Annotated in this window: 45 protein-coding genes and 3 pseudogenes (1 of these 48 running past the window's edge); 25 read left to right on the top strand and 23 right to left on the bottom strand. The window is 71.7% G+C overall.

Going from position 1 to position 57671, the window contains the following annotated elements; genetic code table 11:
* Positions 1–1001, top strand: partial view of a cytochrome c oxidase subunit I gene (gene ctaD / locus ACFYQA_RS17830; protein WP_388918426.1) — the 3' portion only. Its footprint begins 691 nt before the window's first position; the window shows 1001 of its 1692 coding nt (coding positions 692–1692); its start codon lies beyond the left edge, outside the window; it ends in the stop codon at positions 999–1001.
* Positions 1002–1040: 39 nt separating this feature from the next.
* Here the strand turns inward: ctaD and ACFYQA_RS17825 are convergent, their stop codons facing one another.
* Entirely contained in the window at positions 1041–2156 is a 1116-nt protein-coding gene (locus ACFYQA_RS17825) for a DMT family transporter (RefSeq protein WP_388918423.1), read from the bottom strand.
* A complete protein-coding gene (locus ACFYQA_RS17820; protein WP_388918202.1) occupies positions 2153–2392 on the bottom strand; it encodes a hypothetical protein in 240 nt (79 codons plus the stop codon). The genes ACFYQA_RS17825 and ACFYQA_RS17820 overlap by 4 nt, the downstream gene beginning before the upstream one ends.
* Before the next feature lie 257 nt (positions 2393–2649).
* Here ACFYQA_RS17820 and ACFYQA_RS17815 point away from each other — a divergent pair, with 257 nt between their 5' ends.
* A complete protein-coding gene (locus tag ACFYQA_RS17815) occupies positions 2650–3264 on the top strand; it encodes a TetR/AcrR family transcriptional regulator (RefSeq protein WP_388918199.1) in 615 nt (204 codons plus the stop codon).
* Between the two features lie 158 nt (positions 3265–3422).
* Here the strand turns inward: ACFYQA_RS17815 and ACFYQA_RS17810 are convergent, their stop codons facing one another.
* A complete protein-coding gene (locus ACFYQA_RS17810; protein ID WP_388918197.1) occupies positions 3423–4424 on the bottom strand; it encodes a DUF2510 domain-containing protein in 1002 nt (333 codons plus the stop codon).
* Positions 4425–4812: 388 nt separating this feature from the next.
* On the opposite strand from ACFYQA_RS17810, the gene ACFYQA_RS17805 reads away from it, so the two are divergent.
* A complete protein-coding gene (locus ACFYQA_RS17805) occupies positions 4813–7527 on the top strand; it encodes an ATP-binding protein (RefSeq protein ID WP_388918195.1) in 2715 nt (904 codons plus the stop codon).
* A 330-nt stretch (positions 7528–7857) separates the two neighbouring features.
* On the opposite strand, the gene pcaD is transcribed toward ACFYQA_RS17805, so the two are convergent.
* The 4 genes from pcaD to pcaH are packed head-to-tail and all read right to left on the bottom strand — an operon-like array spanning position 7858 to position 11766.
* Positions 7858–8985 (bottom strand): 3-oxoadipate enol-lactonase, encoded by a 1128-nt coding sequence (pcaD, locus tag ACFYQA_RS17800; RefSeq protein WP_388918192.1) that lies wholly within the window; start codon positions 8983–8985, stop codon positions 7858–7860.
* Entirely contained in the window at positions 8982–10358 is a 1377-nt protein-coding gene (gene pcaB / locus ACFYQA_RS17795; protein WP_388918189.1) for a 3-carboxy-cis,cis-muconate cycloisomerase, read from the bottom strand. Before pcaB ends, pcaD begins: the two co-directional genes overlap by 4 nt.
* Positions 10355–10960, bottom strand: a complete 606-nt coding sequence (gene pcaG / locus ACFYQA_RS17790; RefSeq protein WP_388918186.1) for a protocatechuate 3,4-dioxygenase subunit alpha — start codon at positions 10958–10960, stop codon at positions 10355–10357. The genes pcaB and pcaG overlap by 4 nt, the downstream gene beginning before the upstream one ends.
* 5 nt (positions 10961–10965) lie before the next feature.
* The gene (gene pcaH / locus ACFYQA_RS17785; protein ID WP_388918183.1) at positions 10966–11766 is read right to left on the bottom strand and encodes a protocatechuate 3,4-dioxygenase subunit beta; all 801 of its coding nucleotides are present in this window, start codon (positions 11764–11766) and stop codon (positions 10966–10968) included.
* A gap of 301 nt (positions 11767–12067) precedes the next feature.
* Between pcaH and ACFYQA_RS17780 the strand changes: the two genes are divergently transcribed.
* Positions 12068–12550 (top strand): MarR family winged helix-turn-helix transcriptional regulator, encoded by a 483-nt coding sequence (locus ACFYQA_RS17780; protein WP_386395419.1) that lies wholly within the window; start codon positions 12068–12070, stop codon positions 12548–12550.
* Positions 12551–12612: 62 nt separating this feature from the next.
* Here ACFYQA_RS17780 and ACFYQA_RS17775 read toward each other — a convergent pair whose 3' ends face one another.
* Complete coding sequence (locus ACFYQA_RS17775) at positions 12613–13626, bottom strand: DUF3048 domain-containing protein (protein ID WP_388918180.1); 1014 nt, start codon at positions 13624–13626, stop codon at positions 12613–12615.
* A 233-nt stretch (positions 13627–13859) separates the two neighbouring features.
* Between ACFYQA_RS17775 and ACFYQA_RS17770 the strand changes: the two genes are divergently transcribed.
* A complete protein-coding gene (locus ACFYQA_RS17770; protein ID WP_388918177.1) occupies positions 13860–15050 on the top strand; it encodes a zinc-dependent alcohol dehydrogenase in 1191 nt (396 codons plus the stop codon).
* Positions 15051–15170: 120 nt separating this feature from the next.
* Here the strand turns inward: ACFYQA_RS17770 and ACFYQA_RS17765 are convergent, their stop codons facing one another.
* The gene (locus tag ACFYQA_RS17765; RefSeq protein WP_388918420.1) at positions 15171–17384 is read right to left on the bottom strand and encodes an OmpL47-type beta-barrel domain-containing protein; all 2214 of its coding nucleotides are present in this window, start codon (positions 17382–17384) and stop codon (positions 15171–15173) included.
* A gap of 8 nt (positions 17385–17392) precedes the next feature.
* Positions 17393–19894 carry a ThuA domain-containing protein gene (locus ACFYQA_RS17760; protein ID WP_388918174.1) on the bottom strand — a complete coding sequence of 834 codons (2502 nt, stop codon included), beginning with the start codon at positions 19892–19894 and terminating at the stop codon, positions 17393–17395.
* 259 nt (positions 19895–20153) lie between these two features.
* Here ACFYQA_RS17760 and ACFYQA_RS17755 point away from each other — a divergent pair, with 259 nt between their 5' ends.
* The 3 genes from ACFYQA_RS17755 (at position 20154) to ACFYQA_RS17745 (ending at position 22807) form a co-directional block, all read left to right on the top strand.
* A complete protein-coding gene (locus tag ACFYQA_RS17755) occupies positions 20154–21155 on the top strand; it encodes a multicopper oxidase domain-containing protein (RefSeq protein WP_388918171.1) in 1002 nt (333 codons plus the stop codon).
* Between the two features lie 137 nt (positions 21156–21292).
* Complete coding sequence (locus ACFYQA_RS17750) at positions 21293–22333, top strand: LacI family DNA-binding transcriptional regulator (RefSeq protein ID WP_388918168.1); 1041 nt, start codon at positions 21293–21295, stop codon at positions 22331–22333.
* A 225-nt stretch (positions 22334–22558) separates the two neighbouring features.
* Positions 22559–22807, top strand: a complete 249-nt coding sequence (locus ACFYQA_RS17745) for a WhiB family transcriptional regulator (protein WP_386395407.1) — start codon at positions 22559–22561, stop codon at positions 22805–22807.
* Between the two features lie 135 nt (positions 22808–22942).
* Here ACFYQA_RS17745 and ACFYQA_RS17740 read toward each other — a convergent pair whose 3' ends face one another.
* From ACFYQA_RS17740 to ACFYQA_RS17720, 5 genes and pseudogenes are all read right to left on the bottom strand, one after another.
* A complete protein-coding gene (locus ACFYQA_RS17740) occupies positions 22943–23917 on the bottom strand; it encodes an acyl-ACP desaturase (protein ID WP_388918165.1) in 975 nt (324 codons plus the stop codon).
* 188 nt (positions 23918–24105) lie between these two features.
* Positions 24106–24351, bottom strand: a pseudogene (locus tag ACFYQA_RS17735) (N(G),N(G)-dimethylarginine dimethylaminohydrolase); the annotation flags it as partial.
* A 374-nt stretch (positions 24352–24725) separates the two neighbouring features.
* Entirely contained in the window at positions 24726–26393 is a 1668-nt protein-coding gene (locus ACFYQA_RS17730) for an ABC-F family ATP-binding cassette domain-containing protein (RefSeq protein WP_388918162.1), read from the bottom strand.
* Positions 26394–26776: 383 nt separating this feature from the next.
* Positions 26777–27991 carry a GDSL-type esterase/lipase family protein gene (locus ACFYQA_RS17725; protein ID WP_388918159.1) on the bottom strand — a complete coding sequence of 405 codons (1215 nt, stop codon included), beginning with the start codon at positions 27989–27991 and terminating at the stop codon, positions 26777–26779.
* Positions 27992–28066: 75 nt separating this feature from the next.
* Positions 28067–28483 (bottom strand): SsgA family sporulation/cell division regulator, encoded by a 417-nt coding sequence (locus ACFYQA_RS17720; protein WP_386395400.1) that lies wholly within the window; start codon positions 28481–28483, stop codon positions 28067–28069.
* Between the two features lie 323 nt (positions 28484–28806).
* Between ACFYQA_RS17720 and ACFYQA_RS17715 the strand changes: the two genes are divergently transcribed.
* Positions 28807–29601 (top strand): endonuclease V, encoded by a 795-nt coding sequence (locus tag ACFYQA_RS17715; protein WP_388918156.1) that lies wholly within the window; start codon positions 28807–28809, stop codon positions 29599–29601.
* Here ACFYQA_RS17715 and ACFYQA_RS17710 read toward each other — a convergent pair.
* On the bottom strand, positions 29598–29813 hold the full coding sequence (locus tag ACFYQA_RS17710) for a hypothetical protein (RefSeq protein ID WP_388918153.1): 216 nt from the start codon (positions 29811–29813) through the stop codon (positions 29598–29600). The genes ACFYQA_RS17715 and ACFYQA_RS17710 overlap by 4 nt on opposite strands.
* A gap of 189 nt (positions 29814–30002) precedes the next feature.
* Between ACFYQA_RS17710 and mmpA the strand changes: the two are divergent.
* The 4 genes and pseudogenes from mmpA to ACFYQA_RS17690 all read left to right on the top strand — a co-directional run.
* Positions 30003–30142: pseudogene (mmpA, locus tag ACFYQA_RS17705) on the top strand (morphogenic membrane protein MmpA); the annotation flags it as partial.
* 375 nt (positions 30143–30517) lie between these two features.
* Positions 30518–31738, top strand: a complete 1221-nt coding sequence (locus ACFYQA_RS17700; RefSeq protein WP_388918150.1) for a CaiB/BaiF CoA transferase family protein — start codon at positions 30518–30520, stop codon at positions 31736–31738.
* Positions 31735–32949 (top strand): acetyl-CoA C-acetyltransferase, encoded by a 1215-nt coding sequence (locus ACFYQA_RS17695; protein WP_388918147.1) that lies wholly within the window; start codon positions 31735–31737, stop codon positions 32947–32949. Before ACFYQA_RS17700 ends, ACFYQA_RS17695 begins: the two co-directional genes overlap by 4 nt.
* Positions 32950–33050: 101 nt before the next feature.
* Positions 33051–35246 (top strand): 3-hydroxyacyl-CoA dehydrogenase NAD-binding domain-containing protein, encoded by a 2196-nt coding sequence (locus ACFYQA_RS17690; protein WP_388918144.1) that lies wholly within the window; start codon positions 33051–33053, stop codon positions 35244–35246.
* A 39-nt stretch (positions 35247–35285) separates the two neighbouring features.
* Here ACFYQA_RS17690 and ACFYQA_RS17685 read toward each other — a convergent pair whose 3' ends face one another.
* Complete coding sequence (locus ACFYQA_RS17685) at positions 35286–36017, bottom strand: MerR family transcriptional regulator (protein WP_388918141.1); 732 nt, start codon at positions 36015–36017, stop codon at positions 35286–35288.
* 216 nt (positions 36018–36233) lie between these two features.
* Between ACFYQA_RS17685 and ACFYQA_RS17680 the strand changes: the two genes are divergently transcribed.
* Positions 36234–38240: a Xaa-Pro dipeptidyl-peptidase gene (locus tag ACFYQA_RS17680; RefSeq protein WP_388918138.1), complete on the top strand. Its 2007-nt coding sequence runs from the start codon at positions 36234–36236 to the stop codon at positions 38238–38240.
* Positions 38241–38434: 194 nt separating this feature from the next.
* Positions 38435–40177 (top strand): BCCT family transporter, encoded by a 1743-nt coding sequence (locus tag ACFYQA_RS17675; protein ID WP_388918135.1) that lies wholly within the window; start codon positions 38435–38437, stop codon positions 40175–40177.
* A 105-nt stretch (positions 40178–40282) separates the two neighbouring features.
* On the opposite strand, the gene ACFYQA_RS17670 is transcribed toward ACFYQA_RS17675, so the two are convergent.
* Complete coding sequence (locus tag ACFYQA_RS17670) at positions 40283–41236, bottom strand: FAD-dependent oxidoreductase (RefSeq protein ID WP_388918132.1); 954 nt, start codon at positions 41234–41236, stop codon at positions 40283–40285.
* A gap of 66 nt (positions 41237–41302) precedes the next feature.
* Here ACFYQA_RS17670 and ACFYQA_RS17665 point away from each other — a divergent pair, with 66 nt between their 5' ends.
* Together ACFYQA_RS17665 and ACFYQA_RS17660 are read left to right on the top strand one after the other, a co-directional pair.
* On the top strand, positions 41303–42364 hold the full coding sequence (locus ACFYQA_RS17665) for an oxidoreductase (RefSeq protein ID WP_388918129.1): 1062 nt from the start codon (positions 41303–41305) through the stop codon (positions 42362–42364).
* A 126-nt stretch (positions 42365–42490) separates the two neighbouring features.
* On the top strand, positions 42491–44131 hold the full coding sequence (locus ACFYQA_RS17660) for an ABC-F family ATP-binding cassette domain-containing protein (protein ID WP_388918126.1): 1641 nt from the start codon (positions 42491–42493) through the stop codon (positions 44129–44131).
* Between the two features lie 145 nt (positions 44132–44276).
* Here the strand turns inward: ACFYQA_RS17660 and ACFYQA_RS17655 are convergent, their stop codons facing one another.
* The 3 genes from ACFYQA_RS17655 to ACFYQA_RS17645 form a co-directional block, all read right to left on the bottom strand.
* Complete coding sequence (locus ACFYQA_RS17655; RefSeq protein ID WP_388918123.1) at positions 44277–46655, bottom strand: Tex family protein; 2379 nt, start codon at positions 46653–46655, stop codon at positions 44277–44279.
* Positions 46656–46760: 105 nt separating this feature from the next.
* Complete coding sequence (locus ACFYQA_RS17650; RefSeq protein ID WP_388918120.1) at positions 46761–46892, bottom strand: LPFR motif small protein; 132 nt, start codon at positions 46890–46892, stop codon at positions 46761–46763.
* Between the two features lie 116 nt (positions 46893–47008).
* On the bottom strand, positions 47009–47764 hold the full coding sequence (locus tag ACFYQA_RS17645) for an enoyl-CoA hydratase/isomerase family protein (RefSeq protein WP_388918117.1): 756 nt from the start codon (positions 47762–47764) through the stop codon (positions 47009–47011).
* Between the two features lie 113 nt (positions 47765–47877).
* On the opposite strand from ACFYQA_RS17645, the pseudogene ACFYQA_RS17640 reads away from it, so the two are divergent.
* Together ACFYQA_RS17640 and ACFYQA_RS17635 are read left to right on the top strand one after the other, a co-directional pair.
* Positions 47878–48105: pseudogene (locus ACFYQA_RS17640) on the top strand (HdeD family acid-resistance protein); the annotation flags it as partial.
* Positions 48106–48427: 322 nt separating this feature from the next.
* The gene (locus tag ACFYQA_RS17635; protein WP_388918417.1) at positions 48428–48943 is read left to right on the top strand and encodes an ATP-binding protein; all 516 of its coding nucleotides are present in this window, start codon (positions 48428–48430) and stop codon (positions 48941–48943) included.
* 135 nt (positions 48944–49078) lie between these two features.
* Here the strand turns inward: ACFYQA_RS17635 and idi are convergent, their stop codons facing one another.
* Complete coding sequence (idi, locus tag ACFYQA_RS17630) at positions 49079–49672, bottom strand: isopentenyl-diphosphate Delta-isomerase (protein WP_388918114.1); 594 nt, start codon at positions 49670–49672, stop codon at positions 49079–49081.
* A 358-nt stretch (positions 49673–50030) separates the two neighbouring features.
* Positions 50031–50969, bottom strand: a complete 939-nt coding sequence (locus ACFYQA_RS17625; protein ID WP_388918111.1) for a cation diffusion facilitator family transporter — start codon at positions 50967–50969, stop codon at positions 50031–50033.
* An 838-nt stretch (positions 50970–51807) separates the two neighbouring features.
* On the opposite strand from ACFYQA_RS17625, the gene ACFYQA_RS17620 reads away from it, so the two are divergent.
* From ACFYQA_RS17620 to ACFYQA_RS17595, 6 genes are all read left to right on the top strand, one after another.
* Entirely contained in the window at positions 51808–53715 is a 1908-nt protein-coding gene (locus tag ACFYQA_RS17620) for a DUF5941 domain-containing protein (RefSeq protein ID WP_388918108.1), read from the top strand.
* Positions 53712–54464 (top strand): sugar phosphate nucleotidyltransferase, encoded by a 753-nt coding sequence (locus ACFYQA_RS17615; protein WP_388918105.1) that lies wholly within the window; start codon positions 53712–53714, stop codon positions 54462–54464. Before ACFYQA_RS17620 ends, ACFYQA_RS17615 begins: the two co-directional genes overlap by 4 nt.
* Positions 54452–55513, top strand: coding sequence for an iron-containing alcohol dehydrogenase family protein (locus tag ACFYQA_RS17610; protein WP_386395369.1), 1062 nt, complete (start codon positions 54452–54454; stop codon positions 55511–55513). Before ACFYQA_RS17615 ends, ACFYQA_RS17610 begins: the two co-directional genes overlap by 13 nt.
* Positions 55491–56270 carry a CDP-alcohol phosphatidyltransferase family protein gene (locus tag ACFYQA_RS17605; protein WP_388918102.1) on the top strand — a complete coding sequence of 260 codons (780 nt, stop codon included), beginning with the start codon at positions 55491–55493 and terminating at the stop codon, positions 56268–56270. The genes ACFYQA_RS17610 and ACFYQA_RS17605 overlap by 23 nt, the downstream gene beginning before the upstream one ends.
* A gap of 44 nt (positions 56271–56314) precedes the next feature.
* Positions 56315–57160: a glycosyltransferase family 2 protein gene (locus ACFYQA_RS17600; RefSeq protein ID WP_388918414.1), complete on the top strand. Its 846-nt coding sequence runs from the start codon at positions 56315–56317 to the stop codon at positions 57158–57160.
* A gap of 97 nt (positions 57161–57257) precedes the next feature.
* On the top strand, positions 57258–57671 hold a 414-nt coding region (locus ACFYQA_RS17595; protein ID WP_388918099.1), incomplete at its 3' end, for an ABC transporter permease.

The following is a 57671-nucleotide window of genomic DNA, read 5'->3' as shown; positions in this document are numbered from 1 at the left end:
GCGCGCACGTCTTCGACGCGGCCAACGGCGGGGCGCTGCTGTGGCAGCACCTGTTCTGGTTCTTCGGTCACCCGGAGGTGTACATCATCGCGCTGCCGTTCTTCGGCATCGTCAGTGAGGTCATTCCGGTCTTCAGCCGCAAGCCGATGTTCGGCTACATGGGCCTGATCGGCGCCACCATCACGATCGCCGGTCTCTCGGTGACGGTGTGGGCGCACCACATGTTCGCCACCGGTGGCGTCCTGCTGCCGTTCTTCTCCTTCATGTCCCTCCTGATCGCGATCCCGACCGGGGTGAAGTTCTTCAACTGGATCGGCACGATGTGGAAGGGCAGCCTGTCCTTCGAGACGCCCATGCTCTGGACCACGGGCTTCCTCGTCACGTTCCTCTTCGGTGGTCTGACCGGTGTCATCCTGGCCTCGCCGCCGATGAACTTCCACATCACGGACTCGTACTTCATCGTGGCGCACTTCCACTACGTGGTGTTCGGCACCGTCGTCTTCGCCATGTTCTCCGGATTCCACTTCTGGTGGCCGAAGTTCACCGGCAAGATGCTCGACGAACGACTCGGCAAGATCACTTTCTGGACGCTGTTCACCGGCTTCCACGGCACCTTCCTCATCCAGCACTGGCTGGGCGCCGAGGGCATGCCCCGCCGGTACGCGGACTACCTGGCGGCCGACGGCTTCACCGCGCTGAACACCGTCTCCACGATTGCCTCGTTCCTGCTCGGCATGTCCGTGCTGCCGTTCCTCTACAACGTCTGGAAGACCGCCAAGTACGGCGAGAAGGTCGGCGTCGACGACCCGTGGGGGTACGGCCGTTCGCTGGAGTGGGCGACGTCCTGTCCGCCGCCGCGGCACAACTTCATCGCCCTGCCGCGGATCCGCTCCGAGTCCCCGGCCTTCGACCTGCACCACCCGGACATCCTCGCGATCGAGCGGGAACAGGGACACGCGCGGGCGCAGGGGCCGGAGGCGGAGCGTGGGAGGGAAAGCTGAGGCGGCCCGACGGCCGGCTGCCGCCTTCCAGGTGCGTCGTCAACGGGCTTCCGGGCTCAGCGGTCCGGCACTCGCCACGGACCGACGACCGGCCACAACGGCGTCGTGAGGTGCTCCGGTGCGGGGTGCAGGAGGCCGGGGCACCGGGACGAGTTCGGGCGCCGCCGATCCGGGCTGTGGGGTGAGGACGGCGGCCACGGGGCGATCCGTCACGAGAGGGCCCGCGAGGAGGTCCGCGGAGGGGACAGGAGAGGGGCCCGCAGGGTGTTCCACCGCGGACCTCCTCGCGGCAGCACGCCCCGCCGGACCCGGCGCGGCATGCTCCTGCCGGCCCGTGCGTGATGTCGCCCGGGTCAGGAGGAGCACGCCCCATGACGCGAGCGCCGCGCCGGTCAGGGCGAGCAGCACCCCCGTCGGGCCGCCCCGGAACCGCTCGCCGAGCAGGCAGAGTCCGATCACCGCGGCGGCCACGGGATTCGTCAGGGTCACCATCGCGAGAGGGGCGCCCAGCCCGCTGCGGTAGGCGGTCTGGGACAGCAACAGCCCGCCGGCCGCGAACACGGCGACGAGCAGAACCACCCCGATCACCCGGACGTCGAGCAGCGGACCCGAGCGGTCCGTCACGGCCACCGTCACGGTCTGGGTGAGCGCCGAAGCCACCCCGGAGGCGATGCCCGACGCGGTCGCGTGCCGCAGTCCGGGCCGGGCGCCCGGCCGCGCCAGTACGCCGATCAGGGCGGCCGTGGCGGCCGCGACCAGCAGTGCCTCGGCCATGGACAGTGTGTCGTCCGGTGCCGGCCCCGACGCGGTGACCAGGATCGCCGCGAGACCGGCGAGGGTGAACACCGTGCCCCGCCACTCCATTCGGCCCACCCGCCGTCCCGCGACCCACGCCCCCATCGGCACGGCCGTCACCAGCGTGAGCGCGCCGAGCGGCTGGACCACGGTCAGCGGGCCGTACGCGAGCGCCACGACGTGCAGCAGCGCGCCCGCGGCGTTCAGTACGACCGTCCACCACCAGGCACCGCTGCCCAGCAGCCGCAGCGCACCGGTGCCGGGGGACCGTGACGCCAGCCGTTCCTGGGCGACCGCGGCAGTCGCGTAGGCGACGGCGGAGACGAGGGACAGGGCGACGGCGACGAGGACCGCGCTCATCGGCACGCCCCCACGAGTTCCTCGCCCCCGGCCCTCGCCTCGTCGGTCTGCTCAGCCTCGTCGCTCTTCGCCGGCACGGTGGGCGCGCTCGGAGGCCGGCGGGCCGGGTGCGGGAGGCACAGGACCGCGAGGGCGGTGCCGAGCAGGAGCTCACGCAGGAGGGGTGGGCGCGCCGACGCACCGGACGCCGCCGGTGCGTCGGGCCTTGCCGACGGCGGCTCGCTGCGGGCATTCATCCCCCGGCCCTTTCGCCGACGCTGGTTCTGAGGTGGTGCTGGTGGCAGTGGTGGTGCCGGGTCGCGCTGTGGTGCCGGCCTTCGCCGGTGCGGGTCCGATTCGAAACGCATCCGTACCGATACGAGCAAGTACCGATACGCGAGTGTACCGATACGGAACCGTTCCGGTACGCTCGCGTATCGATGGGTAGGAGACGCAGGCGCACGGGCAAGCCGGCACCCCGGAGGACCCGTCCCAGGAGCGAGGAGCCGAGCCGATGACGTCGCAGGCCGCGGACCAGCCGGAACCGGTCGGCAGTTCACGCCGCTCCAAGATCACGCCCGAGCGTGAGCAGGAGTTCTTCGACGCGGTTCTGGAACAGATCCGGCAGTGCGGCTACGACGCCGTCACCATGGACGGGGTCGCGGCCCGGGCACGGTGCAGCAAGTCCACGCTGTACCGGCAGTGGCAGACCAAGCCCCGGTTCGTCGCCGCGGCCCTGCGCTCCAGCGGGCAGACGCGCTTCACCGGCATCGACACCGGCATTCTCGCGGGGGACCTGCGCGAGGCCGCCCGGAGCGCGGGCGCGTGGTCGGCGGAGGGCACCTCGCTGCTACAGGCACTCGGGCACGCGGTCACGCAGGACCCGGAGCTGGCCCAGGCACTGCGCGAAGCACTGGTCGAACCGGAGATCGCCGCTCTGAAAGCGATTCTGCGGCGTGGGGTCGAACGCGGTGAGGTTTCCGCGGAGAACCCGGCGCTGGAGTACATCCCGGCCCAGTTCTTCGGGGTGCTGCGGGTGTGGCCCCTTCTGGAGGGACAGAACGCCGATCCGGACTATCTGCTCCGGTTCGTCGAGGCCGCCGTACTGCCGGCACTCGGCCTCGAATGAGACCAGGTACCGCCGTTCCCGGATGACCGGGCGGCTACCTGACCGCGCCGCACCGTGGGGACGGGGGCGGCGCATCACCGGCCGGGCGGGGTTCCCCTTGAGCGGAGGGGAGCCCCACCCGGCCGTCTTCCCGGCGGGGGGACATCGGGGTGGTGGGCTCAGACGTCCTGGCCGTTGCCGCGGCCGCTGCTCTCCGCCTTCTCTATGCCCTTGGTGATGTCGTCGAGGACGGACTGCTTCTGGTCGGTGTCCAGACCGAAGCGGATGACGACCATCTGCTCGGGCTGCGCGGGGGAGGGGAAGGCCAGCGACTGGACGTACCCGTCGGAGCCCTTGCTGGTGACCGCCTTCCAGCGCACCAGGTAGCCCTTCTGCCCGGCGACGGTCACCGCTTTCGACTCGAGGACCTCGTGCGAGCTGATCCTCCCGTAGGAATCGCCGCCGTACGACTCCTCGGCGTTGGCGGAGATGTCCGCCTTGGCGACCGCCTCCGCGGTGGAGCCGCGGGTGCCGAGGGCCAGTGCCGGTGCCGAGTACGCGCCGCCCTTGGTGCAGGTGCTGGAGGCGTTGCCGGGGCAGTCGTACGTGTCCTCCGACATGATCTGGGCGCCCACCTGGCCCTCCTGGCCGTACCAGCCGTCCGGGATGGGCAGGCTGATTCCACTCAGCCCGTCGGTCACCGACCCGCTCTCGACCCGCGGCGGCTCAGAGGTGTCCGAGTCGGGGTCCTCATCGCCCGGACCGCCCTCGGGACCTCTTTCCGGGCCCCCGTCCCGTCCGCCCGGTGCCTGCGAGGCGGTGGAGCTGTCGCTCCCGCCGTCGTCGGTCAGCGCGTACACGCCGGCCCCGATGCTCGCCAGCACCGCGACGGCCGCCGCCACGGCTATTCCGATGAGCAGCCCGCGCCTCCGGCCGGAGCCCGGACCGGACTGCACGACCCCGGGATACCCGGGATGCGCCGGGTAGGCGGGGTACACCGGCTGGGCCGGATACGCCGGTCCGGCGGCCGTGACCGGTGCGGGAGGCTCCCAGGCGGGTGCCGATCCCGTCGGCCGGACCTGGTCCGTCCAGGCAGTACCGTCCCACCAGCGCTCGGTGGCCGGTCCGTCATTCGTCTGCCCGGGGTCGGGATACCACCCGGGAGGAGTCGCCTGCGTCATGCCCCCACCGTATGAGGCGTCGGTGAAAGAGGGATGAGAGAGGTCCGTAAGTTCGGAGTCCGAGGTTCTGCGGGCCGCGAATGCGTGCCCCGTGAGCGTGCCTGGGCATCCCGGCCCCCGGCCCCCGGGAGTCAGGATGCCCGGGCGGCCCCCCGACTCGCCTCCGCCCCTGCCCCTGTACCTGCCGAAAAGATCCGACACTCCATCACTTTCCCTTCCCTTGACAGGTGTTGACCGTCGGGTCCCTGATGAGAGGCAGGGTGCGTCGACCCCCGTACCCGGTGTCACCCGTCACGGCAAGAGCCCGGCCGGTACCGCTCCGTCGGGGCTCTCGGAGGACTACGCTCGACGCCGGTACGTCGTTCGGGCGACTTGGGGAGGCAGCGCAATGACGGAGGTGCGGCCCACGGCATCGACCTCTCTCTGGGAGCGGGACGAGGAGATCGCCGCCATCACCGCGGTGGTCGACACCCTGTGCGCGGACCGTTCCTCGCCCGGCAGCCTGCTGGTGCTGCGGGGCGAGTCGGGGCTGGGCAAGACCGCGCTGCTCGCCGAGACCCGGCGCATCGCCGAACAGCGCGGCTGCACCGTGTGGTCGGCCCGCGGCGGCGAGACCCTGCGCACCGTCCCGTTCAACGTCGTACGCCAGCTCCTCCAGCCCACGCTGGTGTCGATGCTGCCGGAGGAGGCCCGCGAGCACCTCGGCGACTGGTACGACATCGCCGGCCCCGCCCTCGGCATAGCCGAGCCCGGCGACCGGCACGCCGACCCGCAGGGCGTCTGTGAGGGCCTGGTCGCCGCCGTGCGCCGGCTGGCCTGCCGGGACCGGCCGCTGGTACTGACGATCGACGACGCCCACTGGGCCGACCAGGAGACCCTGAACTGGCTCTCCACTTTCACGGAAAGCCTGGCCGACCTGCCCGTGCTCGTCGTGGTCGCCCGCCGGCCCGGCGACATCTCCGGGGTGAGCGCCCGCCACCTGGACGCCGTCGCCGCCGCGACCGAGCACCCGGTCACCGTCCTCAGCGCGCTGACCCCGCCCGCCGCGGCCGGCCTCACCCGCGCCACCCTCGGCGAGAACGCGGACGCCGCGTTCTGCCGCGAGGTGTGGGCCGTCACGGGCGGCAACCCCTACGAGACCGTGGAACTCCTCGCCAAGGTCCGGGACAGCGAACTCGAACCCGTCGAGGCGAACGCCGGTGAACTGCGCGCGCTGAACCGCTCCGCCCGCGGTGGCGGGGTCGTCGCCCGGCTGGAAGAGCTCGGCATAGACGCCACCCGGTTCGCCTGGGCCGCCGCCATCCTCGGCAGTGGCATCACCGTCGACCTGGTGGCCGAGCTCGCGACCCTCGACCACGACGACGCCGTCCGCTGCGCCGAGCGGCTGCGCAGCGACCGTATCCTCACCGCCCCCGACCCCGGCACCGGCCGCACCGGGCCCGCCGACCTCGAGTTCGTCCACACGCTGATCGCCACCGCCGTCTACAACTCCATCCCCGACGCGCTGCGCCGCGCCATGCACGGCATCGCCGCCCGGATCGTCACCGACTCCGGACGCGGCGCCGCGTCCGCCTCCCGCCACCTCCTCGAAGTGCACCCGGACGACGACGAGGAACTCGTCCGCCAACTGCGGGACGCCGCCGGTGAACACCTCGCCGTCGGCGCCCCGGACGCCGCCCGCCGCTGCCTGGAGCGTGCCCTGGAGGAACCACCCCGCCCCGAGATTCACGCGCGCGTGCTCTACGAACTGGGCTGCGCCACCTTCCTCACCGCGCCCGCCCGGACCATCGGCCATCTGCGGACCGCACTGGACATGTCCGGCCTCGACGGGGACGCACGGGTGGACGCCGTGGTCCGGCTCTCCCAGGCGCTGCTGCACAACAACCAGATGGAGGAGGCCGTCCGCACCGTCGACGAGGAGGCCGCGCGGCTGGAGCCCGGCCCCGCCCGGATGCGGCTGCAGGCCGTGCAGTTCATGTGGGAAGGCATCCACGCCGGCGAGACCACCACTCCGGGCCGTTCCGAACGCCTCGCCACCCTCGCCGCCACCTGCACCGGCCGGGACAACTCAGAACGCGCGCTGCTCATTCTGCGCGGCTTCGACGCCATGATGCGCGGCGAGAACGCCGAAGTGGTCGCCGAGAGCAGTGACCGCGTCCTCGTCAACGGCTGTCTGGCGCCCGGCCTCGGCTGGACCGACGCCGAGTGGGGCGTCGAACTGCTGCTGATGCTGGCCAGCACGTACGCCTACACCGACCGCCTCGACCGCGCCGAAAGCCTCTACAACGAGGCCCTGCGCTCCTACGAGACAGCCGGCTGGAGCGGCGGCCATCTGGTCCTCGCCCACGCCTACACCGGTCTCGCGCACCGCAGGCGGGGCCGCCTCGCGGCGGCGGAGAAGTCGCTGCGCGAATCCCTGCGCCTGGCCGAACGCGTGGGCCGCGGCCTGCCCCTGTACTGGACGGCGACCTGCAACCTGGTCGACACCCTGCTCGTCCGCGGCCATGTGGACGAGGCCTGGGAGGTCGCCGAACGGTACGGGTTCGCGCCGCCCTACCCGTCCACCATCGTGCTGCCCGACCCCCGCTCGGTGCGCGGCAGACTGCTGCTCGCGGTCGGCCGTACGAAGGACGGCATCAACGAACTGGAGGCCGCCGAGAAGGCGGCAGCCTCCCGCGGCCACCACAACCCCGTCCACCTGTTCTGGGCCGCCGACCTCGCCCGGGTCCTCGCCACCGAGGACCCGGCCCGTGCCGCCCGGCTCGCCGTCGAGTACCGCAGCAGGGCCGAGCGCTTCGGCACGGACACCGCCATAGGCGAGGCCCTGCGCTGCGCCGCCGCGCTGGAGACCGGCCGGCGGGCGGTGCGGCTCGCCGGCCAGGCCGTCACCTACCTGGAGTCCTCACCCTGCCAGTACGAACACGCGGCGGCCCGTGTCGAGTACGGCATCCTCGCCCGCTCGCGGGCCGACCTGGAGCGGGGCCTGGCGCTCGCACGCTCCTGCGGCGCGGACGGCCTGGCCGCCCGCGCCGAGGCCGAACTGGCCACGGCGACCGGCCGGGCCCCGGCCCCGGGAGGAGAGCCGTGCAGTCGGCCCCGGTGACCCGCGGGCTCACCGCCGACCGCGTCCCGCTCGGCCACCAGGCGCAGCGGCACCCGCATGTTCCCGGTGGGGGCCGGCGGTGAGGGCCTGCCCGGGACGCCCGGTCGGCCGCGGGTCCGCGCCCCGACCGGTGTCGGTCCACAGTGCCCCGACGACAGCGGACGTCGTCACCCAAGTAACCGCCGTCGCCGCCGTCACCGACAGGAGAGGCCCGGCCCGCTCACCGGCCGCCGTGCGGGGCAGGGCGCGCACGGCCCGCACGCTGACGGGCCGTGGCGTCCCGTCGTCCCGGGCCCGTCCCTGCCCGTCGCCCCCTGGACCGGCAGCGTGTCACGACGGCCCCTCGGACTCCTCCGCCAGCACCCGCTGGGCCGTGGCGAACGCCGAGTTGGCCGCCGGGACTCCGCAGTACACCGCCGTCTGCAGCAGGACGGCCCCGATCTCCTCCGGAGTGAGCCCGTTGCGCCGTGCCGCGCGGACGTGCATGGCCAGTTCGTCGTAGTGGCCGTGCGCGACCAGGGCGGTGAGCGTGATCATGCTGCGTTCGCGGCGGCTGAGTGTCGGATCGGTCCACACCTCGCCCCAGGCGTAGCGCGAGATGAAGTCCTGGAACCGCGCCGTGAACGGCGTCTGCCGGGCCTGGGCCCGGTCCACGTGCGCGTTCCCGAGAACCTCGCGCCGTACCCGCATCCCGCTCGCCGCATCCCCGCCGAAGTGGGCCCGCAGCGCCGTCAGCACCGCCTCCGGGCGCTCCGCCGGCGCCAGATGCGAGGCACCCGGGATCTCGACGAGCCCCGCTCCCGGCACCGCGTCGGCGATCTCGCGCAGATGCGCCGGAGGCGTCGCCGGATCCTCCCGGCCGGCCACCAGCAGCGTCGGCGCCCCGATCCGTGCGAGGCGGTCCCGCAGATCGAACGCGGCCAGCGCGTCGCAGCAGGCGGCATATGCCCCGGGATCGGCGTCCCGGTGGTCACGGACCAGCTCCGGCACCGTGAAACCGGGCGTGAACCAGCGGGAGTCCGCGCTCTGCGCAAGCTCCGCGAGGCCTTCGCTCCGCACCAGCGCCGCCCGCTCCTCCCACGCCTTCGCACCGTTGAAGTGCGCCGAGGAGCAGATCACGGCCAGCGACGACACCCGCTGCGGATACCGCACGGCCAGCTCAAGACCCACCGCGCCGCCCAGCGACACCCCCGCGTAGGCGAACCGCTCGATGCCGAGCGAGTCGGCGAGCGCGATCACCAGATCCGCCAGATCGCCGACACTCGCGCCGGGGCCGATCAGTCCGGCCGCCGAACCGCCGTGCCCCGGCAGGTCCCAGCGGACCACCCGGTGCGTGACCGACAACTCGGGCGCCACCTTGTCCCACAGGGCGTACGACGTGCCCAGCGAGGGGCCGAGCAGCAGCGGGGGAGCGGAACCGGGTCCTTCGATACGGTGGTTGAGGAGAGTGTCGGTCACGAGCGCTCCAGTGCACGGTCGGTGAGAGGTCCGGCGGAGCCGGTGTAACGGGCGGGGTCGGTCGCGGCGGAGAGGTCGAAGCTCTTCCACTCCGGGCGCTCGGCCAACTCCGGTTCGGCGCAGAGCAGTTCATCGAGCATCTCACCGAGCAGCGCTCCGAGGTCGCGGCCCTCCGCGTACGCGCGCCGCGCCAGACCGGTGAGCAGTTCCTTCGCCCGGCCGCGGCCGAGGAGGGGCGCCAGTTCGGCGGACAGCCGCTCGGAGACGATCAGCCCATGGGTCAGACCGAGGTGTTCGCGCATCATGTCCGCGTGCACCCGCAGTCCACCGGTGAGTTCGGCCGCGTCCCGGGCCGCGCCGCCGGCCAGACGCAGCAGCTCCCGCAGCGGCTCCCACTCGGCGTGCCAGGCACCGGCCGGCCGTTCGTCCTCGGCCGTCAGCGAGCCGTACAGCGTGGCCGCGAGCTGCGGCGCCTGTCGGGCCGCAGCCGCGATCAGCGTCGAACGCACCGGGTTGGCCTTGTGCGGCATCGCCGAGGACCCGCCGCCGCTGCCCTCGGAGAGTTCCGCGATCTCGGTGCGGGAGTACGTGAGCACGTCCGCCGCGAGCTTGCCCAGGGCCCCGGCGGTGAAGGCGAGGGCGCCGGCGAGATCGGCGACCGGGGTGCGCAGTGTGTGCCAGGGGAGAGCGGGCGGGCACAGTCCGAGCTCCCGGGCGTAGAGCGCGGGAAGCACGGTCGGGTCCGTCGCCCCGTACGCGGTGAACGCGGCCAGCGTTCCGGCGGCGCCGCCGAGTTGGGCGGGGAGCGAGACGCGTACGGCCGTTGCCCGGTCACGGGCGTCGAGCACGAGGGAGCGCCACCCGGCGGCCTTCAGCCCGAACGTCGTCGGCACCGCGTGCTGGGTCAGCGTGCGCCCCGGCAGCACCGTGTCGCGATGCTCGGCGGCGAGGCCGGACAGCGCCCGCTGAGCGCGCTCGAGGTCGTCGAGGAGCGGGCCGAGGGCGCGGTGGGCCACCAGCATCAGAGCGGTGTCCATGATGTCCTGGCTGGTCGCCCCCCGGTGCACATAGGGAGCGTGGGGCTCGCCCACCGCCCGGGTCAGATCCGCGACCAGCGGGATCACCGGGTTCCCGCCGCCCCGCGCCCGCTCGGCGAGGGACGCGAGGTCGAAGCGTCCGGGGTCGGCGGCCGCCTCCGTGACCGCCGCCGCCGCCTCGGCGGGGGCGAGCCCGGCCGCCGCCTGCGCCCGGGTCAGCGCGGCCTCGGCGTCGAGCAGCGCCCGCAGGACGGCGCCGTCCCCGGCCTCGGCGGCGGCCCGGGAACCGGCCCACCCGGGGGCGAGCAGACCGGTGCCGGCACCGGCCGATGTCACTGGAACTCCAGGAAGACCGTTTCGCCCTCGCCTTGAAGACGGACGTCGAAACGGTACGTCCCCCGCCCCTCGCCCTTCGCGATCAGCGTGTCACGGCGGTCCGCGCCGAGCCGGGACAGCAGCGGGTCCGCCGCGAGCGCGGCCTCGTCGTCCGGCAGGTGGATCCGGGTGAACAGGTGCGTCAGCAGACCCCGGGCGAACACGCACAGACTGAGGTACGGCGCGTTTCGCCCCCGGGCCCCCGGCCGCAGTGTGCGCACGTACCAGTGCCCGTCGGCGTCGGTCTGGATCCGGCCGAAGCCGGTGAACTCCACCCCGTTGCGGCCCAGGAAGTCGCCGCTCGCCGGGTCCCGCCGCATCGAACCGTCGGCGGTCGCCAGGTTGCCCTGAGGGTCCGGCCCCCACACCTCCAGCAGCGCGTCCGGCAGCGGGTTGCCCTCGCCGTCGTACACGTAGCCGTGCACGGTGACGGTGTCCGGGTGGCCGGCCGGGGCGATGTCCTCACCGCCGCGGAACGGCAGCGCATAGCCGTAGAAGGGGCCGACGGTGTGCGAGGGAGTGGGCAGCACGCTCTCCGGAGTGCCCGTGTCGATCTTCGTCATGACGGTCAGCGCCCTTCTTCCATCCAGGTGGCCCGCGGGCCGTCGAGCACGATGTCCCAGTGGTAGCCGAGGGAGAACTCCGGCACCGACAGACTGTGGTCGTAGGTCGCCACCAGCCGCTGACGGGCCGCGTCGTCGGTCACCGACTGCAGGATCGGGTCGTAGGGGAACAGCGGGTCGTTCGGGAAGTACATCTGCGTCACCAGCCGCTGGGTGAAGGCGGTGCCGAAGACGGAGAAGTGGATGTGCGCCGGCCGCCACGCGTTGACGTGGTTGCGCCACGGATAGGGCCCCGGCTGGATGGTCGTGAAGCGGTAGAAGCCCTCGGTGTCGGTGAGGGTGCGGCCGGCGCCGGTGAAGTTCGGGTCCAGCGGTGCGTCGTGCTGCTCGCGCTGGTGGGCGTACCGCCCGGCCGAGTTGGCCTGCCAGACCTCCACCAACTGGCCGCGCACGGGACGGCCGTCGCGGTCCAGCAGCCGCCCGGAGACGGTTATTCGCTCACCGATGGGCTCACCGGGGTGCTGCCGGGTGAGGTCGTTGTCGGTCTCGGTGACGTCCCGTTCGCCCCAGGCGGGGGAGGACAGCTCCACCAGCTCGGGGTCCTTGGTCGCGTCGACCGCGATCGCCGGCTGCCGGGGGTGGCGCAGTACCGACGAACGGTACGGCCGGTAGCCGCGGCGTGGATGGTGCTCGACCGGGGCACCGCTCGCCACCCGCTTCTCGTACGCGGCGTGCTCGGCCGCGATCTCCCGGTCGATGTCGTGCTGAGTGAGAACGTTCGTCACAGAGGCCACCACCCTGTCCATCCGAGGTACCCCGTCCCTTCCGGCCCCGTCGGCCGGACGCGCGTCGTCGGTCTGTGTCGTCAGTCTGCGTCGTCAGCCCCGAATTAGTCAGGGCACTGAGTATTTTCGCAGCAGTTCCTTCACGCTGCCACCGTTGGACGGGAGCGTCAATACCCTGCTGCACCCTGCGTCGATGTCGTCACGTACCGCAGACAGGGTCGGTCCTGCGCGGGTATTGTTCAGTACACCAACGAATTGCGGCAACGCATCGCAGCAACGGACTGCGGCAATGGACCGACGGCATCGGCAGTGAGGGGCGTACATGGCCGCGGTGGACCTCACCACCCATCCCGGGCACCTGGCCCGGCGGCTCCAGCAGGCGCACCACCTGCTGTGGAACACGATGGTCTCCGAGGAGATCACCTCCCCGCAGTTCGCGGTCCTCAACGCGCTCGTCGCCGAGCCGGGCCTGGACCAGCGCACCGTGGGGGAGCGGGTCGGTCTCGACCGGTCCACCATCGCCGAGGTGATCGGCCGGCTCATCCGGCGGGAACTGCTCGGCAAGGTCCGTGACCCACAGGACGGCCGCCGCTTCCTGCTCCGGCTCACGGACGACGGCCTGCGCACCCACCGCAGGCTGGCGGTGCGCACCGCCCGGATGAACCAGGTCTTCCTGGGCCCGCTGGACGCCGAGGAGCAGGCCGCCTTCTTCGCGTTGATCCGGCGGGTGGCGGACGCGGCCGAGGGACTGCGCCACCCCGGCGAGCCGGTGGCCCGGGACCCCGGTGATCCGGCGTCCCGGTGATCCGGCAGCCGCTGATCCGGCGTCCCGCTGATCCTGTGGCCCCGCAGGCGGCTCCGCACCGGTCAGGCGGCCTTCGCGTAGACCACCCACACCTGCCCCTGCGCGAAGTTCACCGCGGTGCCGTCGTCCGTCGTGAACGCGGTGCCGCCCGAGGCGGCCGGGCGGCTCCAGCGGACGTCGTGGGCGCGCCCGTCGCGCAGCACGGTGGCCGTCCCGGAGCCCACCGTCTCGGTGTACGGCGTGTTGTTGCCGCGGGAGTCGTGGTAGTCGGACGGGCGGACGGTCACGTACTGCACGACGACGGTCGCGGGAGCCACCGGCTCACCCCGCGCGGTGACCGTGGGTGTGCCGTCCATGGAGACCAGCCAGCGGTCGCGGGCGCCGGACCAGCTGAAGGTGAAGCGCGCCGCCGGATAGCGCACCGTGCGCGTGCTCGTGGGCTCACCGCCGGAGGGCGGCGGGCCGTTGCGGAAGCCGGTGGTCAGCGAGGCCCGGCCGGGCGGGCCGTCCAAGAGACGCCGGGGCTGGAGGAAGAGGTTGTGCGGGGCGGACCGCGTGGCGCCCCGGACGTAGACGCCCGCCCCCGGACCGGACGTCTCGGGAGTCAGGGGCTCCAGCGGTGCCCGGTCGATCAGCGGCAGCAGTCTGCCCTGCGCCCCGGAGAACGCCAGGATCGGCCGGTCGAACTGACGCAGCAGCTCCAGGTCGGCCTCCCGGACGCTGCGCACCGGCCCGACGGACTCGGGCAGCCGGGTGGCGTAGACCGCCATCAGCCGGCTCAGGCCGCCCTCGACCTGCTCGACGTACACCACGTCCGCAGACTCCAGGCCCGTCTGGGGGCGGGCCGCCGGGGCGTTGTCGATCTTCACCGCGAGGACCGGCGGGCGGTCGCCCCCGCGGGTCTCGTCCGTCCCGGCCGGGTGTGAGGTGCGCGGCGACCCGCGTCCGTCGTCCCCCGGACCGTTCGACGCCGTGCAGCCCGCCGCCAGACCGGCCGCCAGCAGCGTCGCCAGCAGCACTCTCGCCGTCGCGACGCGTCGTGCGCGTGCTCTTCGTCCCGTGCCCACCGTCGCCACTCTGCCTGCCCCACATCATCGGTTGTCTTGATTGTGCGCTTTTCTGATCGTCAGTGGCCATAGGTGATCGACGGTGTTCCCGCGCGGGGGCTTCCGCCGATCGGCCCAGTGGGAGCGATTCGGCATCGGCCACCCGGGTACCCGGAGCGCCCGCCGTACGAACGGCGCACAGCGCGCACCGGCGGACCGTACGGACGGCGTACCGGCCACTACGACGCAGGGAGCAAGCGGCGATGAGGGCAGTGACCTGGCAGGGAAAGCGGGACGTTCGCGTGGAGGAGGTGCCCGACCCGCGGATCGAGGAACCGACGGACGCCGTCATCCGCGTCACGTCCACCGGACTGTGCGGCTCCGACCTGCACCTCTACGAGGTGCTCACCCCGTTCATGACCCCGGGCGACATCCTCGGCCACGAGGCCATGGGCATCGTCGAGGAGGTCGGTGCCGGCGTACCGGACCTCCAGGCCGGCGACCGTGTCGTCGTGCCGTTCCAGATCGCCTGCGGCAACTGCTGGATGTGCCTCACGGGCCTGCCCACCCAGTGCGAGACCACCCAGGTCAGCGCCGAGGGTATGGGCGCACCCCTGTTCGGCTACACCCGCCTCTACGGTGCGGTGCCGGGTGGCCAGGCCGAGTACCTGCGGGTCCCGCAGGCCCAGTACGGTCCGATCAAGGTCCCCGAAGGGCCGTCCGACGACCGGTTCGTCTACCTCTCCGACGTGCTGCCCACCGCCTGGCAGGCGGTGGCCTACGCCGACGTCCCCAAGGGCGGCAGCATCGCCGTGCTCGGCCTCGGCCCCATCGGCGACATGGCCTGCCGGATCGCCCGGCTCCAGGGCGCCGGCCGGGTCTTCGGCGTGGACCTGGTCCCGGAACGGCTGCGCCGGGCGCAGGAACGGGGCGTGGAAACCTTCGACCTGCGCTCCTTCGACGACGAGAAGGAACTGGTCACCGCGATCCGTGACCGGACCGACGGGCGCGGCCCCGACGCCGTGATCGACGCCGTGGGCACCGAGGCACACGGCAGCGCGGTGGCCCGCCTGGTGCAGAACACCGCGGCGCTGCTGCCCCGGAAACTCAGCGGTCCCCTGGCCGAACGCTTCAGCGTCGACCGGCTCGCCGCCCTGTACACGGCGATCGACCTGGTACGCCGCGGCGGCACCATCTCGATCTCCGGCGTCTACGGCGGCGCGGCGGACCCCATGCCCCTGCTCACCATGTTCGACAAGCAGATACAGATACGCATGGGGCAGGCGAACGTGCGCCGCTGGAGCGACGAGATCATCCCCCACCTCACGGACGACGACCCCCTCGGCGTCGAGGACTTCGCCACCCACCGCCTGCCGCTGTCGGACGCGCCCATGGCCTACGACATGTTCCAGCACAAGCGGGACGGCGCGGTCAAGGTCCTCATGCAGCCGTGAGCCGGGTACGGACGAGCCGGGTCGGGAAGCCCGGGACCACGGCTTCCCGACCGGCGTGCCGATTCGCTTTCACGGGTGAATCAGCGCTGTGTCACGGCAGTTCGTGTCACAGCGGGGGTTTCACGGCAGTTCCTTGATCCGGACGTCCCGGTACGAGACCACGTCCGTCGTGCCGTGCACCTGGAGGCCGACGTAACCGGAGGCGAACCGCCGCCCGTCCGTGCCCGGGTCGTCCGAGCGCGGCGGGGTGAAGTCCTGACCGCCGGTGTTGTCGAACTCGTTGATCAGCACACCGTTGCGCAGGACCGAGTAGTGCTGGCCCTCCACCCGGATCTCGTAGTCGTTCCAGGTGCCCTTCTGGGTCACACCCGCGCCGGCCAGACCCACCCGGTCGAAGCCGTAGACCGAACCCGTCTTGTACATGTCGCCGGTGGGTGAGTCGAACACCTGGACCTCGTGGCCGTACTTGATGGCGGCCCACTCCGGCCGGGTCTCCTCCGGGTGGTCGTGGATCTGCGGGAACCGCACGAACACACCGGAGTTGGCGTTCCCGGCGCCGGGTGCGTCGTCACGCCACTGCAGCTTCAGCGAGAAGTCGCCGTACTTGCGCTCGGGGAACCACAGCATGCCGAGCCCGGACTTCGTGGTGCCGGACGTGATCGATCCGTCCTGGTTCAGTGTGAACGAACCACCGCCCACCTGCTGCCACTTGGCGAACGCCGCCGCGCTGCCGTCGAGGATCTTTCGGTAGCCGTCGGTCTGGCCCGGCTCGCCGATCCCGGACTGGCGGGCCGCCTGGTTGACGGCCCGGTACTCGCGCTGGTCGAGGACACCGTCCTTCCTGAGCTTGTCCAGCACGCCCTTCACGTGCTTCAGGAACAGCGCGCCGGACGTCCACTCCTTCTCGTCCTCGATCAACTCGCCGATCCGGCAACGGTTGTTGGTGATCCGGTTGGGTACACCCGAGTCGACCTCGCCGACGATCACCGTCAGCCGCTCGTCGTACTCCGGGCAGGGCGGCGCGGGGACCTGGCCGGTCACGACGGTGAAGCTCACCGTGAGCGGTGCGGAGGTGTTGCCCGCCTTGTCGCTCGCCCGGTACGCCACGGTGTGCCGGCCCGCCCGGTCGACGACCACGGGCTGCGTGTACGCCAGGTAGGGCCCGCCGTCGAGGGAGTACTCGATACCGGCGACGCCGCTGCCGTGCGCGTCGGTGGCGCTGACGGTCACCTTCGCGCTGCCGACGTACGCGCCGTCGGAGTTCTTCGACCCCTCGACGCTCACGCCCGTCACCGGCGGGGTGGTGTCCTGCGGGGGCGCGGAGACGACGGTGAACCCGACGCTCTTGACCGCCGAGACGTTGCCCGCCTTGTCGGTGGCGCGGTAGCGCACCGTGTGAGTGCCGATCTGATGCACCATCACCGGTCCGCCGTACGTCTGCCAGGCGCCGGAACCGACCGCGTACTCGATGGTGTTGACACCGGATCCCGTGTCGGAGGCGCTGACGGTGACGGTCGCCATGTCGATGTAGGCGCCGTCGGGGTTCTTCTCGCCGGCCACCGTCGCCGAGGTCTCCGGGGCGGTGGTGTCGTCCGACTGCGGGGCGACGACGGCGAACTCGACGCTCTTGACCGCCGAGACGTTGCCCGCCCTGTCCAGGGCGCGGTAGCGCACCGTGTGCGTGCCGACCTGGTCGACGACCACCGGTGCGGTGTACGGCTGCCAGGCGCCGTCGGCGCCGATCGCGTACTCGATCCGGTCGACGCCCGAGCCCTCGTCGGTGGCCTCGACGGCGACGCTCGCCGAACCGACGTACGCGCCCTCGGCGTTCTGCGTGCCGGTCACCTCGGCCGTCGCCTCGGGCGCGGTGGTGTCCTCCCCGCTTCCCTCGGTCACCACCAGGATGCCCTGCATCGCGCCGTGGCCGGGGATCGTGCAGTGGTAGAAGTAGCGGCCCGGCGTGAGCGTGACCTCGGCGGTGTGCCGGCCGCCCCGGGCGTCACCGGGGTTGGCGAGGATGTTCAGCTGGACGTCGTTGTTGAACTCGGGGTCCGACGTGGCGAACGTCAGCGTGTGCGGCATACCGGTGGTGTTGCCGGTGGCCGCACTGTTCTCGAAGACGATCGTCGCCGGTCCGGCCACCGCGGTCGCCGGTGCCGAGAGGTACTTGTCGATGTCGTTGCCCGCGGTCCAGGTGAGCACCTGGTCCGCCGCGGCCCCGGCCTTACCCGTCCGCCCGGCCTCCGGCTCACCGGCGGCGGAAGCGGTCTGCAGACCGAACATCATGAGGAGGGCGGCCAGCAGGGCGGCCCAGACTCTTCGTTGCCTACGCATCACTGGTTTCACTCGGCCTTCCTCGCCAGCTGACCGGCGGCCGGGGTCGGGCCGCCGCCCGTGTAGGTGACCCGCCACAGCGCGGACTTGGAGTCCGAGGTGAAGAAGCCGCGGCCGTAGTCGAGGACGTACAGCGCGCCGTCCGGACCGAACTTCCAGTCCATCAGGTTCTTGATGCCGTCGTTGCCGACCGGCACGATCTTCTTCAGCGACTCCGAGTGCACCGGCAGTCCGCCGTCGCCCTGCGTCTTCGGGTTCATGAGCACCGCGTTGCGCGGCTGGTCGGCGTCGTAGAAGTCGCCGACGAACCACTTGCCGTCCCAGTAGGCCGGCCATTTGGTGTTACTGCCGCTCGCCTCGTCGAAGCGGTAGACGGGCCCGTTCATCGCGGCCTGGCCGCCGCCCTTGAGCCAGGGGAGCCGGTAGGTGGCCTCGTCCTGCTTGTAGGACGGGACACCGTTCGCGTCCCGGGGGAAGTCCGGGCCGCCGCCCTGCGGCGAGTACCAGATGTTGTTGCCGGTCACCGGCGGCAGATTGACCAGACCGTCGTTGTTCGGCGACTCGTTCTTCGGGTGGTCGCAGTCGTACCAGCCCAGCGGCTGGGAGGGATCGGGCAGATTGCGGTCCCGGTAGGGCTGGTTGTTGCCCATGCAGTACGGCCAGCCGCGGTTGGACGCCTTCGTGATCACGGCGAAGGTGTCGTACTTGGCCGGGCCCCAGGTCGTCGACGGCTGACCGGCGTCCGGGCCGACCCAGCCGGCGTAGAGCGCGTCGGTCCGCTGGTCCACGGAGATGCGCGCCGGGTTGCGCACCCCCATCACGTAGATCTCGCCGCGTGTCTTGCCGCCGCCCTCGGCGCTCTCCTCACCGGTGAAGAGGTTGCCTTCGGGGAGGGTGTAGGTGCCGTCCGGCTCCGGGTGGATGCGCAGGATCTTGCCGTTGAGGTTGTTGGTGTTGCCGGCCGTGCGGCGCGCGTCCGCGAAGGAGACGCCCTTGTAGTTTGGCTCGGGGTTGTTGCCCGAGTAACCGCCGCTGAAGCCACTGGAGTTGTTGTCACCGGTGGCGATGTACAGGTTGCCCTTGGAGTCCCAGGCCAGTCCGCCGCCCGAGTGGCAGCAACTGTGGATCTGCACCGGCCAGTCGAGCAGGACCTTCTCGCTGGCCAGGTCCAGCTTGCCGGTGGACTCGTCGAACGTGAAGCGCGAGACCCGCCGGTCGGCCATGCGCTTGTCGCGGTCGATCTCCGAGTGGGGCGTGTAGTGCAGGTACACCCACCCGTTGCGCTCGAACCGCGGGTCCAGCTCGATGCCGAGCAGGCCCTCCTCGACCTTGACGAGTTCGTCGCCGCCGCCCTTGTTGCCGAAGACGGTCAGTGCCCCGGCGAGGGCGGTCTTCCCGGTCTTCGGGTCGTAGACGTGGATCTCGCCCGTGCCCTTGCCGATGTCCGGGTTGTTCCAGTCGGTGACCACGGGCTGCGAGGAGTCGGCGCCGCCGCGGCCGATGTGGAAGACGCGGCCGTCGGGGGCGGTGACCAGTCCGTGCGGCTCACCGATCTGGTCGTTCTTCCCCGGCTGGTTGGGCCGGGTCAGCCGCTCCGCCTTGTAGTTGCCGTTGATGGTGGCCTTGCAGTCGGCCTGGACCAGCCGGCTGGTCCACAGCAGCGCGCCGCGCAGATGGTCGCGGAAGTCGGTCTCGTCGTACGACGACACCGTGCCGCCCATCCCGGTGTAGAAGGACCGCCCGCCGTCGTAGTCGCGGCACCAGCTCACTGGGTGGTCCGCGCCGTTGGCGCTCGCCCCCGGCAGGTAGGTCGACTCGCGGACCCTGGCGACGGTGTGCACCTCGCCGGACGGGTTCCGCTGCCAGTTCAGCCACTTGTCGGGCCGCTTCCACTCCTGCGGCAGGCTCTTGCTCGCCGGGTGCCGCCGGTCGCCGACCTCGACGGTCGCCCGTTGTGCGTTCTCCGGGCCAGAGGCGGCCGGGCGGGCCCCGATGAGACCGGTGAACCAGTCCGAGTACGGCTCCGCGCGGGCCGCGTCATGAATGCCGACGAACCCGCCGCCGGCCTCCATGTAGGCCTCCAGGCCCGCCTCCTGCGCCGGGTCGAGGACGTCCCCGCCGCCGGTGAGGAAGACGACCGCGTTGAAGCGGCTCAGCCTGGTGTCGTTGGTGAACACCGAGGCGTTGTCCGTCGCCGTGACCTGGAACCGCTGGTTCTCCGGACCGGACAGCCCGATCTTCTCGATCGCCTCGATCCCGGCGTTCACCAGTGGCGACTCGTCGCCGGCCGCGGCCGAACCGTGGAACAGCAGCACTCGTACGTTCGCGCCGCCCGGAGGCGACTTGATCGACATCGTTGTCAGGGTCGGGTCGGGGGCCGGGCGCGCACTGGCGGCGGGGCCCGACAGCAGTCCGGCGGCGACGACCCCGGCGGCGACGGTCGCCGCCCAGGCCCTTCGCCTCGTTCTGTTCGCTCTCGTGCTTCTCGTGCTCAATCCGTGCAAGCGCATGGGTCCTTGATGCGATGTGAACCGCACGTGGCCACCCACCCCTCCTCGGTCGCAGCAACAGCGTCAAGGAAGCTAGACCTCTTTGCGTCACACGCCAATACCTATGGCCGCAATGAAACGAACTTTGTCCTGAGTGTGGATAAACGGAGGGGCGGCCGCTACGGTTTCTCAGGTTCATGACAGTCACTTCATGGCCGGCGTGCGCGCGCCTTCCGATGCTCGGCACCATCGAGTCCCGTACGAGTAAGGGGAGTTCGGCATGGACAGACGCGGCTTCAACCGGCGGGTGCTGCTGGGTGGCGCGGTCGCGGCGACATCGTTGTCCCTGGGATCCTCCGAAGCGGTGAGCGCACCGGCACCGGCGAGGACGGCTCCCGCGGGCGGCGAGGTGAGGCGCATCAAGCTGTACGCCGAGCGCCTGGACGGCGGGAAGATGGGCTACGGCCTGGAGAAGGGCAAGGCGTCCGTCCCCGGCCCGCTGATCGAGCTCAACGAGGGCGACACGCTGCACGTGGAGTTCGAGAACACCATGGACATACCGGTGAGCCTGCACGTCCACGGCCTGGACTACGAGATCTCCAGCGACGGCACCAGGATGAACCACAGCGACGTCGAGCCCGGCGGCACCCGCACCTACACCTGGCGCACCCACAAGCCCGGACGGCGCTCGGACGGCACCTGGCGGTCGGGCAGCGCAGGCTACTGGCACTACCACGACCATGTCGTCGGCACGGAACACGGCACCGGCGGCATCCGCAACGGCCTGTACGGCGCGGTGATCGTGCGGCGCAAGGGAGACGTCCTGCCGGACCGCACGCACACCATCGTCTTCAACGACATGACGATCAACAACCGGCCCGCCCACACCGGCCCCGACCTCGAGGCCACCGTCGGCGACCGCGTCGAGATCGTCATGATCACGCACGGCGAGTACTACCACACCTTTCACATGCACGGTCACCGCTGGGCCGACAACCGCACCGGCATGCTCACCGGACCCGACGACCCGAGCCAGGTCATCGACAACAAGATCGTCGGACCCGCGGACTCCTTCGGTTTCCAGATCATCGCGGGGGAGGGGGTGGGAGCGGGCGCCTGGATGTACCACTGCCACGTCCAGAGCCACTCCGACATGGGCATGACCGGGCTGTTCCTGGTGAAGAAGCCGGACGGCACGATCCCCGGCTACGACCCGGACGCACACGAACACGGCAAGAAGAGCGCCTCAAAGGAGAGCGAGAGCGGGAAACACGAGCACTGACGGGGTTCGGGCCGCGCCGCGGGGTGGCTGCGGGGCAGGGATGCGGGCATATGGCGGGGCCCTCGGGTGAGAGCGCTCTCACCGCCCGGGGCGCCGGGGCTATCCTGATCCGCAGCCGCAGATGAGGAGCCCCCGACGTGTCCGAGACAGTGTCGCGCCCCACCCTGGAGGCCGTGGCCGCGCGGGCCGGGGTCTCGCGGGCCACCGTCTCCCGCGTGGTCAACGGTGCCGACGGCGTCACCGAACCCCTGGCCGAGCGGGTCCGGACGGCGGTGGAGGAGCTCGGCTACGTGCCCAACCAGGCCGCCCGCAGCCTGGTGACGAACCGGCACGACGCCATCGCCGTCGTCGTCGCCGAACCCGAGAGCCGCGTCTTCGCCGACCCCTTCTTCGCCCGCCAGCTGCGCGGCATCAGCAGGGAACTGACGGCACACGACAACCAGCTCGTCCTGCTGCTCACCGAGGGCCGCCACGACCACGCCCGCGTCGCCCGCTATCTGGCCGGCGGCCACGTCGACGGCGCGCTGGTCTTCTCCCTGCACCTCGACGACCCGCTGCCCGAGCTGATCCAGCGCGCGGGGGTCCCGGTCGTGTTCGGCGGCCGGCCCGACTGGTCCGGCGGCAGGAACGGCGTCGTCTACGTCGACAGCGACAACCGCGGCGGCGCCCGCGACGCCGTACGGTACCTGCTCGGCCTCGGCCGCGGCCGGGTCGCGCACATCACCGGCGCCCTGGACCAGACCTCCGCCGTGGACCGGCTGGACGGCTACCGGGACGCCATGGCCGACGCCGATCCGCGGCTCGTCGCGGAGGGCGACTTCACCCTGGCCGGCGGCGAGCGGGCGATGCGGGAGCTGCTGGAGAGCTGCCCCGGCCTGGACGCCGTGTTCGCCGCCAACGACCTCACGGCGGTGGGCGCGCTGCGGGTGCTGCGCGAGCACGGGCTGCGGGTGCCGGACGACGTGGCGGTGGTCGGCTTCGACGACATGCTGCCGTTCGCCGAGCAGACCGACCCCCCGCTGACCACCGTCCGCCAGGACATCGAGGAGATGGGCCGGCTGATGGCCCGGCTCCTGCTGCGCGGCCTCGACCGCACCGCCGCCGCACGCGAGACCGTGGGCGGTGCCCCCTCCAGCGTGATCTTCCCGACGACCCTGGTACGCCGCGCCTCCGCGTGAGGCCCGCGGCCGGCCCCGGCCGACGGCACCCGCGCCTTCGCTCGAGAACACTTCGCGCGCCGCCGTGTGCTTCGGCGCCGGTACGGGCATCGTTCGTGCGGTCGGAGCGGGTGTGGGTGCCGATGCGGGCGCGAGGGCAAGCGTGGGCCCGGGGTCCGAGGCCCGGGGCGCCGCGTTGATCCGTCGTTGATCGAACGTTTTTCACCGTTCGGCACGCTGGCGGGCATGCACATCGACACCATCGCGTCGCCCGACCTCGCGTGGCAGGAGGAAGCCCTGTGCGCGCAGACCGGGGGAGATTTCTTCTTCCCCGAGCCCGGCAGCTCGGTCCGTGACGCCAAGCGGATCTGTGGTCTGTGCCCCATCCGGGCCACCTGCCTCGACTACGCCATGACCAACGACATGCGCTTCGGCGTCTGGGGTGGACTCTCCGAGAAGGAGCGGCTGGCTCTGCGGCGTACGCCCCGGCGCTGACGGCCCAGGACTGCGGTCGCAGAGACCCCGAGGGAGGCCCGAGAAGGGCCCAAGGGGGGACTCTGGCCGGGGAAACGACGACGGTGGGCCGCCCCGTCGCCGGGGCGGCCCACCGCTGTCGTCGGGAAGGCGGGGTCAGCCGGCCGCCCGCGCCGCCATCCGGGCCTTGCGCGCCGCGAGCTTCTCGTCGAACTTGCTCGCCTCGGAGTCCAGACCGCCGAGGAACAGGCCGAGCTCCTCCTGGGCCTTGACGCCCTCGGGACCGAGCCCGTCGATCTCCATGACCTTCAGGAAGCGGATCACCGGCTGGAGCACGTCGTCGTGGTGGATGCGCAGGTTGTAGACCTCACCGATCGCCATCTGCGCCGCGGCCCGCTCGAAGTTGGGAATGCCGTGACCCGGCATCCGGAAGTCCACGACGACGTCCCGCACCGCCTGCATCGTGAGGTCGGGGGCGAGCTCGAAGGCGGCCTTGAGCAGGTTCCGGTAGAAGACCATGTGGAGGTTCTCGTCGGTCGCGATGCGGGCCAGCATCCGGTCGCAGACCGGGTCACCGGACTGGTGGCCGGTGTTGCGGTGCGAGATACGGGTGGCCAGCTCCTGGAACGCGACGTAGGCGATCGAGTGCAGCATCGAGTGACGGTTGTCCGACTCGAAGCCCTCGCTCATGTGCGCCATGCGGAACTGCTCCAGCTTGTCCGGGTCCACCGCCCGCGACGCGAGCAGGTAGTCCCGCATCACGATGCCGTGCCGGCCCTCCTCAGCGGTCCAGCGGTGCACCCAGGTGCCCCAGGCGCCCTCGCGGCCGAACAGCGTGGCGATCTCGTGGTGGTAGCTCGGCAGGTTGTCCTCGGTCAGCAGGTTCACCACCAGCGCGATCCGGCCGACCTCGGTGACCTTGGACTGCCGCTTCTCCCAGGCCTCGCCGTCCTCGAAGAAGCCGGGGAAGTTACGGGCGTCGCTGAACGGCACGTACTCGTGCGGCATCCAGTCCTTGGTGACCTTCAGGTGCCGGTTGAGCTCCTTCTCGACCACTTCCTCCAGCGCGTACAGCAGCCGGGCGTCGGTCCAACCGGAAGAGCTGCCGAGGGGGGGAGAGGTGATCGACATGAGGTACTCCAGGGGACGGGGACAGGCACAGGGTAACGGCGAGCGGCGCCGGTAACCTACGGCATCGTAGGCTACGAAACCGTAGGTTACGAAACCGTAGGTTAAGCGCGCTGTAAAGCTTGCTGATCAGTGGGGTCACCCGTCAGGCGTAAGCGGGGTCACCCGTCAGGCGTAAGCGGGGTCACCCGTCAGGCGTACAGGTCCCGCAGCCGCACCGAGAGGCAGGTGACGCGGCCCTCGAGCTTCTCGGACTCCCCGATATCCACCGGCACCGGCGCGTAGCCGAGGTCCGTGAACAGCTCCGCCGTCTTCGGCGCGCGCCGCCGTCAGCAGCCGGTCCCCGCCGTCTTCAGGTGCGGCACCTTGCGCACGGGCAGCGCGACCACCCGGGCGTCCGGGGGCTCGAACGTCGCCCGCACCTGCCGGCTCCCGGCCGTGGTCGCGCAGAACCCCGGAGTACGCCTCGCGCTGCCCCACCGCGCGGTCGACGTCGACGCCCTCCCGTCCGACGTGGGTCACCGGCCCTTCGACCGGTCGGGGGCCGGGGGCGGACGAGAGCCTTCTGCTGGGCACGTGCGTGACTCCGTAGCGGACGGGGCAGGTCGGGCGGTACCGAGGGCGCCGGTGGGCCGGCCGGTTCCCCGGGTGCCGGCGCAGCCATCATGCAGGGCGAACCCGGCCCGGGTCACCCCGTCGGCCCTGTGATCTTCCACCGGTTACCGGCCCGTACAGGTCACACGCGGGTCACACGGGCCTCATCGCCCTGCCCGCCTCACCTGCCTCACCCGCCCCGCCTGCCCCGCCCGGGTCATCCGACGGCCTCCGGTGCGATCTCCTTCAGCTCTCCCTCCTCCATCAGCAGCCAGCGCGTGATCCCGACCGACTCCAGGAACGGCAGGTCGTGGCCGGCCACGATCAGCGCCCCCTCGTACGACTCCAATGCCGTGGTGAGCTGCCGGACACTGGCGATGTCGAGGTTGTTGGTCGGCTCGTCCAGCATCAGCAGCTGCGGCGCCGGTTCGGCCAGCATCAGCGCGGCCAGCGTCGCCCGGAAGCGTTCACCGCCGGAGAGCGTCACCGCCTTCTGGTCGGCGCGGGTGCCCCGGAACAGGAAGCGGGCCAGGCGGGCCCTGATCCGGTTGTCGGTGGCACCCGGCGCGAACCGTGCCACGTTGTCGGCGACGCTCAGCTCGCCGTCGAGGACATCCAGGCGCTGTGGCAGGAACCGCAGCGGAACCTGTGCCGTCGCCTCCCCGGACACCGGCGGGAGCTCGCCCGCGACGGTGCGCAGCAGCGTGGTCTTGCCCGCGCCGTTGCGCCCGATCAGCGCGACCCGTTCCGGGCCCCGCAGCTCGAAGCCGCCCACCCGTGCGCCGTGGGCGAGTTCGAGGTCCGTGAGGGTGAGGACGGTACGTCCCGGCGGCACGGCCGTGTACGGCAGGTCGACGCGGATCTCGTCGTCGTCCCGTACCGCCTCCACCGCTTCGTCGAGCCGTTCCTTCGCCCCGGTGAGCTTCTCCTCGTGCATGATGCGGTGCTTGCCCGCGGACTCCTGGGCCGCGCGCTTGCGGGCGCCCATGATGATCTTCGGCTCGCGCTTCTGGTCCCACATCTTCTGCCCATACCGCTTACGACGTGCCAACTTGACCTGAGCGTCGACGAGTTCACGCTTCTGCTTGCGCAGGTCCGCCTCGGCGACCCGCACCATGCGCTCGGCCGCCTCCTGTTCGACCGCGAGCGCCTCCTCGTAGGCCGTGTAGTTGCCGCCGTACCAGGTCACCTCTCCCACCCGTCTCCCACCACCACCCTCAGCCGAGGCGCTGCGCGCCGCTGTGTTCACTCGGCGCAGATCGGCGATCTGATCGACCAGTTCCAGCAGTTCGCGATCGTGGCTGACCACGACCAAGACGCCGGGCCAGTTCCCCACAGCCGTGTAGAGCCGCCTTCGGGCGTACAGATCGAGGTTGTTGGTGGGTTCGTCGAGCAGCAGCACGTCGGGCCGGCGCAGCAGCAGCGCGGCCAGTCGCAGCAGCACCGACTCGCCACCCGAGACCTCGCCGATGGTGCGGTCCAACCCGATGCCTCCCAGGCCGAGTTCGCCGAGCGTGGCCAGGGCGCGTTCCTCCACGTCCCAGTCGTCGCCGACCGTCTCGAAGTGTGCCTCGGCCACGTCGCCCGCCTCGATGGCGTGCAGCGCGGCCCGCCGGGCGGCGATGCCGAGCGTCTCGTCGACCCTCAGCGTGGTGTCGAGCGTGACGTTCTGCGGCAGATACCCCACCTCACCGGTGACGCGGACGGTGCCGTCGGCCGGCCGGAGTTCACCGGCGATCAGCTTCAGCAAGGTCGATTTTCCTGATCCGTTGACGCCGATGAGGCCGGTCCGGCCGGGGCCGAAGGCGACGTCGATGCCATCGAGGACGGGGGACCCGTCGGGCCAGGTGAAGGACAGGGCGGTACAGGTGATGGATGCGGTCATGCGGGCCTCCGCGGTTGCGTGGTGCGGTCGGGGCGAACGCGTATCGAGACACCGCGGGAGGGCGACCGCCGCACGACGACGGCCGCCGGGCGACGACGGTCGGACGACCGGGAGCCGGACGGGAAGGCGCGGGCATGAAAAAAGCCCTGTTCCGCAAGGACGGCTCGTATGCCGAGGTCGCACGCTGCGTGCACACCACATGGGTGTGACGCGGTGTCTCAGAACCTCAGACGAGCAACGTCCTTCTCCAATCGACGGCAACAGAAGCGTTGTACACCGTACGAAGGGCCGGGAACGGGTGTCAACGCGTTTTTCCCGCAGGCCCGCAGGCCCGCAGGCCCGCAGGCCCGCAGGGCGCAAGGGCGCCGGACGGGCCGGCCGGCTCAGCCGGTGAACGGCCCGTCGGCGCCGAAGGCCAGCTCCGCGAAGCGCTCGCCCATGCGACGGTGCGTGGCGGCGTCCGGGTGCAGCGCGTCGGGCAGCGGCAGCTCGGTGTGGTCCGCCTCGCCGTACAGCTCCCGGCCGTCCAGGTAGCGCAGATACGGATCGTCGGCCGCCCGCTGCCTCACCACGCGGGCCAGCTCCTCCCGTACGACGTTGAGGGTCAGCTTTCCGGTGGCCCGTTCCTCGGGATCCCCCATGGCCGTGAACCGGAGCCGGCCCTCGTCCAGGGTGCTGAGGTCGGGAAGGCTCGGGCCCGGGGTGTCCTCGTGGATGGGGCACAGAATGGGCGAGACGACCAGCAGCGGCGTCGTCGGGTGGCCGTCGCGGATCATGTCGAGGAAGCCGTGCACCGCCGGAGCGAAGGCACGCAGTCGCAGCAGATCGGTGTTGACCAGATTGATGCCGATCTTGACGCTGATCAGGTCCGCGGGCGTGTCCCGCATGGCCCGCGCGGTGAACGGATCGAGCAGGGCGCTGCCGCTCAGCCCCAGGTTCACCAGGTCCACCCCGCCGAGCGAGGCGGCCAGCGCCGGCCAGGTCGTGGTCGGGCTCGCGGCGTCGGATCCGTGGCTGATCGAGCTGCCGTGGTGCAGCCACACCCTGCGGTCCCCGGGGGCCACCGGCGTCACCGAGGCGTCGGTGCGCAGGGCGACCAGCTGGGTCATCTCGTTGTGCGGGAGCCAGATCTCGACGCGCTTGTCACGGCCCGGCAGTCCGGTGAACCGGACCGTGCCCACGGGGCCCGGCCGCAGCTCGGCGGAGCCCGTGGCCATGTTCATCAGCAGGACGTTGCCGTCGGGGGCACGGGTCTGCCCGGCCGGTTCGCCGTCGATCAGCAGGTCGTAGAGACCGTCCGGACGGGGCGGAGCGCCCTCGTAGGCCATCTTGGTGCGGAGCACGTCCAGTTCCACGGCCGTGGCCCGGGTGCGCAGCACCAGCCGGACGCCGGACGTCTGTGCCTCCGCCATGGCCAGCTGACCGTCGGTGCTCTGCGCGCGGGCCCGGGCGGGCAACCGGTGCGGCTGCACGCCCTGCGCGGTCCGTTCCAGCTCGAGCGCGCCGCGCAGCAGCTCCTCGGTGAGCGGGGTGGTGATCCAGCCCTCCGCCGGAGAAGTGGGGGAGGAACCGTTGACGGGGTCGTGGGGGGTACTCATGGTCGCAGGCTGTCAAGCGCGCCGGCCATCCGCAAACATTTATCCCGTCGGCTGTCGCGGGTCGGTGGTCGTGGCTCAGCAGGCGTCGCGGATCAGCTCGGCGAGATCGTGGTCCAGATCGAGCTGGAGGTGCTCCAGACCGGCCGGCACGAGTTCGCTGGTCGCCTCGAGGAACTGGCGTATCTCGCCCGAGCGGACATGCACGACGGCGGTCCCCTCCGGAGCGTGGAACTCCAGCACGGTCCGGTCGTAGCCGTACGGCCGCACACGGACGTCGCCGTGGCCCTCGGGCTCGTGCAGACCCGCGGTGAGCAGCTCGCGGGCGAAGGTCCAGCAGACCTCGACGCCTTCCAGGGTGGCGGGAGCGGGGAAGGACATGCGGACGGCGAACGGATCGCTCCGGTCGTAATGCAGAGTGGCGGGAATACTTGCCATCCGCGGCGCGGCGGCGACGAGACGGGCCTCGACGGGTTGGTCGATGACGGTGGACAACGCCTTGCTCCCTCGTGACGGCTGGACAGCTTCCGGGCGGATAGGGCGGGCTACTCAAAGAGACGACGGAATCGGCCGATCCGTGCCCACCGGAACAGCGTGACCTCTGTCACCGCCTCCATGTGCCGGTGTGATCAGGCTTCCCCGGGACGGGTGTTGCATGCGGCATGTGCGGGGTGCCGTGGGTGTCGAGTACCCGGGAGGGTGCAGGACCGGTTCACGGGACGAGGAGGCCAGGTGCCGCGGGGGCGGGGGCGGCCGGACATGAGCAGGAGTCGGCTCCGACGCGCGAAGTCCTCCGGACCCGTAGGCTCGTCGCCATCATGACGAGCGTACGCATCCCCGACGGCCGGCCCACGACCGAGGAAGCGGCCCGTGCGGTCCAGGAGGGACTGCGCGGGCGGGTGGTGCTCGACGAGCCCGGCCCGCCGCCCGGGACGGGCCGGGTCACCGGGGTCGACGTGGCGTACGACGACGAGCGGGACCTCGTCGCGGCGGCCGCCGTCGTCCTGGACGGGGCGAGCCTCGAGGTCGTCGCCGAGGCGACGGCCGTCGGCCGGATCTCCTTCCCGTACGTGCCCGGCCTGCTGGCCTTCCGGGAGATCCCCACCGTGCTGGCCGCCCTCGACGCCCTGCCGTGCCCGCCGGGCCTGGTCGTCTGCGACGGCTACGGGCTCGCACACCCCCGCCGTTTCGGCCTGGCCAGCCATCTCGGGGTCCTCACCGGCCTGCCGACGATCGGCGTCGCCAAGAACCCGTTCACCTTCACCTTCACGGCCCCGGCGACCCCGCGCGGCAGCACGGCCCCGCTGCTCGCCGGCACCGAGGAGGTCGGCCGTGCCCTGCGCACCAGGGACTCCGTCAAACCGGTCTTCGTCTCGGTCGGCCATCGCGTCGGCCTCGCCAACGCCTGCGCCCACACCCTCGCGCTGACTCCCGCCCACCGCCTCCCGGAGACCACCCGCCGGGCGGACGCCCTGTGCCGCAGGGCCCTCCGGGAGGCAGTGGGCGCGGACCCGGGCACGGACCGGGGCACGGACCGGGGTCTTCCCTCCGGGCCGGGCCGGACCGGGGACCGAGGCCCGCGAGCCCGGCTCGATCAGCCGGACAGGCCCTAAGCGGCTCCCTCCCGCTCCTCACCCCCGCCCTGCTCGATGCGCCAACGGCCCACCTCGCGGTACTCGGAGTCGTAGATCTCCGACCCGTCACCGGCCGTCATCGGGTAGTGGCGCAGGTTCCCACCCCAGTAGCGCAGGATCCGCCCCAGCTCACCCACGGGGTCCTTCGCCAACGCCTCGTCGTCCATGTCCACTTCGAGCAGAAATCGCATGCCTTCAAGTGTTCCATTGAACTCCTTCTTGGCACTTGTGCGGAGAGTGTCGCCGACCGGCCCGGACCTGGCACCGGAAAGTCCCCACTCGGTGCCGCCGCGGGCGGACACGGGGCGACGCGAACCGGATACGTACACCTGAGTACCCGTACGGATGCCGGGCCGCCACTCGATCGGCAGGCTGAAGGCATGACAACACGCCGTGCCTCCAAGCCGGTTGCCCCCCCGCCCGGCCCACCGGGCGGGCGATGGCCTTCGGACTGGCCCTCGCCGTCCTGGCGGGCGTCGGCTGGATCGCCGGGATGATCTACACAGTGCTGGAGCGGCCCTTCCAGGAGAGGCGCGGCGCTCCGGACCGGCGGAGCCGCCCGGCCCCCTCGCTGCTGACGTTCTGCGGGCCCGCGCTCCACCGCCCCCTCGTCGCCGTCCTCCATCCCCATGTCGCTCCATCCCCGCCGCCCCGCCGGTGCCGAAGGGCGTGCCTGCCGCCGACTGCTCCGCGACCGGGTGGAGGAGGCCTGCCGCACCGTCGCGTCGGAGCGTCCGGTGGCGGAACCGGACGACACTTGAGCCGGGCGGGAGCACGGGTCGCGCCGTACAGTGGCGAACAGTGGCCAAGCGCTTGCTCGCCTGCTCTTGTGCTGAATGGAAGGTGTTCTTAGCATCATCGGTGTGACATCGGTTGTGTCAAAGCTGGGGGTGTGATGACGGAGGCACAGGTGCCCGCACCTGCACCCGCGCGGTCGCCGGGGCAGGGGCCGCTGACCGGCGTGCGGGTGGTCGAGCTGGCCGGGATCGGTCCCGGCCCGTTCGCCGCGATGCTCCTGGCCGACCTGGGTGCCGACGTCGTCCGCGTGGATCGCCCCGGCGGCCCCGGACTCGGTATCGACCCGGCGTACGACGTCACCAACCGCAACAAGCGCTCCGTGGTCGTCGATCTGAAGGCTCCCGACGGCGCCGGCCGTGTCCTCGACCTGGCCGAGCGCGCCGACATCCTCGTCGAGGGCTTCCGCCCCGGTGTCGCCGAGCGCCTCGGCGTCGGCCCCGGGGACTGCCACGCCCGCAACCCGGGCCTCGTCTACGGCCGGATGACCGGCTGGGGCCAGCAGGGGCCGCTGGCGGACCGCGCGGGACACGACATCGCGTACATCGCCCGCACCGGCACCCTCGGCATGATCGGCGGTCCCGACCGGCCGCCGGCCGTTCCGGCCAACCTGCTCGGCGACTACGCGGGAGGCTCCCTCTACCTCGTCGTCGGCGTTCTCGCGGCCCTGCACCACGCGCGCCTGGGCGGCACCGGGCAGGTCGTCGACGCCGCCATCGTGGACGGAACCGCCCACCTGTCCACCATGATCCACGGCATGCTCGCCGCCGGAGCCTGGCAGGACAGGCGCGGGGCCAACCTCCTCGACGGCGGCTGCCCGTACTACGGCACATACGAGACGGCCGACGGCGGGCACATGGCGGTGGGCGCGCTCGAACCGCAGTTCTACGACGAGTTCCTGCGGCTGCTCGGCATCGAGGACGAGGACGAGGGCGATGAGGACGGGAACGGGCTCGGGTTCTCCGGGGCCCGCACCGACGTCACCCGGTGGCCCGCCCTGCGCGAGCGGGTCACCGCCCGCTTCAAGGAACGCACCCGCGACGAGTGGACCGCCGTCTTCGACGGCTCCGACGCGTGCGTGGCCCCCGTCCTGTCATTGCGCGAGGCCCCGCACGACCCGCACCTCGCCGCCCGCTCCACCTTCATCGACCACGCCGGTATCACCCAGCCCGCACCGGCCCCGCGGTTCTCCGCCACCCCCACCAGCGTCCGCACCGGGCCCGCCCGGCCGGGCACCGACACCGACGACGTGGCCCGCGACTGGGACGTCCCCCGACTGCTGTCCGCGCCCCGACCCCCTCAGCGAAAGGCCTCCCCGTGAGCACCGAAGCGTACGTGTACGACGCGATCCGCACCCCACGCGGGCGCGGCAAGGCGAACGGCGCCCTGCACGGCACGAAGCCCGTCGACCTGGTCGTCGGCCTCATCCACGAGATCCGCGACCGCTTCCCGGACCTCGACCCGGTCGCCATCGACGACGTCGTGCTCGGCGTCGTCAGCCCGGTCGGCGACCAGGGCTCCGACATCGCCCGGATCGCCGCCATCGCCGCCGGGCTGCCCGACACCGTCGCCGGCGTCCAGGAGAACCGCTTCTGCGCCTCCGGCCTGGAGGCCGTCAACCTGGCCGCCGCCAAGGTCCGTTCCGGCTGGGAGGACCTGGTCCTGGCCGGCGGCGTGGAATCCATGTCCCGGGTGAAGATGGCCTCCGACGGCGGCGCCTGGTTCAACGACCCGATGACCAACCTCGCCACCAACTTCGCCCCCCAGGGCATCGGTGCCGACCTCATCGCCACCATCGAGGGCTTCTCGCGGCGCGACGTCGACGAGTACGCGGCCCTCTCCCAGGAGCGCGCCGCCACCGCCTGGAAGGAGAACCGCTTCGCGCGGTCCGTCGTCCCGGTGAAGGACCGCAGCGGGCTCGTCGTCCTCGACCACGACGAGCACCTGCGCCCCGGTACCACCGCCGACTCCCTCGCGGGGCTCAAAGCGTCCTTCGCGGACATCGGCGAGCTGGGCGGCTTCGACGCGGTGGCGCTGCAGAAGTACCACTGGGTGGAGAAGATCGACCACGTCCACCACGCGGGCAACTCCTCCGGCATCGTGGACGGCGCTTCCCTCGTGGCCATCGGCACCAAGGAGGTCGGTGAGCGGTACGGGCTCACCCCCCGCGCGCGGATCGTCTCCGCCGCCGTGTCCGGCTCCGAGCCCACCATCATGCTCACCGGCCCCGCCCCCGCCACCCGCAAGGCGCTCGCCAAGGCCGGACTGACCATCGACGACATCGACCTCGTCGAGATCAACGAGGCCTTCGCGGCGGTCGTGCTGCGCTTCGTGAAGGACATGGGCCTGTCGCTGGACAAGGTCAACGTGAACGGCGGCGCCATCGCGCTCGGCCACCCGCTCGGCGCCACCGGCGCGATGATCCTCGGCACCCTCGTCGACGAGCTGGAGCGCCAGGACAAGCGCTACGGCCTCGCCACCCTGTGCGTCGGTGGCGGCATGGGCATCGCCACCATCGTCGAGCGCCTCTGAAGCCCCGGCAGAACCCGGACCAGAGCGCCCAGAGTGCCCAGAGCGCCCAGAGCGACCCGAGCGACTCGAGTGACCCGAGCGACTTCTACGGAGACCTTGTCATGACCGACACCCCCACCATCCGCTGGGAACAGGACGACACCGGCGTCGTCACCCTCGTCCTCGACGATCCCCACCAGTCCGCGAACACCATGAACCAGGCGTTCCGTGACTCCCTCGCGGTGATCACCGACCGTCTGGAGGCGGAGAAGGACGGCATCCGCGGCATCATCCTCACCTCGGCGAAGAAGACCTTCTTCGCCGGCGGTGACCTGCGTGACCTGATCGAGGTCACCCCCGAGACGGCGCAGGACCTGTTCGACGGCGGCATGGCGATCAAGCGCCAGATGCGCCGCATCGAGACCCTCGGCAAGCCGGTCGTCGCGGCCATCAACGGAGCGGCCCTCGGCGGCGGTTACGAACTCGCCCTCGCCTGCCACCACCGGATCGCCCTCGACGCACCAGGCTCCAAGATCGGCTGTCCCGAAGTCACCCTCGGCCTCCTCCCCGGGGGCGGCGGCGTCGTCCGCACCGTCCGGCTGCTCGGCATCACCGACGCCCTGCTGAAGGTGCTGCTCCAGGGCACCCAGTACAGCCCGCGGCGCGCCCTGGAGAACGGTCTCGTCGACGACGTGGCCGAGACCCGCGAGGAACTGATCGCCAAGGCCCGCGCCTTCATCGACGCGAACCCCGAGTCCGCCCAGCCCTGGGACCGGCCCGGCTACCGCATCCCGGGCGGCACCCCGTCCCACCCCAAGTTCGCGGCCAACCTGCCCGCCTTCCCGGCCAACCTGCGCAAGCAGACGAACGGTGCCCCCTACCCGGCGCCGCGCAACATCCTCGCCGCCGCCGTCGAGGGCGCCCAGGTCGACTTCGAGACCGCCCAGGTCATCGAGGCCCGCTACTTCGTCGAGCTGGCCGCCGGACAGACGTCGAAGAACATGATCCAGGCGTTTTTCTTCGACCTCCAGGCCGTCAACTCCGGTGCCAACCGTCCCCAGCGCATCGAGCCCCGCAAGGTCGCCAAGGTCGCCGTGCTCGGCGCCGGGATGATGGGCGCCGGCATCGCCTACTCGTGCGCCCGCGCGGGCATCGACGTCGTCCTGAAGGACGTCACGCCGGAAGCGGCCGCCAAGGGCAAGGCGTACTCCGAGAAGCTGTGCGCCAAGGCCGTCTCCCGCGGCCGGACGACCCAGGAGAAGGCGGACGCGCTGCTCGCGCGGATCACTCCCACCGCCGAGGCGGGGGACCTGGCCGGCTGCGACGCGGTCATCGAGGCCGTCTTCGAGGACACCGCCCTCAAGCACAAGGTGTTCCAGGAGATCCAGGACGTCGTCGACCCCGACGCGCTCCTGTGCTCCAACACCTCCACCCTCCCCATCACCGCCCTCGCCGAAGGTGTCGAACGCCAGAGCGACTTCATCGGGCTGCACTTCTTCTCCCCGGTGGACAAGATGCCGCTCGTCGAGATCATCAAGGGCGAGCGGACCGGCGAGGAGGCGCTCGCCCGGGCCTTCGACCTGGTCCGGCAGATCAACAAGACGCCGATCGTCGTCAACGACAGCCGCGGCTTCTTCACCTCCCGGGTCATCGGCCACTTCATCAACGAGGGCGTCGCCATGGTCGGCGAGGGCATCGAGCCCGCCTCCGTCGAGCAGGCCGCCGCCCAGGCCGGCTACCCCGCCAAGGTGCTCTCCCTGATGGACGAGCTGACCCTCACCCTGCCGCGCAAGATCCGTAACGAGTCCAGGCGGGCCGTCGAGGAGGTCGGCGGCACCTGGACCGCGCACCCCGCCGAGGCCGTCATCGACCGCATGGTCGACGAGTTCGGCCGCCCCGGCCGCGCCGGCGGCGCGGGTTTCTACACGTACAAGGAGGACGGCAAGCGCGACGCCCTGTGGCCCGGCCTGCGCGAGCACTTCACCGAGCCGGGGTACGAGATCCCGTTCCGGGACATGCAGGAGCGGATGCTGTTCGCCGAGGCGCTGGACACGGTCCGACTCCTGGAGGAGGGCGTGCTGACCTCGGTCGCCGACGCCAACATCGGCTCCATCCTCGGTATCGGCTTCCCCGGCTGGACCGGCGGCGTCCTGCAGTACATCAACGGCTACGACGGCGGCACCGGGGGAGGGACCGGGCTGCCCGGATTCGTGGCCCGCGCGCGTGAACTTGCCGAGCGGTACGGCGAGCGCTTCGCACCGCCGGCGCTGCTGGTGGACAAGGCGGAGAAGGGGGAGCGGTTCACGGACGCCCGCTGACCCTCCGGTGCGTGCGGCCGGCCGGCGGGGACAGGAGCATCAGCCTCCGGTCTCCGCCGTCCCCGTCTCCGTACCCTCCCCGCCGTCCAGCCACTCCCGCAGCTCCTCGCGCAGCGACCGCTGGAAGGCCGTGAGCAGCGCCTGGACCACGAGCGGGTGCATATGGGCGGAGAGCGACTTCACGTCCCGCGGGTCCCGCTCCGCCACCGCGTCCCGCAGCAGCCGCGACAGCTCCTGGGCGGCCGCGCGGGCGTGCTCGGTGAGCGTCGTACGGGCCTCGAGGATCGTCTCGTGCGTCAGCGGTACGTCCAGCAGCTCGACGCCGAGCCGCAGCAGCCCCGCGTCGACCCGGAAGTCCTCGCCGTCCCGCTCGACGACGTTCAGTGCCGCCAGCCGCCGCAGATCCTCGTCGCCCAGCGCCCGCCCCGCCCGTCGCTCCAATTCCCCGCGCGACACCTTCTCCACCGTGTCGGGCGCCCAGGAGGCCACCACCGCGCGCTGGATCGCGAGGTCCCGCACACTCAGATCCGGCGGCAGCTGCCCCAGGTAGCGCTCGATGGCCGCCAGCGTCATGCCCTGCCGCTGCAGCTCCTCGATCAGTGCCAGCCGGGCCAGGTGCTCCTGCCCGTAGCGGCCGACGCGGCGCGGCCCGATCACCGGCGGCGGGAGCAGCCCCTTGCTGCCGTAGAACCGGACCGTCCGCACAGTGACCCCGGCCCGCGCCGCCAGTTCGTCGATGGTGAGGGCCGGCTCCTCGATGTCGGTCGTCATGCACAGCAGTATTACTGTCTCACCAGTGGTGCGACATCTCACCGCCCGTACGGCTTCCGCGCGCTGCCCCTCCGCGCGGCCGGCCCCCAAGCACCGGCTCTCGTTCGCCGCTTCCCGCGCGCCGGGCCGGTTTTCCGGTTTCCGGCTCCGCTCGTGCGCCCACGGGCCGTCAGATGCCCCCTTCTGCACACGAGTTGACCGTTGTACCGTCCGCGCATGCCGATACGCACGCGCTTCACGACCTGGAGACCGCTCGTGACGGTGGCCCTGGCCGCCCTGACGGCCACGCTGCTCACCCCCACGACGGCGACCGCGGCGGGCACCGCGCCGCGCGAGAGCCGGCCCGTCCACTCCTATGACGACGCGATCCGCGAGGCCGTCTGGGTGGACACCGGGCTCGACGAGGACGGCGACGGACGGACCGACCGGGTCGCCGTCGACATCGTCCGCCCCGCCGAACCCGCGCAGCGGGGCCGGAAGGTCCCCGTCATCATGGACGCCAGCCCGTACTACTCCTGCTGCGGGCGAGGCAACGAGAGCGAGCGCAAGACGTACGACGCGAACGGCGACGTCGTCCGGATGCCGCTGTTCTACGACAACTACTTCGTGCCGCGCGGCTATGCCGTCGTCGGCGTCGACCTGGCCGGCACCAACCGCTCCGACGGCTGTGTGGATGTCGGCGGACGCTCCGACATCCGGTCCGCGAAGGCCGTCGTCGACTGGCTGAACGGCCGCGGCACCGCCTACACCACCCGCACCGGCGCCGAGCGGGCGGATGCCGACTGGACCAACGGCCGCACCGGCATGATCGGCAAGAGCTGGGACGGCACCATCGCCAACGGCGTCGCCGCCACCGGGGTCGAGGGCCTCGAGACGATCGTGCCGATCGCCGCCATCTCCTCCTGGTACGACTACTACTTCACCAAGGGCGCCCCGCTCTACGACTCCGGCCCCGACTGGCTGTCGAACTACGTGGAGAGCCCGGACGCCCGCGCGCGGTGCGGGGCGGTCCAGCGCGAGCTCGTCGACGGCGCCCCGCGCACCGGCGACCTGACGCCGCTGTGGACCGAGCGCGACTACGTGCGCGCCGCGAAGAAGGTGAAGGCCAGCGTCTTCCTCGTGCACGGCATGCAGGACCTCAACGTACGGATGCAGCACGTCGGCCCGTGGTGGGACGCGCTCGCGAAGAACGGCGTCGACCGCAAGATCTGGCTCTCCCGGACCGGACACGTCGACCCGTTCGACTTCCGCCGCGCCGACTGGGTGGACACCCTGCACCGCTGGTTCGACCACGAACTCCTCGGCCTCGACAACGGCATCGACCGCGAGCCCATGGCCGACATCGAGCGCCGGCCCGACCACTGGGTCACCTCGAAGAGCTGGCCGCCGCGCGGCACCCGCACCGCGACCCTGCGCCCCGCCCACGGCAGCGAGGACGGAGTCGGCACGCTGGGCCTGCGCAAGGGCCGCGGCACCGAGACGTTCACCGACGACCCGAGCCTCGGCGAGACCGACTGGGCCGCCGGTATCGACACATCGACACCGGACAAGGCCGGCTTCGTCACCGGGCCGCTCTCCCGCGACCTGAGGGTGTCCGGCGCCTCCGAGGCCACCGTCACCGTGACCCCCAGCACGCCCACGGCACACCTGTCCGCCGTCCTCGTCGACCTGGGCCCCGACACGATCCGTGACTACGCCGCCGCGGGCGAGGGCATCACCACCCTCGCCGACCGCACCTGTTGGGGCGCGAGCACCGAGGGCGACAGCGCCTGCTACCGGGAGACCCGGGCCAGGACCGCCGACGTCGGTCACACGATCGTCAGCCGGGGCTGGGCCGACCTGGGCAACCACGCCCCGGACGGCAAGGGGGCCCCGCTCACCCCGGGCAAGCGCTACACCATCACCCTCGACCTGGCCGCCACCGACCACGTCGTCCCCGAAGGCCACCGTCTCGCTCTGATCGTCGCGGGCACGGACCGTGGCCTGATCGACCCCCCGGCGGACACCCCCGCCCTCACCCTCGGCCTCGCCCGCACCTCCGTGAGCGTCCCGGTCGCCGGCGGAACCGCAGCCTTCGCCCGCGCCACCGCCAACACGCCCACAGCGGGCGCTTCCACCGGGTCCGGGGCCGCGTCGGATGCCACCGTCCGGGACGGCGTACGTCCCGCGCACACCGTCCGGCGCGTTCCGGGAGAAGGCGGAGGTGTGTCCGGAGCCGAGTGACCCGCGCGCTGCCGGTCATGTCCTTGCGTACGACCGATCACCGATTCGGGCGGATGCGTGGTCCTTTCGATCGCCATCCGCCCGCCGGTTGACAGGAACGTGACCGCTGCAGAGGTGAATTTTGCGCCAAAGGTGGTACGCCCATGGCTGGGGAAGTGATTCTCCGCCCAGTGGCTTGATGAAAGGTGCCGCCCGTGACGAAGGACCAGCACAGCGACAAGGATCATACGGCGGGCCCTCTACCGGGCTCGGAAACGGGCCTGGCGGGCCGCGGGGCCCCTCGGACCGACCGGGTGGTCTTCGGTGTCACGGCGGTGCTCACCGTCGCGTTCGTCATCTGGGGCGCCACCGCGACCGATTCGCTCGAGGACGTTTCGAGCAGCGCGCTCTCGGGTCTGATGCACAACGGTGGCTGGGCGTTCATGCTGGCCGCCTCCGGCTTCGTCGTCTTCGCCCTGTGGCTGGCGGCCAGCCGTTACGGCCGGATCCGTCTCGGCACCGAGGGCGAGGAACCCGAGTTCCGCACCGTGTCGTGGGTCGCGATGATGTTCAGCGCGGGCATGGGGATCGGCCTGATGTTCTACGGCGTCAGTGAGCCGCTGGCGCACTACCTCACGCCGCCGCCGGGCACCAGCCCGGCCGATTCGGGCGAGCGCATGGAACTGGCCATGGCGACCACGCTCTTCCACTGGACGCTCCACCCGTGGGCGATCTACGCCGTGGTCGGCCTCGCCATCGCCTACAGCACCTTCCGCCGGCGCCGGCGCCAGACCGTGAGCGCCGTCTTCACCCCGCTGATCGGATCGAAGCACGCCAACGGCGGCGTCGGGCGCGTCATCGACATCCTCGCCATCGTGGCGACCATCTTCGGTTCGGCGGCCTCCCTGGGGCTCGGCGCGCTGCAGATCGGCTCCGGCATGCAGGAGCTGGAGTGGATGGACGAGGTGAGCACGGGACTGCTCGTCGGCATCATCGCGGTGCTCACGGTCGCCTTCGTCGCCTCCGCGGTGTCGGGCGTGGAGAAGGGCATCCAGTGGCTGTCCAACACCAACATGGTGCTGGCCCTGGTGCTCGCCCTGTTCGTGTTCGTGGCCGGGCCGACGGTCCTCGTCCTCGACCTGCTGCCCACTTCCGTCTTCGGATACCTGCGCGAACTGCCCCAGCTGGCCGGCCGCACGGAGGCCAGCGCCGGTGAGGGAGTGGCCGAATGGCTGGGCAGCTGGACGGTCTTCTACTGGGCGTGGTGGATCTCCTGGACGCCGTTCGTCGGCATGTTCATCGCCCGTATCAGCCGGGGCCGTACGATCCGCCAGTTCATAGGCGGCGTCATCCTCGTGCCCAGCACGGTCAGCCTGGTCTGGTTCGCGGTCTTCGGCGGCTCCGCGATGAGGCTCCAGGAGCAGGGCCGGCTCGGTAACGAGTCGACGGCCGAGGGTCAGCTGTTCGCGGTGCTCCAGCAGTACCCCATCGCCACCGCCGCGAGCATCCTGGTGATGATCCTCGTCGGCATCTTCTTCGTCTCGGGCGCCGACGCGGCCTCGGTCGTGATGGGCACGCTCTCACAGAAGGGGTCGCTCGAACCGAGCCGCCTGGTGGTGGTGTTCTGGGGCGTGGTCACCGGAGCGGTCGCCGCGATCATGCTGCTGGTGGGCAGCGGCGAGGGCGACGCGCTGGCCGGCCTGCAGAACATCACGATCCTCGCGGCGGCCCCGTTCGTCATCGTGATGATCCTGATGTGTGTGGCGCTCATGCGCGACCTGCGCCGGGACCCGGTCATCGTGCGCAGGGAGGTGGGTTCCGAGGCGGTCGACCTGGCCGTCATCGCGGGGCACACGAAGTACGACGGCGAATTCGAACTCCGTATCGGCCCCGGGGCAGGCACGGACGTGGAGGGCGACCCGGTCGGCAAGCACTACGAGGCACCGACCGAACCCTGACCGCCGACAGCCGCTGCGGCCGTCAACGGCCACAGCGGACGGGCCGGCCGCCCCCCGATTCCGAGGGGCGGCCGGCCCGTCCGTTTCCGGGGCCGCACCGCCGCCTCACCCCAGGGCGAGCTCCGCCGCCTCCTCCGCGCAGCCCCAGGCCACGGTGACGCCCGCGCCGCCGTGGCCGTAGTTGTGCACCAGCGTCCGCCCGCCCGGGAGCGGTTCGCGTTCGATGCGGACGGTGTCGCGGGCGGGCCGCAGCCCCACCCGGTGCTCCAGGATCCGCGCCCCCGCGATCCGGGGCCGCAACGCCGCGCACCGCCGCACGATCGCCTCCGCCTGAGCCGGATCCGGCTCCAGGGACCAGTCGTCCTCCTGCGCCGTACCGCCCAGCACCAGCCGCCCCGGCTGCGGAAAGACGTACGCCGTCGTCCCGTCGGCGGCCGTGGAGACCGTCCAGGTACGGATCCCGGGGTTCTCCACCACGACCAGCTGCCCCCGTACCGGACGCACCGTGGGATCGGGCACGAGGTCGCGTGCCCCCAGCCCCGAGCAGTTCACCACGACCGGGGCGTCCGCCCGGGCGAGGTCCGTCACCGCGCGTTCCTCCACCACCCCGCCCGCGGCCACGAACCGCTCCCGCAGCCAGGGCAGATGGGCCGGCATGTCGACGAGCGGCAGCCGGGCCCACACACCCGGCCCCAAGGAGTACTCCTCGGTGCTCGACACCCGCAGTTCCGGCAGTCGCGCGGCGGCCCAGGCGCCGACCTCGTCCAGCGTGGTCCCGCCCAGGACCCCTTCGGCCATCCGTACGCCGGTGACCTCCGGCCGCGCGGCCAGCTTCTCGTACACGTCCAGTGAACGCAGCGCCCACGCGTGCGCGGACGCCACCGGCTCGATCCGGTACGGCCACCACAGTGCCCCGGCAACCGCCGAGGTGGTCCGCTCGACCGGATCGCGCGTCCACAGCCGTACCCGCGCGCCCCGCTCGGCGAGGACGACGGCCGTCGTCAGCCCGACGACCCCGCCGCCGATCACACGGACATCGAAGACCGGTTCGCTTTCCATGCGGGGACGTTAGCGGAATATGTCATGCCGTGCTCAGATCCGCCCTGCTGCGGGAATACTCACCCCATGCCTGCCGAGTACGCGACCTTCGGCCTGACACCGGCGATCCGTGCCGGTGGACTCCTCTCCGGCGGTGACCACCAGGTCCACCGGGACTTCGTCGACTTCGTCGTCGACGGACGCCCGCTGCTGTTCCGCCTCTGTGACCTCGACGCCGTCTCCCCGCTCGCCTCCGACATCCCACCCGCCATCTTCACCGCCCAGGTCCGCAGCCTGCTGCTGGAGACCGAGGCACCGCTGCCGGCCGGCCGGTACATCGTCTACGGCTGCCCCGACTGCGAGGACCTGGCCTGCGGAGCGGTGACCGCCGCCATCGAACGGGACGGCGAGGACTACATCTGGCGGGACTTCGCCTGGCAGACCGGCGAACACGCCGACCTGGAGCGCGACGGGTACCACGGTCTGGGCCCGTTCCGCTTCCGCGGCGCCGACTACCGCACGGCACTCGCGGCCCTGCCGGCCGGCGGCCAGGGCACCCGCCGCCGCGTCCTGCTGATCGGCGCCCGTGTCGCCCTGCTGGCCAAGCTCGCCGCGGCCCTGCGCACCATCGGTGTCGGCGCCGACATAGCCCACGACGCCGACGGTGTCCCCGCCGACGAACTGCGCGGCTACGGCGCCGTCGTCTTCGGCCGGTCGGCCGGTCCCGCCGAACAGGACGCCGTGCGCGCCGCCTTCGCCGCCGCCGGCATCGACGTGCCCTGCGTCGACGGCCGCGCCCCGATCGTCCCGCTGCTCGTCGCCCGGACCGAGCACGCCCTGGACCGCAGCCCGCCCGAGCAGCGCCGCCTGACCGCTCTGACCACCCTGGCCTCGGCGGCTTCGGCGGAAACCGCCGGGGGAGCCGCCGGGGGAGCCGACGCGGAGGTCGAGGTCACCTCGTCGTGCCGGGTGCACCTCACGGCATACCGCGTCGACCGCCTCGCCCGCACCCACACCCGCGAAGTCTTCGACGGCGTCCTGGAACCGGGCCGCCACCGCATTCCTCTGGATCCGAGGACGGTCAGGGGGGAGTCCTACCTGGTGGCCCGCACCGCCGGGGCGGTCCTGACCACGGCGGTGCGGCGATGAGCACCGGTGGCGGGGAGCGTGTAGGGGGGAGACGTACGGGGGGAGGCCAGAGGGAGCGCGGCGGTCGGGGGAGGCCGGAACCGGGTGGCCGAGGGGTGACGCGCGAAGGCTAGGATCGGCAGTCTGATGACTGCCACCCTCGTCGCCAAGAACCTCTCCGCCGGCCATGGCGACCGCTCCTTGTTCACCGGCCTCGACCTCGTCGTCGCCCCCGGCGACGTGATCGGCCTGGTCGGCGCCAACGGCGCCGGCAAGTCCACCCTGCTGCGCCTGCTCGCCGGGCTCACCGCGCCGGAGGAGGGCGAGCTGCGGCTCTCCCCGCCCACGGCGACCGTCGGCCATCTCCCGCAGGAGCCGGAACGCCGGCCCGGCGAGACCGTCCGGGACTTCCTGGCCCGCCGTACCGGTGTCGCCGAGGCCCAGCGGACGATGGACGAGACGACCCAGGCCCTGGTCGACGGGGCGCCCGGTGCCGACGACGCGTACGCGGAAGCCCTGGAGCGCTGGCTGGCCCTGGGCGGCGCCGACCTCGAGGAGCGCGCCGAGGAGGTCACCGCCTCCCTCGGCCTGACCGTCGGCCCGGAGCACCTCATGACCGCCCTGTCCGGTGGCCAGGCGGCCCGCGCCGGCCTCGCCTCCCTCCTCCTGTCCCGCTACGACGTCTTCCTCCTCGACGAGCCGACCAACGACCTCGACCTCGACGGCCTGGAGCGTCTCGAACGCTTCGTCGGTGGCTTGCGCGCCGGCACGGTCGTGGTCAGCCACGACCGCGAGTTCCTCACCCGCACCGTCACCAAGGTCCTCGAACTCGACCTCGCCCAGGGGCGGATCAACCTCTACGGCGGCGGCTACGCGGCCTACCTGGAGGAACGGGACGTGGCCCGCCGGCACGCCCGCGACGAGTACGAGGAGTACTCCGACAAGAAGTCCGCGCTCCAGGACCGGGCCCAGATCCAGCGGTCCTGGATGGACAAGGGCGTCAAGAACGCGCGCCGCAAGGCGGGCAACGACAACGACAAGATCGGCCGCAAGTTCCGCAGCGAGGCCAGCGAGAAGCAGGCCGCCAAGGCCCGTCAGACCCAGCGCATGATCGAACGCCTCGATGTGGTCGAGGAGCCGCGCAAGGAGTGGGAGCTGCGCATGGAGATCGCGGCGGCCCCGCGCTCCGGCGCGGTGGTGGCGACGCTGCGGGACGCCGAGGTACGGCGCGGCGACTTCGTACTCGGGCCGGTCACCCTGCAGATCGACTGGGCGGACCGGGTCGCCGTCACGGGCGCCAACGGCGCCGGGAAGTCCACCCTGCTGGGCGCCCTGCTGGGCCGCGTCCCGGTCGACGCCGGGCACGCCGCGCTCGGCTCGGGAGTGCTGCTCGGCGAGGTCGACCAGGCCCGCGCGCTGTTCCACGGCCCCGAGGCCCTGCTCGACGCCTTCCGCGCCGGGGTTCCGGACACCGAACCGGCCGAGATCCGCACCCTGCTGGCCAAGTTCGGCCTCAAATCGGACCATGTGATGCGTCCGGCGGTCACCCTCTCGCCGGGCGAACGCACCCGCGCCGCCCTCGCCCTCCTCCAGGGGCGGGGCGTCAACCTCCTCGTCCTCGACGAGCCGACCAACCACCTCGACCTGCCCGCCATCGAACAGTTGGAATCGGCCCTGGACTCCTACGAGGGCACCCTGCTCCTCGTCACCCACGACCGGCGCATGCTCGACGCGGTGCACGTCACCCGCCGGCTGGAAGTGACCGACGGCAAGGTCATCGAGCACTGACCGGGCCCGGACCGACCACGGAGCGGGCGCGGACCGGACAACGACCGGGGCCCGACGGAGCACTGGCCAGGACGACGCGGAACGGACCGACGGCCCGGCCCCTCGCACCGCGGTGGAGGAACCGGGCCGTCGGCCGACGCGAAACCTAGCTCTTGCCCTTCTTCCGGTCGACCAGCCCCGCCCTGCGCAGGGCGTCGGCCATCGCGTTGTTCGCCGGCGCGGGAGTCTGACGCGTCCCGCCGCTTCCGCGACCGCCGCCCCCAACACGGCCCTGCCCCTGACGCTGCTGCGGCGGGCGTGCCCCGCCGCGCTGCCTGCGCCCGCCGGGGGCCTCGGTCTGCTCGGCGGCCTCGTCGTCCAGTCGCAGCGTCAGCGAGATCCGCTTGCGCGGAATGTCGATGTCGAGAACCTTCACCTTGACGATGTCGCCCGGCTTCACCACGTCCCGCGGGTCCTTGACGAACGTCCTCGACATCGCGGAGACATGCACCAGACCGTCCTGGTGGACGCCGATGTCGACGAACGCGCCGAAGGCCGCCACGTTCGTCACCACGCCCTCCAGGATCATCCCGGAGGCCAGGTCGGAGATCTTCTCCACGCCCTCCTTGAAGGCAGCGGTTTTGAACGCCGGCCGTGGGTCGCGCCCCGGCTTCTCCAGCTCCTTGAGGATGTCCGAGACGGTCGGCAGACCGAACGTCTCGTCCACGAAGTCCTGCGGCCTCAGCGAGTGCAGAACCGCCGTGTTGCCGACCAGGGAGGCGACTTCCTCACCGGACTTCTGCATCATGCGCCGGACCACCGGATAGGCCTCCGGGTGCACGCTGGAGGCGTCCAGCGGGTCGCCGCCGCGGATCCGCAGGAAGCCCGCGCACTGCTCGTACGCTTTGGGGCCGAGCCGCGGCACCTTCTTCAGCTCGCGGCGGGACCCGAACGGCCCGTTGCCGTCCCGGTGGGCCACGATGTTCTCGGCGAGCCCGGAGGTGATGCCGGAGACCCGGGCGAGCAGCGGCGCGGACGCCGTGTTGACGTCCACACCCACGCCGTTCACACAGTCCTCCACCACCGCGTCCAGCGAACGCGACAGCTTCACCTCGGACAAGTCGTGCTGGTACTGGCCGACACCGATCGACTTCGGGTCGATCTTCACCAGCTCCGCCAGCGGATCCTGGAGCCGGCGCGCGATCGACACCGCCCCGCGCAGCGACACGTCCATGTCCGGCAGCTCCTGCGAGGCGAACGCGGACGCCGAGTACACCGAGGCTCCCGCCTCGGACACCATCACCTTCGTCAGCTTCAGCTCGGGGTGCCGGGTGATGAGATCGCCGGCGAGCCTGTCGGTCTCGCGGGAGGCGGTGCCGTTGCCGATCGCGATCAGCTCGACGGCGTGCTCCTTCGCGAGCCGGGCCAGCTTGGCGATCGACTCGTCCCACCGGTTCGCCGGGACGTGCGGGTGGATCACGTCGGTGGCGACGACCTTGCCGGTCGCGTCGACCACGGCGACCTTCACGCCCGTACGGAAGCCCGGGTCGAGACCGAGCGTCGCGCGGGTACCGGCCGGAGCGGCGAGCAGCAGGTCGCGCAGATTCGCCGCGAACACCCGCACCGCCTCGTCCTCGGCCGCCGTACGCAGCCTCAGCCGCAGGTCGATGCCGAGATGCACCAGGATGCGCGTGCGCCACGCCCAGCGGACGGTGTCGAGCAGCCACTTGTCGGCGGGGCGGCCCCGGTCGCCGATCCCGAACCGGTGGGCCACCGTGCCCTCGTACGAGGACGGGCCCACCGTCGCCTCCTCCGGCTCCAGGACGAGGTCCAGGACCTCCTCCTTCTCGCCGCGCAGCATCGCCAGGATCCGGTGCGAGGGCAGCTCGGTGAACGGCTCGGCGAAGTCGAAGTAGTCGGAGAACTTCGCGCCCGCCTCCTCCTTGCCCTCGCGGACCTTGGCGGCGAGCCGCCCGCGCACCCACATGCGCTCCCGCAGCTCGCCGATCAGGTCGGCGTCCTCCGAGAACCGCTCGGTGAGGATGGCCCGCGCGCCGTCCAGGGCGGCCTGCGGATCGGCGACACCCTTGCCGGCGTCCACGAACGCGGCAGCCGCGGCGAGGGGGTCGACACCCGGGTCACCGAGCAGCCCGTCCGCCAGCGGTTCGAGTCCCGCCTCCCGCGCGATCTGCGCCTTGGTACGCCGCTTGGGCTTGTACGGCAGATAGACGTCCTCCAGGCGCGCCTTGGTCTCCGCGCTCCGGATCCGCGTCTCCAGCTCCTCGCTGAGCTTGCCCTGCTCGCGCACCGAATCCAGGATCGTCGTACGACGCTCCTCGAGCTCCCGCAGATAGCGCAGCCGCTCCTCGAGCGTGCGCAGCTGCGCATCGTCGAGCATCTCGGTGGCTTCCTTGCGGTAGCGGGCGATGAAGGGCACCGTCGAACCGCCGTCGAGCAGTTCCACGGCGGCCCTGACCTGCCGCTCCTGTACGCCGAGCTCCCCGGCGATCCTGTTTTCGATGGACCCTTGGAGGGGTGTCGTCACGATCCCGTACCGCCTTCTTCGCTGAGGTTGCGCGGCAATTGTGGCAGGTGACGCCGACAATCGGGGATCAGGGCGGCGACGCGCCGGGCGGTGGTGCGCGCCGGGTCAGGTGCGCCGGCCCCGGCCCGCCGACGAGGCACCCCCGAACAGCCGGGCCACCGCCCGGAACGGCAGTGTCACGACGGTGGCGACGGCGCCGCCGATCTGACGCAGGACATCCGCGACGGCACGCGACACGTGTCTTCTCCTTCGGTCTTCGGTGTCCCGTCCGCCCCGGGCGGGACGGACGGAGTGATGACCTCCGGGTACCTCGTCAAGGCTTCGGCGTGCCTGCTCGCTGCGGACGCCGTGCCCTACCGCCGTCCCGGCAGGCTCCAGTTGAACCGGGGCGGCCTTCGTTCCAGGAAGGCCGCGACCCCCTCCGCCGTGTCGCCGTTGCCCTGTGCCCGGCCGCTCCAGTGGGCGTCACGGTCGGTGCGCCCGTTCGCGAACTCCTTCGCCGCGGCCTGGGTCAGCTGCGAACGCGAGGCCAGGATCGCGGTGAACTCCGCGACCCGCCGGTCCAGTCCGTCCACGGGCAGCACCTCGTCGACCAGCCCCGTGCGCAGCGCCCGCGCGGTGTCGATCAGCTCGCCGGAGAACAGCAGGTACTTGGCGGCGGAGGGCCCCACCAGCGACACCAGCCGCCGGGTGGAGGAGGCCGGGTAGACGATCCCGAGCCGGGCCGGGGTCACCCCGAACACCGCACCCTCCTGCGCGAACCGCAGATCGCAGGCCGCCGCCAGCTGTGCCCCGCCGCCGACACAGTGGCCCCGGACCGCCGCGAGTGTCGGTTTGGGGAACGCGGCGAGTGCCTCCTCGGCCGCCACAGCGAGCCGCTGCGCCTCCTGCGGTGACCCCTTGAGCGTGGAGATGTCGGCCCCGGCGCAGAACGTCCGGCCCTCGCCGGTGAGCACCAGCGCCCGCACCCCGGCGTCGTCCGCCAGCGCGTCGAGCAGCGGTGGCAGCGCGCGCCACATCGCGGTCGTCATGGCGTTGCGCTTCGACGGATGACGGATGACGACCGTGGCGACCGATCCGGTGACGCTGTGCGACAGCTGCGGCTCCATGCGCCGGATGCTATCCGCCCCCGCCGGGGCGCTGATCGGCTGGAGCACGTGAAGCGTTACGCGACATCGGGGGCAGGGGAGAACGACAGAGAGCGGACATACGGGGGGCAATCGTGGCGAAGTCCACCGCACCGCGTGGCGAGGCGGCCGAACTGAAGAGTGGCTTCGGCCGGCTCGCCGCACTCGGCGTGATCCTGGTCGTCGCCGGTCTCATCGGTCTCGTCCACACCGGCTTCGCCACTCTGACGACGATGGTGCTGTTCGGCTGGCTGCTGCTGCTGCTGCTGCTGCTGCTGCTGATCGGCGGCGTGGTCTCGCTGCTGCACGCCGTCCAGGCCCGGCACCTTCTTCTTGCTCACCCTGCTCTTCGACGGGCTCGGTCTGATCGCCACCGGCTACGGAGGGCGCAGGATCGTGGGCATGGTCTCCGACTGACTGGCGGGCCCGGAGAGCGCCGGGCCGGGCGTCAAACCCGTACAACCCGAATAGTCCGCCGACACGACATAAGACAGACAAGAAAAGTCCCACAATCCACTACGACATACGTCAACGGTCAGAAACGCTCGATATCCGCTGACTTCTGTTCAGGGCTTCGGTGTGACGCGCATAGTTACCAACACTCGACGTGTGGTGACAATCGAGCGTGAGGGTGGCGACCGGACAATGGGCGACCAGGGGCGTGGGCCCGGCCCACGCCCGGAGGACGAGGACAGACCCACCGAGGCGGAGACCGCACCACCGAGATCGGCACCGCTGCCGTACGAAGGCGTCTGGCGGTTCACCGCCCCCGCTGCCGACGCCTCGGTCCCGCAGGCGCGCCACGCCGTACGGAACCTGCTGCTGCGCCAAGGGGTGCCGGTCGCCGACGAGGTGGTCCAGGGGCTGTTGCTGATCGTCTCGGAACTGGTCACCAACGCCGTACGGCACGCGGCACTGCTCTCTCCGACGCTCGCCGTCGAGGTCGCCGTCGGCGCCGAGTGGGTCCGGGTGTCCGTGGAGGACAACCACCCCTACCGCCCGACCGCCCTGGAGGCGGACCACGGCCGCACCGGCGGACGCGGACTGCTCCTGGTGCGCGAGATCACCCGAGAGTCGAACGGCATGTGCGACGTCGAGCACACCGCGAGCGGCGGCAAGGTGATCTGGGCCGCCCTGCCGCTCAAACCCGCGCAGGCCTGACGGCCGCACGCGCACAGGCTCCGACGGTCACCACCGGCGGCAGGCCCGACGATCGGGCCCGGGCAGGCCCGACGATCGAGTGCAGGAAGATCCGCGACCGGCCCCCGCGCGGTCACCAGCCCGCAGACGGCGCGGTCACCAGCCCGCAGACGGTCCCGTCAGCTCCCGGATCGCCGGGCGGACCGCGTCCAGCACGGTCATGAACCACGCCGAGAAGGTGTCCTCGGCATGACGCCGGGCCAGCTCGTCCGGGGTCACGAACGCGGTGGACGCCACCTCCTCGGGATCCGCCCGCAGCGGTGCCTGCACCATGCCGACGAACAGATGGTTGTACTCCTGCTCGACCAGACCGGAGGCCGGGTCCGGGTGGTTGTAGCGCACCGTGCCCGCCTCGGCGAGCAGCGACGGGGACAGCCCCAGCTCCTCGAAGGTCCGCCGGGCCGCCGCAGCGAACGGGGCCTCACCGGGGTAGGGGTGCCCGCAGCAGGTGTTGGACCACACACCGGGGGAGTGGTACTTGCCCAGCGCCCGCTGCTGGATCAGCAGCCGCCCGTGCTCGTCGAAGAGGAACACCGAGAACGCCCGGTGCAGCTGCCCCGGGGGCTGATGGGCGGCGAGCTTCTCCGCAGTGCCGAGCGTCACGCCGTCTTCGTCGACCAGCTCCAGCAGAATCGCCTCGGCGGCAGGGCTCGACGGGTTGTGCGTCGCGGTGGCAGGTGTGATCGGCATACCCATCCTTCATTCGGTCTTCGCGCCCCAAGTCTGCCGCACGAGTCCGGCACTCCCGGCACTCCCCGCACCGTCCGCATGTCCCGCGGCGGTCCGGCCCGCGGCCGGCGCAGGCCATGGGCCGGAAGAGGGGCCCGGTGGATGGTCTGCCCGGACCAGCGACGGGAGAACCGCGAGGAGCGGGGCGCCATGAGGGAAAGGGCGCCTGTACGGGGGCGGGAGGATGCTCCCTCCGGCGCACGCATACCGGCCTCACGCCCCAGCGGCGCCTCCCGCCCCAGCCGCACCCCGCACGCACCGTCGTCACGGCACGTCGTCATGTCACGCCGCTCGGGCGGCCCCGCAACAGGGTGCCGTCTCAGTGGCAGAGCCGCGCCTCGTGCTCCGCGTGACCGCGCGGTTCCAGCTGGAAGGTGCAGTGCTCCACGTCGAAGTGGTCGCCCAGACAGCTCTGCAGCTCGTGCAGCATCTTCTCGTGTCCGATGGCGCTGAGTACATCGGAGCTGACGACCACGTGCGCGGAGAGCACCGGCATGCCCGAGGTGATGGTCCAGGCGTGCAGATCATGCACGTCCTCGACGCCTTGCGTGCCCAGGATGTGCGCCCGGACCTGGGCCATGTCCACGCCCTTGGGCGCCGCCTCCAGCAGGATGTCCAGGGTCTCGCGCAGCAGCCTGAAGGCGCGGGGCACGATCAGCACGGCGATCACGAGGGAGGCGATCGGGTCGGCGGCCGTCCAGCCGGTCGCCACGACGACCAGTGCCGAGACGATCACCGCGACCGAGCCGAACGCGTCGGCAGCCACCTCCAGGAACGCCCCGCGCACGTTCAGGCTCTCCTTCTGCCCGCGCATCAGCAGTGCCAGCGACACCAGGTTGGCGACCAGGCCGATCGCGCCGAAGACGAGCGTCAGCCCGCCCTCGGTGTCGGCCGGTGCGATGAACCGCTGGATCGCCTCGTACAACACGTAACCGCCCACTCCGAGCAGCAGCAGGCAGTTCGCGAGCGCCGCGAGTATCTCCGCGCGGGCGTAGCCGAAGGTGCGGTGCTCGCTCGGCGGGCGGTTCGCGAAATGGATCGCCAGCAGGGCCATGCCCAGCCCCAGCGCGTCCGTCGCCATGTGCGTCGCGTCGGCGACGAGGGCGAGCGAGTCGGCCAGCAGACCGCCGATGATCTCGACGACCATGACACCGAGCGTGATCGCCAGCGCCGCCCGGAGCCTGCCGCGGTACGCGGCGCTCGCCGTACCGCCGGCGTGCGCGCCGTGCGCGTGCCCGTGATCGTGCCCAGCCCCCATGAAAGCCGTCCCTCCATGACTCGTCCGGATCACAGTGAACTACGGGTCGGGGGTATCGGGCAACGCGGCACTGAACACCGTTGTCATGTGCCTTGACCTGCGTAAACGGTTCGCAGGTCAGACGTGCTCGGGGCGGTGCGCGTTTCTTGCGGACAACCCGGTCGGCGGTGCCGCCGGGCCGCGGCCGCGGATGCCGCCGGGGCTCGGACCGGCCTCACCGTGCGCATGTGCCGAGTCGCGGAGCGTGTCCTCCGTGACGAGATCCACAGGAGACCCGCGCCGGGCTCGCCGTGCGCGACCGCCGGTACGGGAACGTGGAGTGCCCGCTCCCGCGGTGCCCGGCGCGGGGGCGGGAGGGCGTTCGTCCTCCCCGGCGGTACGGTGTGGACCGGGCCGTCGGCTCGGGACCTCCACCGGGCTGCCCGCGGACCTCGATACGGACATTGTGCTGGTCAGAGGCCGACGACCCGCTCCTGGTGTCGATGTGTCGATCATGGTCCGCCTCGTGCGTCCAAGGCCGACCGCCTTCATCGACGATGGGGCCTGCCCCGGTGACCCGGCCCGCGCCGCACGGTGCCCGTGCCGGGGCGATGCCCGCTATGCGCCTCAATGCCCCTTCTAGGGGGGCGGTTTGTGGGCCGGCCCCGCTATCCCCGATGATGATCGCGGCAGGGACGCAGGTGGAACCACAACGATCCAGCCGCCGAACGGGCGGTGAACGCGGGTTCAGGGGCATCCGCTAACCTCAGCCGACATGCCGCCCGGAGGCCTCGTACGGCCGCCCCCACCATGTACACGACCGGCGTGGAAGCGTCGGCATCCAGGGAGTGAGATTCGGTTGTCGACCGCCATCCTCACCGGTCAGCCGGTTCCGGGTTCGTCGATCGAGGCGGACCTGCGTTCCCTCGGCTTCGACGTGCGGATCGCGTCCGGCACCGAGGAGGCCGGGACCCTGCTCGCCGAGGTGCCCGCCGGACAGCGGGTCGCCGTCGTCGACGTCCGGTTCGTGGGCCATGAGCACGCGCTGCGCCTCGGCCTCACCGACCCCCGCTTCCCGCTCGCCGCGATCCCCGGTGCCGTCACCGCCCAGCCGGCCGCGCGTCAGGCCCTGACCCTCGCGATGGCCCGCGCGACGGCCCGCGAGGACACCACTGCCACCACGGAGGCCGCCGCCACCACGGAGGCCGCGACCGGTGATGCCGGTGGGACCGCGTCCGGCGGGACCCCGACGCCCGCGGGCACCACCCTCACCGGAACCCTCTTCGACCGCATCGTCGCCGCCCTGAGCGCCGACGGAAGCGACCCGCACCGCCCCGACCTCGGCAGCCTCGTCGCCACCGTCCCCGACGACCCGCAGGCCCGCAACGAGGCCCGGCAGGCCGTCGCAGCCGTGGACGACGAGGCCGTCCGGCTGAAGTCGGCCGTCAAGGCCCGTGACGGCTTCTTCACCACCTACTGCATCAGCCCGTACTCCCGCTACATCGCCCGCTGGTGCGCACGGCGCGGACTGACCCCCAACCAGGTCACCACCGCCTCCCTGCTCACCGCGCTCATAGCGGCCGCCTGCGCCGCCACCGGTACCCGCCCGGGCTTCGTCGCCGCCGGTGTTCTGCTCCTCGCCTCCTTCGTGCTGGACTGCACCGACGGCCAGCTCGCCCGCTACTCCCTGCAGTACTCCACCCTCGGCGCCTGGCTCGACGCCACCTTCGACCGGGCCAAGGAGTACGCCTACTACGCGGGCCTCGCCCTCGGCGCGGCCCGCGGTGGCGACGACGTATGGGCCCTCGCCCTCGGCGCGATGGTCCTGCAGACCTGCCGGCACGTCGTGGACTTCTCCTTCAACGAGGCGAACGCCGACAGCACGGCCGCCGACACCAGTCCCACCGCCGCTCTCTCCGGCAAGCTCGACAGCGTCGGCTGGACGGTCTGGGCGCGCCGCATGATCGTCCTCCCGATCGGTGAACGCTGGGCGATGATCGCCGTTCTCACGGCCCTCACGACCCCCCGCATCACCTTCTACGCCCTGCTGATCGGCTGTGCCTTCGCGGCGACCTACACCACGGCCGGCCGTGTCCTGCGCTCCCTCACCCGCAAGGCCCGCAGGACCGACCGCGCGGCGCGCGCCCTCGCGGACCTCGCCGACAGCGGACCGCTCGCCGAACGCCTCGCCGGGGTGCTGAAGCCCACCGCGCGGCGCCTGCCCGGGTTCACCGCCCCCGCCGTCGCCCTGCTCGGCGGCGGGGCCGTCGTCGCCACGGCCGCGCTGACCGGCTTCGGCGGACCGTGGCCCGTCCTCGCCGCCCTCCTGTACGTCCTGACCTCCGCCCTGGCCGTCGCCCGCCCCCTCAAGGGCCCCCTCGACTGGCTGGTCCCGCCGTTCCTGCGCGCCGCCGAGTACGGCACCGTCCTGGCACTGGCGGCAGGCGCCGGCGTTAACGGAGCGCTTCCGGCGGCCTACGGTCTGGTGGCCGCCGTCGCCTACCATCACTACGACACGGTCTACCGCATCCGCGGCGACGCGGGCGCGCCCCCGCCCTGGCTGGTGCGGGCGATCGGCGGGCACGACGGCCGCACCCTGGCGGTCGTCGTCCTGGCCGCCCTGCTCACCGCCTCACAGTTCGCCGTCGCGCTCACGGTGCTCGCCGTGGCCGTGGCCCTGCTGGTGCTCCTCGAGAGCATCCGCTTCTGGGTGGCCGCCCACCGGGGCGGCGCACCCGCCGTACACGATGAAGGAGAACCCGCATGATCGGCCTCGTGCTGGCGGCCGGCGCCGGACGGCGTCTGCGCCCCTACACCGACACCCTGCCCAAGGCGCTGGTGCCGGTGGGGCCCGCGGGTGTAGAGGGCGAACCGACGGTCCTGGACCTCACCCTCGGCAACTTCGCCGAGATCGGCCTGACCGAGGCCGCCGTCATCGTCGGCTACCGCAAGGAGGCCGTGTACGAGCGCAAGGCGGCCCTGGAGCAGAAGTACGGCCTCAAGCTCACCCTCATCGACAACGACAAGGCCGAGGAGTGGAACAACGCCTACTCCCTGTGGTGCGGCCGGGACGCCCTCAAGGACGGCGTGATCCTCGTCAACGGCGACACCGTGCACCCGGTCTCCGTCGAGAAGACGCTCCTCGCCGCCCGCGGCGAGGGCAGGCGGATCATCCTCGCCCTCGACACCGTGAAGTCCCTCGCGGACGAGGAGATGAAGGTCGTCGTCGACCCCGGCAAGGGCATGACGAAGATCACCAAGCTCATGGATCCCGCCGAGGCGACCGGGGAGTACATCGGCGTCACCCTCATCGAGGGCGACGCCGCCCCCGAACTCGTCGACGCGCTGAAGACCGTGTGGGAGACCGACCCGCAGCAGTTCTACGAGCACGGCTACCAGGAACTGGTGAACCGCGGCTTCCGGATCGACGTGGCGCCCATCGGCGACGTCGACTGGGTGGAGATCGACAACCACGCCGATCTCACCCGTGGACGGGAGATCGCATGCCAGTACTGACCCGGCTCATCCCCTCCCCCCTCGTCGTCGACATCCGCCCCGGTGCCCTCGACGACCTGGGCGGGGTCCTCGCCGACGAGCGCATCGCACAGTCCGGCCGTCTCGCCGTCGCCGTCAGCGGCGGCTCCGGCGCCGGACTGCGCGAGCGGCTCTCCCCGTCGCTGCCCGGCGCCACCTGGTACGAGGTCGGCGGCGGCACCCTCGACGACGCGGTCCGGCTGGCCGGCGCCATAAAGGCCGGTCACTACGACGCCGTCGTCGGGCTGGGCGGCGGCAAGATCATCGACTGCGCCAAGTTCGCCGCGGCACGCGTCGGCCTCCCCCTGGTCGCCGTGCCGACGAACCTCGCGCACGACGGCCTGTGCTCGCCGGTCGCCACCCTCGACAACGACGCGGGCCGCGGCTCCTACGGCGTGCCGAACCCGATCGCGGTCGTCATCGACCTCGACATCATCCGGAACGCCCCGGCGCGCTTCGTACGCGCAGGGATCGGCGACGCCGTCTCCAACATCTCCGCCGTCGCGGACTGGGAACTGGCCTGCAGGGTCAAGGGCGAGCGGATCGACGGGCTCGCCGCCGCCATGGCCCGGCAGGCCGGCGAGTCCGTGCTGCGCCACCCCGGAGGCATCGGCGACAACGACTTCCTCCAGGTGCTCGCCGAGGCACTGGTCCTCAGCGGCATCGCCATGTCGGTGTCCGGCGACTCGCGGCCGTCCTCCGGGGCCTGCCACGAGATCAACCACGCCTTCGACCTGCTCTACCCCAAGCGGGCCGCCGCCCACGGAGAGCAGTGCGGCCTGGGCGCGGCCTTCGCGATGTACCTGCGCGGCGCGCACGACGAGTCGGTGTACATGGCCGACGTGCTGCGCCGGCACGGACTGCCGGTGCTGCCTCAGGAGATCGGCTTCACGGCGGAGGAGTTCGTCAAAGTCGTCGAATTCGCCCCCGAGACCCGCCCCGGCCGCTTCACGATCCTCGAACATCTCGACCTGAAGACCGAACAGATCAAGGACGTCTACGCCGACTATGTCAAGGCCATCGGTAGCTGAACTCCGTCCGGTCGTCCACCCCGCGGGGGTGAAGGACCGGCGCAGCGGTGAGCACTGGATGGGACGCCTCTACATGCGTGAGGTGTCCCTGCGGGTGGACCGCTACCTGGTGAACACCAGGGTCACGCCCAACCAGCTCACGTATCTGATGACCGTCTTCGGCGTCCTCGCCGCTCCGGCCCTGCTGGTGCCGGGGATCACGGGGGCGGTCCTCGGCCTGGTCATGGTGCAGCTGTACCTGCTGCTGGACTGTGTGGACGGCGAGGTCGCCCGCTGGAAGCAGCAGTTCTCGCTCAGCGGGGTCTACCTGGACCGGGTCGGCGCCTACCTGTGCGACGCGGCCGTCCTCGTCGGTCTCGGCCTGCGCGCCGCCGACCTGTGGGGCACCGGCCGCATCGACTGGCTCTGGGCCTTCCTCGGCACCTTGGCCGCCCTCGGCGCCATCCTGATCAAGGCAGAGACCGACCTGGTCGGTGTGGCCCGCCACCAGGGCGGACTGCCGCCGGTCAAGGAGGCCGCCGCCGAGCCGCGCTCCTCCGGCATGGCGCTGGCCCGCCGGGCCGCCGGAGCCCTGAAGTTCCACCGGCTGATCCTCGGGATGGAGGCGTCGCTGCTGATCGTGGTCCTCGCGATCGTCGACGCCGCCCGGGGCGACCTGTTCTTCACCCGCCTGGGTGTCGCCGTCCTCGCCGGGATAGCCCTGCTCCAGACCCTGCTGCACCTGGTGTCCGTCCTCGCTTCCAGCAGGCTGAGGTGACCGCTGTGGGATCCTCCCTCAAGGTCGGCGCGGTGATCATCACCATGGGCAACCGCCCCGACGAGCTGCGCGCCCTGCTCGACTCGGTCGCCAAGCAGGACGGCGACCCGGTCCGGGTCGCCGTCGTCGGCAACGGCTCGCCCGTCCCGGAGGTCCCCGACGGCGTGCACACCGTCGAGCTGCCGGAGAACCTCGGCATCCCCGGCGGCCGCAACGTCGGCATCGAGGCGTTCGGCCCGGGCGGCCAGGACGTCGACATCCTGCTGTTCCTCGACGACGACGGCCTCCTGGCCCACCACGACACCGCCGAGCTGTGCCGCCGGGCGTTCGCCGCCGACCCGGAGCTCGGCATCATCAGCTTCCGCATCGCCGACCCGGAGACCGGCAGCACCCAGCGCCGCCACGTGCCCCGGCTGCGCGCCGCCGACCCGATGCGCTCCTCCAGGGTGACCACCTTCCTCGGCGGCGCCAACGCCGTACGCACCCGGGTCTTCGCCGACGCCGGAGTGCTGCCCGACGCGTTCTTCTACGCACACGAGGAGACCGACCTGGCCTGGCGGGCCCTCGACGCGGGCTGGATGATCGACTACCGGGCCGACATGGTCCTGTACCACCCCACCACCGCCCCCTCGCGGCACGCGGTCTACCACCGCATGGTCGCCCGCAACCGCGTCTGGCTGGCCCGTCGCAACCTTCCCGCGCCCCTGGTCCCCCTCTACCTGGGCGCCTGGATGCTGCTCACCCTGCTCCGCAGGCCGTCGCGCCCGGCCCTCAAGGCCTGGTTCGGCGGTTTCCGGGAGGGGTGGACCAGCCCCTGCGGCCCGCGCCGGCCCATGAAGTGGCGTACGGTGTGGCGGCTGACCCGGCTGGGCCGGCCTCCTGTCATCTGACAAGCTCGTGTCCGGAACATCGGGGCCGCACCCAGGCTCCCCGGCGCATGCCGGGTCCGTACGGGCCCGGCATCTCGAAGAGGGAAAGCTTCCACCAGTGAGTGAGACAACGCACGACGGCACGGTCGCGGTCAGCGCGTCCGCGCCGCCCGACGAGGGCCTCACGGCAGCCGAGCTCGCCGCCAGGTACGGGCTGACGGTGAGTGGTGCCCGGCCGTCGCTCGTCGAATACGTCCGTCAGCTCTGGGGGCGCCGGCACTTCATCCTCACGTTCTCCCGGGCGAAGCTGACCGCGCAGTACAGCCAGGCGAAGCTGGGCCAGCTGTGGCAGGTGGCGACCCCGCTGCTGAACGCGGCCGTGTACTTCTTCATCTTCGGTCTGCTGCTGGGTGCCCGCCGGGGCATCCCCGGCGACGTCTACGTGCCGTTCCTGGTGACGGGCGTGTTCGTGTTCACCTTCACGCAGAGCTCGGTGCTGGCGGGGGTGCGGGCCATCTCCGGCAACCTCGGC

Origin of the sequence: Streptomyces sp. NPDC005774, from assembly GCF_042871645.1 — a bacterium.
Taxonomy (GTDB): domain Bacteria; phylum Actinomycetota; class Actinomycetes; order Streptomycetales; family Streptomycetaceae; genus Streptomyces; species Streptomyces pratens.
Note: the sequence above shows the minus strand (reverse complement) of the source record. Positions and strands in the feature narration are given on the sequence as shown.

Coding starts and splice junctions, on each gene's coding strand:
- ACFYQA_RS17825 (WP_388918423.1), bottom strand. CDS start 2,156: ATGAGCGCGGTCCTCGTCGCCGTCGCCCTGTCCCTCGTCTCCGCCGTC.
- ACFYQA_RS17820 (WP_388918202.1), bottom strand. CDS start 2,392: ATGAATGCCCGCAGCGAGCCGCCGTCGGCAAGGCCCGACGCACCGGCG.
- ACFYQA_RS17815 (WP_388918199.1), top strand. CDS start 2,650: ATGACGTCGCAGGCCGCGGACCAGCCGGAACCGGTCGGCAGTTCACGC.
- ACFYQA_RS17810 (WP_388918197.1), bottom strand. CDS start 4,424: ATGACGCAGGCGACTCCTCCCGGGTGGTATCCCGACCCCGGGCAGACG.
- ACFYQA_RS17805 (WP_388918195.1), top strand. CDS start 4,813: ATGACGGAGGTGCGGCCCACGGCATCGACCTCTCTCTGGGAGCGGGAC.
- pcaG (WP_388918186.1), bottom strand. CDS start 10,960: ATGACGAAGATCGACACGGGCACTCCGGAGAGCGTGCTGCCCACTCCC.
- pcaH (WP_388918183.1), bottom strand. CDS start 11,766: ATGGACAGGGTGGTGGCCTCTGTGACGAACGTTCTCACTCAGCACGAC.
- ACFYQA_RS17780 (WP_386395419.1), top strand. CDS start 12,068: ATGGCCGCGGTGGACCTCACCACCCATCCCGGGCACCTGGCCCGGCGG.
- ACFYQA_RS17770 (WP_388918177.1), top strand. CDS start 13,860: ATGAGGGCAGTGACCTGGCAGGGAAAGCGGGACGTTCGCGTGGAGGAG.
- ACFYQA_RS17765 (WP_388918420.1), bottom strand. CDS start 17,384: ATGCGTAGGCAACGAAGAGTCTGGGCCGCCCTGCTGGCCGCCCTCCTC.
- ACFYQA_RS17760 (WP_388918174.1), bottom strand. CDS start 19,894: ATGCGCTTGCACGGATTGAGCACGAGAAGCACGAGAGCGAACAGAACG.
- ACFYQA_RS17755 (WP_388918171.1), top strand. CDS start 20,154: ATGGACAGACGCGGCTTCAACCGGCGGGTGCTGCTGGGTGGCGCGGTC.
- ACFYQA_RS17745 (WP_386395407.1), top strand. CDS start 22,559: ATGCACATCGACACCATCGCGTCGCCCGACCTCGCGTGGCAGGAGGAA.
- ACFYQA_RS17740 (WP_388918165.1), bottom strand. CDS start 23,917: ATGTCGATCACCTCTCCCCCCCTCGGCAGCTCTTCCGGTTGGACCGAC.
- ACFYQA_RS17730 (WP_388918162.1), bottom strand. CDS start 26,393: ATGACCGCATCCATCACCTGTACCGCCCTGTCCTTCACCTGGCCCGAC.
- ACFYQA_RS17725 (WP_388918159.1), bottom strand. CDS start 27,991: ATGAGTACCCCCCACGACCCCGTCAACGGTTCCTCCCCCACTTCTCCG.
- ACFYQA_RS17715 (WP_388918156.1), top strand. CDS start 28,807: ATGACGAGCGTACGCATCCCCGACGGCCGGCCCACGACCGAGGAAGCG.
- ACFYQA_RS17710 (WP_388918153.1), bottom strand. CDS start 29,813: ATGCGATTTCTGCTCGAAGTGGACATGGACGACGAGGCGTTGGCGAAG.
- ACFYQA_RS17700 (WP_388918150.1), top strand. CDS start 30,518: ATGACGGAGGCACAGGTGCCCGCACCTGCACCCGCGCGGTCGCCGGGG.
- ACFYQA_RS17690 (WP_388918144.1), top strand. CDS start 33,051: ATGACCGACACCCCCACCATCCGCTGGGAACAGGACGACACCGGCGTC.
- ACFYQA_RS17685 (WP_388918141.1), bottom strand. CDS start 36,017: ATGACGACCGACATCGAGGAGCCGGCCCTCACCATCGACGAACTGGCG.
- ACFYQA_RS17680 (WP_388918138.1), top strand. CDS start 36,234: ATGCCGATACGCACGCGCTTCACGACCTGGAGACCGCTCGTGACGGTG.
- ACFYQA_RS17670 (WP_388918132.1), bottom strand. CDS start 41,236: ATGGAAAGCGAACCGGTCTTCGATGTCCGTGTGATCGGCGGCGGGGTC.
- ACFYQA_RS17665 (WP_388918129.1), top strand. CDS start 41,303: ATGCCTGCCGAGTACGCGACCTTCGGCCTGACACCGGCGATCCGTGCC.
- ACFYQA_RS17660 (WP_388918126.1), top strand. CDS start 42,491: ATGACTGCCACCCTCGTCGCCAAGAACCTCTCCGCCGGCCATGGCGAC.
- ACFYQA_RS17645 (WP_388918117.1), bottom strand. CDS start 47,764: ATGGAGCCGCAGCTGTCGCACAGCGTCACCGGATCGGTCGCCACGGTC.
- ACFYQA_RS17635 (WP_388918417.1), top strand. CDS start 48,428: ATGGGCGACCAGGGGCGTGGGCCCGGCCCACGCCCGGAGGACGAGGAC.
- idi (WP_388918114.1), bottom strand. CDS start 49,672: ATGCCGATCACACCTGCCACCGCGACGCACAACCCGTCGAGCCCTGCC.
- ACFYQA_RS17625 (WP_388918111.1), bottom strand. CDS start 50,969: ATGGGGGCTGGGCACGATCACGGGCACGCGCACGGCGCGCACGCCGGC.
- ACFYQA_RS17615 (WP_388918105.1), top strand. CDS start 53,712: ATGATCGGCCTCGTGCTGGCGGCCGGCGCCGGACGGCGTCTGCGCCCC.
- ACFYQA_RS17610 (WP_386395369.1), top strand. CDS start 54,452: ATGCCAGTACTGACCCGGCTCATCCCCTCCCCCCTCGTCGTCGACATC.
- ACFYQA_RS17605 (WP_388918102.1), top strand. CDS start 55,491: ATGTCAAGGCCATCGGTAGCTGAACTCCGTCCGGTCGTCCACCCCGCG.
- ACFYQA_RS17600 (WP_388918414.1), top strand. CDS start 56,315: ATGGGCAACCGCCCCGACGAGCTGCGCGCCCTGCTCGACTCGGTCGCC.